Genomic DNA, 57,671 nt, shown 5'->3' on the forward strand with positions numbered 1-57,671 from the left:
AGGTTAAACACCGTATTTTCTGAACAACTTTTAATTGTTAGACATGAGCGACACAAATAAAGATATAAATTTTGCGGAGGCACCGGACGGACATGCCGGGGCAGGCTTTTTTGCCACATCACTGGAGAAAATTGTTGGTCTTGCCCGTAAGAACTCGCTTTGGCCACTTCCCTTCGCCACCTCCTGCTGCGGCATCGAGTTTATGGCCACTATGGGATCTACCTACGACCTTTCCCGCTTCGGCTCCGAGCGTATGAGCTTCTCGCCTCGCCAGGCCGATGTGCTGATGGTAATGGGTACGATTGCCAAAAAAATGGGCCCTGTCGTGAAGCAGGTATATGAGCAGATGGCAGAGCCCCGCTGGGTGATTGCCGTAGGGGCATGCGCCACTTCCGGCGGCATTTTCGACACCTACTCCGTACTGCAGGGCATCGACAGGATTATTCCGGTAGATGTATATGTGCCCGGTTGTCCGCCCCGCCCCGAGCAGATTCTGGATGGCGTGCTGCGTGTGCAGGACCTGGCCGAGAATGAATCGCTTCGCCGCCGCAACTCACCTGAATATCAGGCATTACTAGCCTCTTATAACATAAAATAAGCATGGAGCTTACGAACGAGAATGTACTTGGTCTGCTGATAGACAAATTTGGGGAAGACCGCATCCGGGACGCTTACGACCCGGATGGCATCATGACCTTTTTTACCGACCGCGACACCATCGTGCCGCTGATCCAGTACCTGTATGATGAGGATGCGCTGCAGATACGTTTCCTTACCACCATGTGCGGCATTCACTACCCCGACCAGAAGGACAAGGAACTGTGCGTGATGTACCAGCTGCATAACCTGCGCCATAACTACCGCATCCGCATTAAGGTAAGCCTAAGCGCGGCCGACCCGGTGGTACCTACGCTTACCGGGCTGTACGCCACTGCCAACTGGATGGAACGCGAGACATTCGACTTCTACGGCATTATATTTACAGGGCATCCTAACCTTACCCGCATCCTGAATGTGGAGGACATGGAATATCACCCGATGCTGAAGCAATATCCGCTCGAGGATCAAACCAGAGAAGATAAAATCGATACTTTTTTCGGGCGTTAGGCCCATGGCATTACCAGTTGCCCTGCCGGCGGCCGGTAACCAACCAGAATATCCATACATATGGCTACTGAAACTAAAGATAAAAAGCAGACCACCGCTCTCGAAGATTACAGAGGTTATCGTGAACTCGTACAGCAGTACGAGCACGACGATACCCTGACCACGCTGAACCTGGGACCAACGCACCCGGCCACGCACGGTATTTTCCAGAATATCCTGAAAATGGACGGGGAAGTCATTAAGTCGGCTGTGCCTACCATCGGCTACATACACCGTGCCTTTGAGAAAATTGCGGAACGCCGCCCCTTCTACCAGATCACGCCCTTGACCGACCGCATGAACTACTGCTCTGCGCCGATCAATAACATGGGCTACCACATGACGGTGGAGAAGCTGCTCGGCATTACCATTCCGAAGCGCGCGCAGTACATCCGGGTGATCATGATGGAACTGGCCCGCATCTCTGACCACCTGATCTGTAACTCCGTTATCGGCGTGGACTCCGGAGCGCTTACCGGCTTCCTGTACGTGATGCAGGAGCGGGAAAAAATATATGATATCTATGAAGAGGTCTGCGGGGCGAGGCTAACAACTAACATGGGCCGCATCGGGGGCATGGAGCGCGATCTGTCGCCAAAAGCCATCCACCTGATAGAAGAGTTCCTGGTACGGTTCCCGAAAGTATGGGGTGAGTTCGAGAACATGCTTACCCGCAACCGTATTTTCATAGACAGAACAGAAGGCGTGAGTCCTATTTCAGCGGAACGTGCCCTGAACTATGGCTTTACAGGCCCCAACCTGCGTGCCGCCGGCGTCGACTATGATGTGCGTGTTATGAACCCCTACTCTTCTTATGAGGATTTCGACTTTGAGATACCAGTGGGCACTAACGGCGACATTTACGATCGCTTTATGGTGCGCAACGAGGAGATCTGGCAAAGCCTCAAAATAATTAAGCAAGCAGTAACTAATCTGCCCGAAGGTTCTTACCACGCAGATGCGCCGCATTATTACCTGCCGCCAAAGCAGGCCGTTTATACCAGCATGGAAGCCCTGATCTATCACTTTAAGATCGTGATGGGCGAAGTAGAGGCCCCGAAAGGAGAAGTGTACCACTCTGTAGAAGGTGGCAACGGCGAACTTGGCTTCTACCTCATCAGCGATGGTGGCCGCACGCCTTACAGGCTGCACTTCCGGCGCCCCTGCTTTATTTATTACCAGGCCTACTCAGAGCTTATTGTTGGCAGCCAGTTATCAGATGCCATCCTGACGCTGAGCAGCCTGAACGTAATAGCCGGCGAGCTGGACTCTTAATTTATTTTAACATTCATCATGAACCACTGATTGTTCGGTAAATGATCAGTGACAACAGTAATAATGGCAGAGACTAAAAACGAAGTTAAGTTTTCTGATGCGGCCATGGCCGACATACAACGGTACATCAGCCACTATCCTGAGGACCGTCAGAAATCAGCTATCCTACCGATACTGCACATTGCGCAGGCCGAGTCTGGCGGATGGGTAAGCCCCGAAGTTATGGACAAGGTGGCCGAGATATTGAATATCCAGCCAATTGAGGTGTATGAGGTGGCCACCTTCTACACCATGTTTAACCTGAAACCAGTAGGAAAGCATGTGTTGGAAGTATGCCGCACCGGTCCCTGCTGCCTACGCGGAGCCGACCAGCTGATAGACACACTGAAGCAGAAGCTTGGCGTGGAAGAAGGCGGCACAAGCGCCGACGGCATGTTTACGCTGAAGCCGGTAGAATGCCTGGCATCCTGCGGCACCGGCCCCATGCTGCAGGTGCGCGAAAAATTCTACGAGAACATCGAAAACGAGGAGCAGGTAGACGCGTTCCTGGAAATGCTGCGCCAATCAGAGGTAGAAACGCCTTATCATGTTGCTGCTTACAATAAAAATAGCGGCAAATAGTAAATCAATAAGCCGAGACTAACAAAGAAAGATATCCTGCTTTATGGGACTTAAGATATTAACCGAACATATAAACGTACCAGGCATCGAAACGCTGGAGGTGTATCGCAAGCATGGCGGCTACAAATCTGTAGAGAAAGCCGTGAAAACGATGACTCCGGAAGAGGTGGTGGAAGAGGTGAAAACCTCCGGCCTGCGTGGCCGTGGTGGTGCCGGCTTCCCAACTGGGTTGAAGTGGAGCTTCCTGGCTAAACCAGAAGGAGTGCCTCGCTACCTGGTGTGCAACGCCGATGAATCGGAACCGGGCACTTTTAAGGACCGCTGGTTCATGGAGCATAACCCGCATGCCCTGATAGAAGGCATGATCACTTCCAGCTATGCGCTAGGCGCCAATACTTCCTATATTTATATCCGGGGGGAGCTGATGTTCATCCTGCGTATACTGGAGAAGGCAATTGCAGAGGCTTACGCAGCCGGCTTGCTGGGCAAAAACATTCTGGGTTCAGGATATGACCTGGACTTGCATGTGGCTCCGGGTGGTGGTGCCTATATCTGCGGGGAGGAAACAGCGCTGCTGGAATCGCTGGAAGGCAAACGTGGCAATCCTCGCAACAAGCCGCCGTTCCCGGCCGTGAAAGGCCTCTTTGCATGCCCGACGGTGGTTAACAACGTGGAGACAATTGCAAGTGTGCCCTGGATCGTGAACAATACCGGTGCGGAATATGCTAAAGTAGGCATTGGCCGCAGCACCGGCACCAAACTGATCTCGGCAAGCGGAAACATCAACAACCCCGGCGTATATGAAATAGAGCTGGGCGTACCGGTAGAGGAATTCATCTACTCCGACCAGTACTGTGGCGGCATCTGGAAAGGCAAAAGTCTGAAAGCAGTGGTGCCGGGAGGAAGCTCCGTGCCAATTCTCCCTGCCAACCTCATCCTGAAAACTGTAGCCGGAGAAGATCGCCTCATGACGTACGAGTCGCTGGCAGACGGTGGTTTCGTTTCCGGTTCGATGATGGGATCCGGAGCTTTTATTGTGTTCGACGAAGACCAGTGCATTGTGCGCAATACATGGAACTATGCCCGCTTTTACCACCACGAGTCCTGCGGGCAGTGCAGCCCCTGCCGCGAAGGTACCGGCTGGATGGAAAAAGTGCTGCACCGCATCGAGTACGGCCACGGCCATCAGCGAGACATCGACCTGCTGGTAAGCGTAGCCAAGCAGATAGAAGGCAACACCATCTGCCCACTCGGCGATGCCGCCGCATGGCCGGTAGCAGCAGCCATACGCCACTTCCGCGATGAGTTTGAGTGGCATATAAAACACCCGCAGGAAGCAACAACCCCGGGTGCCGTGTACAGAGGACAGCTGAATTCTGTAACAGCTTAAAAGGACGCAGGATTTCAGACATAAGAAGCAAAACTTTCTGAAATCCTGAAAGAGGAACTGGAACCTAAAGGTCCCCTCCATAGACAAGGGGTTAGGGGGTGCTTGGATAACAGCAGCCCCTGAAACATGAAAACTAAAAATATAAAGGTTAGCGGCACCAGAAATGCCTGTAACCACGAAAGGATAAACAATCACTAATGGCTAAGATAACATTCGATGGCATTGAAGTAGAAGTAGAAGATGGCACTACCATTCTGCAGGCGGCCCGAAAAATTGGGGGTAAGGTGGTGCCACCGGCTATGTGTTTTTATACACCGCTGAAAGGCAGTGGCGGCAAGTGCCGTGTTTGCCTGGTAAAAGTGTCGCAAGGCTCTGCTAAAGATCCACGGCCTATGCCCAAGCTGGTTGCCTCATGCATCACGCCTGTGCAGGATGGCATGGTAGTAGAAAACACTACAAACGAAGATGTGCTTAATGCCCGCAAAAGCATTGTAGAGATGCTGCTCATAAACCACCCGCTCGATTGCCCTATCTGCGACCAGGCTGGTGAGTGCAATCTGCAGGACCTCTCTTATGAGCATGGGGTGAGTGCGCAACGATTTGAGGAGGAAAGACGCACCTTCAATAAAGTGGACCTCGGCCCCTATATTCAGCTGCACATGACCCGCTGCATCCTTTGCTATCGCTGCGTATATACGGCTGACCAGATCACAGACAAGCGGGTGCATGGCGTACTGGGCCGCGGAGATGCCGCTGAGATCGGGACCTACATCGAGAACGTGATCGACAATGATTTCTCCGGCAACGTGATTGATGTGTGCCCGGTGGGAGCACTGACAGATAAGACTTGGCGCTTTAAAAACCGTGTCTGGTTCACAAAGCCCCTGGACGCGCACCGCGACTGCCCTACCTGCAGCGGCAAAGTAACCCTCTGGAACCGTGGCGACCAGGTACTGCGCGTAACTGCCCGCAAAGACGAGTACAGCGAAGTAGAAGAGTTTATCTGTAACACCTGCCGCTTCGACAAAAAGGAGATGAGCGACTGGACGATAGAAGGCCCACGTAAAATTGAAAGAGCATCTGTTATCTCGGCTAACCATTACGAGCTGCCGGTAGTAAACGTACCGATTATACCGAACCTTCCGAAATCAGCCAAAAAAGATTTACCTAACGCCCCTGAACAATGGAATCCGTAGATTTAATTTATAAGACCATTTATATACTGGTGATCTTTGGTATTACCCTCCTGATTGCCACTTATTCTACTTATGCCGAGCGCAAGGTAGCCGCCTTTATCCAGGATCGTATCGGGCCAAACCGGGCCGGGCCTTTCGGATTGCTGCAGCCGTTGGCCGATGCAGGCAAAATGTTCTTCAAGGAAGAGTTTATTCCGGCAAAATCTAACAAAGCGCTGTTTATTTTAGGTCCGGGTGTAGCCATGCTCATAGCTTGTATGTCGAGTGCGGTAATTCCGTTCGGCGATATGCTCATAATCGGTGGCCGCGAAGTGTACCTGCAGGCCATTGAGGTAAACATTGGCCTGTTATATGTATTCGGAGTAGTGTCGTTAGGTGTTTACGGCGTGATGATCGGTGGATGGGCCTCTAATAACAAGTTCTCGTTGCTGGGTGCCATCCGGGCTGCTTCTCAGAACATTAGCTACGAGCTGGCCATGGGCCTTTCCATTATTGCCATCCTGATGATGACGGGCTCACTCTCGCTGAGAGAGATAGCCGCACAGCAGGCCGGGTTTAATTGGAATATTTGGTACCAGCCCCTGGGTTTTATTATCTTCCTGGTATGCGCCTTTGCTGAAACTAACCGTACTCCCTTCGACTTACCAGAGTGTGAGGCCGAGCTGGTAGGGGGTTACCACACCGAATACAGCTCCATGAAACTGGGTCTGTTCCTGTTTGCCGAGTATATCAACATATTTGTAGCTTCGGCAGTAATGGCTACACTTTATTTCGGTGCTTATAACTTCCCGTTCATGCATGAGCTGGGTGCCCTGATCTCCGACGACCCGGTCATCGCCAACAATGTGATCACGATTCTGGGCGTAGTGGTAATGTTTGCGAAGATATTCTTCTTTATCTTCTTCTTCATGTGGGTTCGCTGGACGCTTCCGCGCTTTCGCTTCGACCAGCTGATGAAGCTGGGCTGGCAGATCCTGATCCCGCTGGCGATCCTGAACATTATACTGACAGGCGGTGGAATTCTGCTGAAGGACCACTTTTTTAATTGATTTACGATTTATTGAATGTTACAGGATGGTACCCTGTTCTTAAGACAAGTGCCAAACTAACAATCAACCTGAAAAGAAATGGAACCACTAACCAATAGAAGTAAGAAACTGGCAAAAAAGGAGATGACATTCGCTGAAAAAGCGTATCTGCCTGCTATTGCACAGGGTCTTGGCATTACGCTCAAACACTTCTTCAAGAAGAAGAGCACCATCCAGTACCCGGAGGAGACAAGGCAGCGCAGCGACGTGTGGCGCGGGCTGCATGTGCTGAAGCGTGATGAGGAGGGACGGGAGCGCTGCACCGCCTGTGGCCTGTGTGCCGTAGCATGCCCGGCAGAGGCCATTACCATGGTAGCCGGAGAACGCAAGGTTGGAGAAGAGCACCTGTACCGCGAAGAGAAATATGCTGTAACATATGAGGTAAACATGCTGCGCTGCATCTTCTGCGGCATGTGCGAAGAGGCCTGCCCCAAGGCTGCCATCTTTCTGCAGGACGATAAAATTGCACCGGCCCGTTACGAACGCGATGAATTCATTTACGGCAAAGACAGGCTGGTAGAACCTCTTAAAACCACTGAAACAAAATAAATTCTGATGACAGATAGCCTGTTTTTTTTCCTAGCATCGCTTACGCTGCTTTGTGCTCTGATGGTGGTAATTTCCAAAAACCCGGTACACAGCGTACTGTTCCTGATCTTGACTTTCTTTACTATATCAGGCCATTACATTCTGCTTAATGCGCAGTTTCTGGCAGCAGTAAATATTATTGTATACGCCGGGGCAATTATGGTGCTGTTCCTGTTTGTGATCATGTTCCTGAACCAGAGCCAGGAGCGCGTCAGAACCGCCACCATAAGCAAATTTGCCGGCGTAACTGCCGGGGGTCTGCTGTTTATAGTACTGGTAGCAGCCCTGCGGGATGCTTCGGTGCAGACATACGACCCGGAAACCTTTGACTCACAGATAGGAATGGTAGAGAACCTGGGCAAAGTATTGTTCGGAGATTACCTGCTACCCTTCGAGCTGGCATCCGTCTTGTTCCTGGTGGCCATGGTAGGCGCCGTGATGCTGGGTAAAAAAGAAGAAGGAGAAAAGCACTTCTAAAAAAGAATTTAGTTTGAGTGGTCGCGCAAATTCTGAAATTGCAAAAAATAAAAACCATTCAGCAATTCAACCATAAGAAAAGCCAGCGCCCAACCAGCGCTGGCTTTTCTTATGGTTGCAGGCGAAGGCTGATTTCCAGCAACTCCGAGTTTCCGCGATCATCGTCTGTTACGGCCAGAATCCGGAAGCGCCTGTTCCTGCTGCTGCTCTCCAGTATCACCAGCGACTCTACTTTCCCGGAATAAACGGCTCCATCCTGGCGCGTAATTACGCCGGCAGGTGCCACAGTAGTAGCCACTGTGTCGGCAGCAAGTTGTTGCAGGGGAATAAACCCGATATAGCTCCCGAGTATCGTGCCATCTGCCACGGCATCTGTGGTGCTCTCGATAGAGGCCGTAAAAAACAGCTTGTCGTCGTAGAAATATGCCCCTGAAAACCCGGCCTCCTGTACCCCCATAATAGGCAGCCGGAAAAAAGAGAGCGAATAGGCAGGCATACTGGCGCCAGCCCCTGCTCTGAGGTACTCTATAAACTCCTGCAACTCAAACGTAATGAGCACATTGCGGTTAGAGCCAATAGCGCGCTGCAGCAGGTACAGTTTACCGGCTCCTGCCGCAACACCCTCAATATTAAGCAGGCCATCGCCTATAACTTCTTCGTTCTGCCGCAAATCCAGGTAGAGGGCCTCCAGCGAATAATAGCTGGTGACAACAGGCGCGGCTCCGGCAGCAGGCATCTGCACGACAAAGGCTTGGTTGCGCGCCGGCGTAGCCCCGGAGCCCAGCATGAGCAGGCAAGGCTGCCCATCTACCTCAATTTTGGTGAGCCCCTCCAGGTCGGCCTTCACAGCTTTTGCCACTCTGCCCGTTTCAAAGCCGGCGGTATCGGTAAGCGCATGGCGGTCCAGCAGGTTATAATCCTTGTCGAGGGTATACAGAAAAGGCGAATCGTCTCCTATCACGTAAAAGAATCCATTATGTTGTTCCAGGCCCGAGCCGGAAGGCATGTTGTTAAAAAATGTTCGTTTCTGGATTACTGCTTTCATTCTGGATTTGGCTTCAATAGAAAAAGGAGCATCAGAGGTAAGTACCTGCGTATTGACGGGCACGTTGCGGCACGAAACACTGAACAGGAGAAGCAACCAGAAGCCCAGGCCTGTTAAAGTATCTTTCTGCATTATGGAACAAAACTATGGGTTAACAAAGCACTCGAAAATGCTTATACGCAGGTTTACGCCAAACGGCTTCCGGCTTATAAAGTGATGGGCGAAAAAGCTAAACGCCAGGCAGCAGCGGCAGCAGCAAAGCCTCCGGAGGCCCAGATCCATTAGAATAATTGACTCTCAGCAACAGGCGGCGCCATGCGGTATTTAACACAATCTGCATAACTCTACGGAAGAACCCAAAGCACTCGCCAGGCTTTATGCTTCTAGCAGGGCCTGACAGGAGGCACGACAACGAGCCCAGTCCAAAAGATTCTGACAAACTCATCCTGTTCATCCTAAAATCCTGACAGTCCCGCTTCAGACAATAAATTCTAACATCCAGCGTCTTTTACACTAACATCGGAAAAAGCCTCCGGAAGGCCTTTTTCATTTGAATAATTGCTCCCCGGGCCAAAGAGGAAATCATATCTTTATGTAAAGCCTGCCATCTTTCACAGCAGCCAATCAGCAAAAAAATAATGCTAATCAAAAAGCCCCTCCGGAGGCCCTGCCGTTGCTGAGGCAATTGTATTTTGTCGGTAAAGGCACTCCGAAATTTTCTGCTGGTGCAGGTGCAGCAGCAGAAAATTCCGGGAAAGGCTGCACCTTTGCCCAAAACGCTGAAGAAATCAGATGCTGGAGCGTAAACTAAAGCAGTACACGTTCATTAGAGCAGAAATATGTTATGGATTTTTAAAAATTGGGGTAACTTTGCTATCTGAATAAAGCTTTGTACCATAAACACTACCACGTTCAGGCCCACGGAAGATGAACTATATACCTGAGGTTATCAGAACCATCCCATTAGAGTATTATCTTTACTTTAGCGCTGCGCTCTTTTCCATTGGCGTAATCGGTGTTCTTACCAGGCGCAACGCCATCGTTATTTTTATGTGTGTGGAGCTGATGCTAAATGCGGTGAACCTGCTCCTGGCTGCCTTTGCAGCCTATCGCTCAGACCCGCACGGGCAGGTGTTTGTATTTTTCATTATGGCCGTGGCGGCCGCCGAAGTTTGTGTGGGCCTTGCCATTATCGTGATGATCTACCGCAACAACCGCTCTACCGATGTGCAACTGCTTAATCATCTGAAGTGGTAAACTCCTATTATTCATCTGACCAGCATAACTTAAATACTTTAGCTTCATGCAAGAAATAGTAATGCCCGCTAACAGACCGGAAATGGCACTGCTGTGTTTGCTTATTCCGCTGCTGCCTTTTATTGGCTTTGCCTTAAACGGGCTGGGCAACCGGAAATTACCTAAAGGGCTTGTAGGGCTTATAGGATGTGGCACCGTACTGGCCTCTTTTCTGATCTCTGTTTACCTTTTCCTGGACTTTACTTCTTCCGGCAGCCGCCCCTACACCGTCGATTTTTACGACTGGATCTCGGTGGGCAGCCTGCAAGTCGGGTTTTCGTTCCTCATAGACCAGCTCACGCTCCTGATGCTGCTGATGGTAACAGGCATCGGCTTCCTGATTCACCTGTACTCTGCCGGCTACATGAGCCACGACGAAGGCTTTGGCAAGTTCTTCTCTTTCCTGAACCTGTTCATGTTCTCGATGCTGCTGCTCGTGATGGGCTCTAACTACGTGATGATGTTTGTGGGCTGGGAAGGCGTAGGACTCTGCTCTTACCTGCTCATCGGGTTCTGGAACAAAAACACCAACTATAACAATGCCGCCAAGAAAGCCTTTATCATGAACCGCATCGGTGACTTGGGCTTCCTACTGGGCATCTTCCTGATCTTTATCACCTTCGGCAGCGTGAGCTACCCGCAGGTATTTGCTGAGGCTACCAAAGTAGCCGGAGTTGACACCCCGGTGCTGATTGCCATTACCATGTTGCTGTTTATCGGAGCCATGGGTAAAAGTGCCCAGATCCCTCTATTTACCTGGTTACCGGATGCGATGGCAGGCCCTACGCCGGTGTCGGCGCTGATACACGCGGCCACCATGGTAACGGCGGGCATCTACATGGTGGTTCGCTCCAACGTGCTCTTCATCCTGGCTCCTACCACACTCGATGTGATTGCCATTGTGGGACTGGTTACGGCCTTGGTGGCTGCCACCATTGGTCTGGCCCAAAACGACATTAAAAAGGTGCTGGCCTATTCTACCGTAAGCCAGCTGGGCTTTATGTTCCTGGCGCTGGGTGTGATGGCTTTTTCCTCTTCGCTGTTCCATGTGCTTACCCACGCCTTCTTTAAGGCACTTCTTTTCCTGGGAGCCGGTTCTGTGATACACGCCATGAGCAACGAGCAGGATATCCGCAACATGGGTGGCCTGAAAAAAGCGTTGCCCATCACCTTCCTTACCTTCCTGATCGGGACGCTGGCTATTTCGGGTATTCCGCCCTTTGCCGGTTTCTTTTCTAAGGATGAATTGCTGGCGCACACGTTCCAGCACAGCAAAATCATGTGGGCCTTCGGCGTGCTGGCCTCTTTCATGACGGCCTTCTACATGTTCCGCCTCCTGTTCCTGACCTTCTTCGGCAAGTTCAGAGGCACCGAGGCGCAACGCAGCCACCTGCACGAGTCTCCGGCCGTTATGACCATTCCGCTTATCGTGCTGGCAGTGCTTTCTGCCTTCGGTGGTTTCCTGGGCATTCCTTCAGTCTTCGGTTCAAACCACATTATTGGCAGCTACCTTTCGCCGCTTTACAATTACGCCAAAGGCATTAACGCCACGCCTTTCGAGCCGATGCACCTCTCGCACGAGACAGAGTATATGCTGATGGGCATTTCAGTGGCAGTAGCCATTGTAGCCATTATCATAGCGTATGTTATGTATGTGAAGAAAGAGACAGTGCCGGTTTCGGAAGACACCCGCCTCTCGCCTGTGCATAACCTGGTTTACAACAAATATTACATCGACGAACTGTACAATACTATAATTGTGCGTCCGGTTATGTGGCTCTCTACCACGTTCTATCGCTTTGTGGATGTAGTGCTGGTAGATGGCATTGTGAATGGTGTTGGCAGGTTTGTTACCTTCAGCGGCCGCACCCTGCGCCATGCCCAGAGCGGGGCCATCGGGTTTTATGTGATGGTGATGGTCTTCAGCGTGGTGCTGATTCTATTTTTAAACTTCTTTATCGGATAAGGTTCATAGAAGATGATGACAGCTTTATTACTTTTCTGGCCTGCATTGGCTGCCCTGCTGGTACTGCTGGTACAGGGGCAGGGAGCCAAACGGGTGGCCTTTATAGCGGCACTTGTTGAATTTGCCATTGCCCTGTTCGCAGCCGCCACCTTTACCATCGCCAAAACAGATCCTCAGTTTGAGCTATCTGTGCCGTGGATAGCGCGTGCCGGCATCAGTTTCAGCATCGGCATGGATGGCATTAGCCTGCTCCTGGTGCTGCTCACTACCTTCCTGGTACCCCTGATCATACTTTCTTCCTTTAAGCACGATTACAAAAAGCCAAACGCCTTCTATGCCCTCATCCTGTTTATGCAGACGGGCCTGATCGGGGTGTTTGTGGCCCAGGATGCCTTCCTGTTTTACTTCTTCTGGGAAGTAGCCCTTATTCCGGTTTACTTTATCGCTGCCATCTGGGGCGGTGCCAGGCGGGTGGCGGTTACATTCAAGTTCTTTGTCTACACCATCTTCGGCTCGTTCTTTATGCTGGCTGCTTTTATTTACCTGTATTTCCAGACAGCAGGCACAGGCATAGCAGCACACTCTTCCGATATAAACGCGTTCTATCAGCTGGCACTCGACTCCAGCACGCAAAGCTGGATCTTCTGGTTTCTGTTTCTGGCCTTCGCCATTAAAATGCCGGTGTTTCCGTTGCATACCTGGCAACCCGATACCTATACCGAAGCGCCTACACAAGCCACCATGCTCCTTTCCGGCATCATGCTGAAAATGGGTATCTATGGGGTGCTGCGCTGGCTGCTGCCCGTAGTGCCGAACGGTGCCAGCCAGTGGCTAGACGTGGTGCTGGTGCTGTCGATTATCGGTATTATTTACGCTTCTATCATCGCCATCCGCCAGCACGACCTGAAACGCCTGATCGCCTACTCCTCTATCGCACACGTTGGCCTTATCTCGGCGGGCATTTTCTCGCTTACGGAGCAGGGGCTGCAGGGGGGGGTTATCCAGATGCTGAGCCACGGCATAAACGTAGTCGGCCTTTTCTTCATTATCGACATCATTTTCAGCCGCACCAAAACCAGAGAGATCATGAGCCTGGGCGGCATCACGCAAACCACACCGGCACTCTCGATCTGCTTCATGATTCTGCTGCTCGGCTCCATAGCACTGCCGCTCACCAACGGCTTTATAGGTGAGTTCCTGCTTCTTTCGGGCGTGTTCCAGTATAGTTATTCCTTTGGGGCCATAGCCGGTGTAACCATTATTCTGGGCTCAGTATATATGCTGCGCATGTTCCAGGGGGTTATGTTCGGCACCAGGTCGCCAGAGACAGAAGCTTTCGCAGACCTGACCTTTAATGAAAAAGCAGTGTTGTTTCCGCTGGTTGTGATGGTGTTCTGGATTGGTTTGTTCCCGGGCACATTTCTGGATATTTCGGAGCCTGCCGTATTCAACCTGCTGAACATTATTCAGAGGAGATAATAAAAAGAAACGATTTAGAAGAAAAACTACGCTATGATTTCCATAATACTTCTAGCCGGATTCGGGATTATTAACCTCTTCACAGGATTCCTGAAATCTAACAGAATAATGCTGCCACTGGTATTGTTCTTCCTGGCGATCGTGTTCGGGGTGAACCTTTTCAGCTGGAACGATCCGCAGAGCTATTTTAACAACATGATGACCATCGATAATTATGCGGTGGCTTTTACAGGCATCATGGTGCTCTCTACCTTACTGATTCTACCCTTCTCGCAGCGTTATGTAGCCGATCAGGACGAGAACCTGGCCGAATACTACTCTTTGCTGCTGTTCGCCTTAATGGCCGGCATCATGATGGTGAGCTTCGAAAACATGATCATGCTCTTCCTCGGCATCGAGATCATGTCCATTAGTATGTACGTACTGGCAGGAAGCGACAAAAAGAGACCCCGCTCAAACGAGGCATCTCTCAAATATTTCCTGATGGGCTCTTTCTTTACCGGATTCCTGCTTTTCGGAATTGTTCTGATTTATGGCGCTACCGGCTCCTTCGATATTACGACAATTGCCGGCACTGCCGTTGGGGCCGACGGAATAGACAACACCATGTTTGTGGCTGGCCTGCTCCTTACTATTATCGGTATTTCGTTTAAGATATCTGCTGCTCCTTTCCACTTCTGGGCGCCAGATGTGTATGAAGGCACCCCGACCCTGTTCACTGCCTTTATGTCTACGGTAGTGAAAATTGCCGGTGTGGCAGCCTTTTACAAATTATTGAATGCCGGCTTTGCCTCTTCCTACAGCACCTGGTTCCCAACGCTGATCGCGATTACAGTACTCACTCTGGTTGTAGGCAACATAGGTGCCGCCGTACAAGGTAATATAAAACGCATGCTGGCCTACTCCAGTATCTCGCACGCAGGTTATCTGCTAATGTCCGTGATCGCCTTTAACGAGCGCTCCGAGCAGTCTATCTTCTTTTATTCGCTGGCTTACTCTGTGGCCACCATCGCAGCTTTCGGTATCCTAAAATTGGTCACGGTGCAGCGCGAAGACGAGTCATTTGCAAGCTTTAACGGCCTGGGCCAAACCAACCCGCTGCTAGCCTTGGTAATGACTGTATCGATGTGCTCGCTGGCAGGCATTCCGCTCACAGCAGGGTTCTTCGGCAAGTTTTTCATATTCACATCGGTTTTAGAAGACAACAGCCTAATTTGGCTGGTAGTGGTTGCTGTGCTTTTAGCAGCTGTCGGCATTTATTATTACTTTAAAGTGGTAATTGCCATGTACATGCAGCCTACCGGAAATTACGAGCGCGTACGTGTAACCAGCCTCGCCTCTTTTGTGCTGATCTTTATGACAGTTCTGACGATATTGCTTGGCCTGGCTCCGGCCCTGGTAAGTGATTTGATCTAAATTTGATTGACATATTTACAGAAAGGCTGCTTCGGAAGAGGCAGCCTTTTTGTTTTATCTGGCGGTCAGTGTCTTCCAGACCTGTGAGGGCTGACACCAAAAACAGCAGCGCCTGCCATTGATCATCAATGGCAGGCGCTGTTTATATAGTCTTTAGTCTAACGTCCTGTGTCTAGTGTCTCCAAAGAGCTACTTCAGCTTTATCTGCAGCTCATCCAATTGGGCATTGGCGATTGGAGCAGGCGCATCAATCATCACATCGCGGCCGGAGTTGTTTTTAGGGAAGGCGATGAAGTCGCGGATAGAGTCGGCACCACCAAAAAGGGAACATAACCTGTCAAAACCGAAGGCGATGCCACCGTGCGGCGGCGCGCCGTATTCGAAAGCGTTCATCAGGAAGCCGAACTGTGCTATAGCTTCTTCTTTCGTAAAGCCGAGCAAGCTGAACATCTGCTCCTGCACCCCACGGTCGTGGATACGAATAGAGCCTCCGCCTACCTCAACCCCATTAATCACCATATCGTAGGCATTAGCACGAATGGCACCCGGATCAGAGTCGATCAGGTGCAGGTCCTCTGGCTTAGGCGAGGTGAAGGGGTGGTGCATAGCGTGGTAGCGGTTGGTTTCCTCATCCCACTCCAGCAGCGGAAAGTCCAGCACCCACAGCGGCGAAAATACATTCTTGTCGCGCAGGCCCAGCTGCTCGCCTACCTCCAGGCGAAGCTCGTTCAGGGCTTTACGGGTTTTGTCTTTTGTACCGGCCAGAATCAGGAACAGGTCACCGGGTTCCGCTTCGAAAGCGGCAGCCCAGGCCTGCAGGTCTTCAGGAGAGTAAAATTTATCAACAGAAGATTTCACGCTGCTGTCTTCACCTACACGCGCATACACCAAACCGGTAGCGCCAATCTGCGGACGCTTCACAAAGTTGGTCAGCTCATCGAGTTGCTTGCGGGTGTAGCTGGCTGCGCCTTTGGCGTTGATGCCTACAACCAGTTCCGCATCGTCAAACACTTTAAAGCCTTTGTTCTTCACCAGCTCGTTCAGCTCCACAAACTGCATCCCGAAGCGGGTGTCTGGTTTGTCGGAACCGTAGAGGCGCATGGCATCGGCGTAGTACATACGTGGCAGCTCGGCTATCTCCACGCCTTTTACTGCTTTGAACAGGTGGCGGATAAAGCCTTCGAAGGTGCTCAGGATATCTTCCTGGGTGATAAAAGCCATTTCGCAGTCGATCTGTGTGAACTCCGGCTGGCGGTCGGCGCGCAGGTCTTCGTCGCGGAAGCATTTTACGATCTGGAAATAACGGTCGAAGCCCGACACCATCAGCAACTGTTTAAAGGTCTGCGGCGACTGTGGCAGGGCATAAAACTCGCCCGGGTTCATGCGCGAAGGCACCACAAAGTCGCGGGCACCCTCTGGCGTGGACTTGATCAGCACCGGCGTTTCTACTTCAATAAAATTGAGGCTGTCGAGGTAATTGCGGGTTTCGCGCATCATGCGGTGGCGCAGCTCCAGGTTACGGCGCACCGGCGTGCGGCGCAGGTCCAGGTAGCGGTACTTCATGCGCAGATCGTCGCCTCCGTCGGTTTCGTCTTCTATCAGGAAGGGCGGCAGCTTGGCAGGGTTCAGCACCTCGAGTTTCGTTACCTTCACCTCAATGGCACCGGTGGGAATTTTATCGTTTTTAGAGAAGCGCTCAATTACCTGGCCTGTGGCCTGTATCACAAACTCGCGGCCAAGGCTGCGAGCCTGCTCAAACAGCTCTGGAGATGTTACGCCCTCTTCGAAGCTGAGCTGTGTAATGCCATAGCGGTCGCGGAGATCGATCCAGAGCATGCCGCCTTTATCGCGAAGGCGTTGTACCCAACCGGTAAGGACTACTTCTTCGCCAGCAACTTCGAGCCTGAGTTCACCGCAGGTATGTGTTCGGAGCATATATCTTATAAATTATGTAATGCAAGTACTATAACTGGTGCAAAGGTAATAATTTGTAAGATGTTGGCTTGCTAAATTAATGGTTAAATTGCTGTATTGTTAAATTGCTGTTTTAAAGCTGCAGGCATTGCCGCTACAGGTGCAGGAGCAGCAGCATAAAAAGCTGCTCCGGAGGGCTGTTTTTATTAGAATAATTTGGTATGGCAGGTTCAGGTATCAATGGTGCCCTTTTAGAAACACAACCACTTGATAGTTAAAAGTTAAATTTAGCGTTCACTCATTCGAAACTCATTGCCAAGTTGTGAAATTCCCTAATCAACCATTTAACCATTTAGCAATCAACATACAGCAGCTAAATTATTTGAATGAAAGCACCCCTCCAGAGTGGCAGTAGCTGTAGCTCCTGGTGCTGCTGCTAAAAGGTAAAGAAGTAATTCAGGAAGAAATTCCAGACGAAAACGATAATGGTGGCCCCCAGTTTGGATTGGTAAAAATTGATTCTGGCCTTATCAGAAAACAAGTACAGCAGGAGCGTATGAAACACCAGCCCCAGCAGCGCCACCGACATAAATTTGCTGAATTGCCAGCCTACCTCCTGGTCGTGGTTATGGAATGTCCAGTAGCGGTTTAGGAAGAAATTATTTGTTACGGCTATCACAAAACCCATGGTGTTGGCCATATACTTGTTCCATAGCAGCTTCTCTTTGGCCAAGTGAGTAACGCCGAAGTCCAGTGCAGTACCCGAAAGCCCCACCAATCCAAATTTCATGAACTTTAGTAAAATTACATCTGTAGGCTCAACCATACCGGAAAAAGGATGAAAGTAGAATTTAAAGTTACCAGCCTTGCGACTATATGTGTTGGCAATAAACCCCGAAATATAGCACAAATCGGGCACAAGAGAAAAGCCGGAAGTTTATAATGCTAACACCTCCGAAAATACACGGCCCATTTACAGGAGGCGTTCCGTAAAAAAAGCAACGGCAGCTACAGAAGGTAACTGGCAAACACTGAAATACCGGTTGCCGCAAGCCACACAGCAGAAGCAGCTACCTGAAAGCCAGGCAACTGCTTCTGCTGTTGTACGCGCAAATTAGCTGTGCTTATTTAAACAAACCACCCAGTTTGTCGCTCAGGCCTTTGGTTACTTTATCTTTCATGCCAGCGCCAAACAGCCCCATTACGTCCAGCTTGCTCAAGCCATCGCCTGTAACCTGTCCGCCAAATTTCTGCATCAGGAACGAGATTACAAACGGCCCTACCTGCTTTGCCATCTGATCCGGAATACCCAGTTTAGAGGTCAGGTCACCGACATAGTTGTGGATGATGCTGTTAACGGCCGGATGGTCGCCTACTGCTTTTTTGCCCTGCAGCAAATCCATGATACCGCCAAAGTCACCGTCTACGGCTTCCTTTTTCAGCCCCTCCGTCAGGTTGTCCTTGGCCAGGTCTACGGAGCGGTTTGCTTTGTCGGGCTCCAGGCTAAATTTACTTTGCAGCTCCCCGGTGAGCTGGCCCTTTACTTGGTTTATTATTTTATCCAGCATAGTAGTATTATATATGAATAATGTGTTGCAGGCACTTTTTTGCACCTGTTTCTGTTTAGCTTATATAACGGGAACCAGAAAAAGAAGATTTTAAAGCACCAAAAACCAACCTTTAGCCTTATACAGACCATTTCAAACAGATTTTCTATATAGTAAAGACTGTTTATATGCAGGTCAAAGCATAATTGGCAAAGTAATTGCATCCGCAGCTTGAAGTTTTCCTGCTACCGGAATTTAGAACTTTGCCTACTAAACCTATGAACTTTCGTTACCTCACCTTCCTGGTTATTATTTTAATTGCTGGTGCAGCCTTTTCAAACACCAAGCTCAAAAAAGTGAACATCACCAAAGAAATAAGTGTGATGCTGCCACATGATTTTTTGCCCATGCCAGATGACGGCATTGCCCGAAAATACCCGTCTACCACCAAACCCCTTGCTGTGTACTCAAGCCCCAACGGGCAGGTGGACTTTAGCGTGACCCAGAAGGCCACCCCGTTCAGGGAGGGCGACCTGCAGATGATGCGCGAGTTTTACAAAGCGGCCATTATTGAGAAATTCACGAAAGTAGATTTTATAAGAGAGGAAATAAGCACTATCAAAGGCAAAGACCACATTGTGTTTGAGTTTGTGTCTACGCTTGAAGAAACGCGTCAGGGCAGTAACCTGGCACCGGTGCAGCGCTATAGCATCATTCAGTATGCCGTAGAGGGCAATCAGGTGTATATTTTTACATTCCATGTACCTTTTACGCTGAAAAAGAACTGGCAGCCCACCGCCCAGGAAGTGATGAATTCGATAAAAGTGAAGTAAGGTTTCTTTAACTACATAGTTTAGAAGTCGCTCCTGCAAAAGGAGCGGCTTTTTTTATACCTTCGGGAAAAACAGCAGCAAAACCCCATGGCAATTTTATCTATCCACAGCGATGAGTATTTTATGCAGGAAGCATACCGGCAGGCAAAAAATGCCCTGGCAGAAGGCGAAATACCGATAGGAGCCGTTATAGTATGCAACAACCGCATTATCGCCAAAGCTTATAACCAGACCGAGAAGCTCAACGATGTAACGGCCCATGCCGAGATGATCGCCTTTACCGCCGCCTCGGAGTACCTGGGCAACAAATACCTGCACGATTGCACCCTGTACGTGACCGTGGAGCCCTGCGTGATGTGTGCCGGGGCCAGCTACTGGGCACAGCTCAAGCGGGTGGTATATGGCGCAGCGGAGCCTAAACGGGGTTACAGAAGGCTGGGCGTAAACCTGCTGCACCCAAAAACCGAGATGGTGAGCGGCATTATGGCCCAGGAGTGCGCCGAACTCATGACGACCTTCTTTACAAGTAAAAGAAATTGACTATATTTGAGGCAGATATTTTTAATGCAAACGTACGCGCGATGAAGTGCGTATGTAATGTTACACATATAAAATTATAAAGAAACTATGGCTTTTGAACTTCCAAAACTTCCGTATGCTTACGATGCCCTGGAACCACATATCGATGCTCGTACCATGGAGATCCACCATACCAAGCACCACCAGGCATATACCACCAACCTCAACAATGCCATTCAGGGCACTGACCTGGAAGGTAAGTCTATCGAAGAAATTCTGACCAGCATTCCGGCTGATAACAAAGCGGTTCGCAACAACGGCGGCGGTTTCTACAACCACAACCTGTTCTGGACAGTGCTTTCGCCAAATGGCGGCGGGCAGCCTTCCGGCGAGTTGGCCGATGCCATCAACTCCGCTTTCGGTTCTTTCGATCAGTTTAAAGAGAAATTCAATGCGGCTGCTGCTACGCGCTTCGGTTCAGGCTGGGCCTGGCTTTGCGTGAAAGACGGCACGCTGGAAGTATGCTCAACCCCGAACCAGGACACGACCATCATGCCTTTCGCAGAAGGTTGCGGCGGACAGCCAATCCTGGGTCTTGACGTTTGGGAGCACGCCTACTACCTGAACTACCAGAACCGTCGCCCAGACTACATCAGCGCTTTCTGGAACGTGGTGAACTGGGACGAAGTAACCAGACGCTTTAACGAAGCAAAATAATATAGGTAGATGCAGATGCTAAACACGAAGTTTTAGTCATCATTTTCTAACCCGAAAAGCCCTGCCCGAAACGGTGGGGCTTTTTTTATGGGCACAGGATTTTCTTTAATCCTAAATCTTGATCAACAGCAGCAGACGACCTGGATAGGCTAAATAATTGCTGGTTGTTGGTTGTTGAATGGTTAAATGGCTGGTTTGGAGATTTGAAGCCGAAGTACTACGCTTAGACTTGAAGAACTCCTGCCAGGTGTAGTTTCTAACTACCTTTGCTTCACCGAAGCAAAGGGTACGCCTGGTATGATTTTCAGCTTTTGCCTTGCCCATTACTGCTTTTTTCGCTGCTTCAGGCAGTGAGGTTAGCCGGAGAGGAACCCATATAAAAAGAGCGTAGCCGGAAACTACGCCCTGTGAAGAAGAAAAAGTCCTGCGTCTTGTGTCCTTTTTCAGCAGCAGGAGCAGTGCCTCCGGAGGGCCATTTTCATTGGCATAATCTGGCTGCCGCACACAAAAACAGAATTCTGCGGCACCTGCCTTTGCCCCTTCCCCGGAAAATAGGCAACTTAGCGCCCGCTTAACCCGCTGCCGCCCCATGCTGTTCAACTCCTTCGAGTTCCTGGTCTTCTTCCCTTCCGTGGTGCTGCTCTACTACCTGCTGCCCCACCGCCTCCGCTGGGCCCTGCTGCTGGCGGCCAGCTACGCCTTCTACATGTGCTGGCGCGTGGACTACGCCCTGCTGCTGGCCTTCTCCACCCTCATCGACTACACCTGCGGCCGCATGATGGGCCGCCACCCCGACCAGCAGCGGCACAGGCGCAAGCCCTGGCTCTGGCTCAGCCTCGTCTCCAACCTGGGCATCCTCTTCGCCTTCAAGTACCTGGACTTCTTCAGCTCGGCCGCCAGTGACCTGGCCCGCCTGCTGGGCCTGGACTACGCCGCCCCCGCCTTCGGGCTGCTGCTGCCCATGGGCATCTCCTTCTACACCTTCCAGACCATGAGCTACTCCATCGACGTCTACTACGGCCGCATCAGGCCCGAGCGCCACCCGGGCATCTTCGCCCTCTTCGTCACCTTCTTCCCACAGCTGGTGGCCGGGCCCATCGAAAGGGCAGAAAACCTGCTCACACAGCTCCGCCAGAAACACGAGTTCAACTACCAGCGCCTCACCGACGGGCTCAAGCTCATGGCCTGGGGCCTGTTCAAGAAGGTCGTCATCGCCGATAGGCTGGCCCTGATGGTCAACCAGGTCTACGCCGACCCCGCCGACTACCAGGGCATCCCCCTGCTCATGGCCACCGGCTTCTTCGCCTTCCAGATCTACTGCGACTTCTCGGGCTACTCCGACATGGCCATCGGGGCGGCGCAGGTCATGGGCTTCCGCCTGATGGAGAACTTCCGAAGGCCCTACTTGGCCAAGAGCATCCGCGAGTTCTGGGGCCGCTGGCACATCTCCCTCTCCACCTGGTTCCGCGACTACCTCTACATCCCGCTGGGCGGCAACCGCGTGGTCCGCTGGCGCTGGTACTACAACCTCTTTCTCACCTTCGTGGTCAGCGGCCTCTGGCACGGGGCCAACTGGACCTTCCTGGCCTGGGGGGCGCTCCATGGGCTCTACCTGGTGCTGGAGGCAGCCACAGCCTCCGGGAACGGACCCAAACCAGATTATCCCAATAAAAAAGGCCCTCCGGCGCTTAAAAGGCTCCTGCAGGTGGGATCCACCTTCGCCCTCGTCTGCCTGGCCTGGATCTTCTTCCGCGCTGAGAACATCGCCGAGGCATGGTATATCCTGTACCACAGCTTTTCAGGGTTTTCCAGAAGCCTGGAAATTATGATGGACCCAACCCATGACCTGCAGGTGGCTTACCGCTTTCTGGGATATTCGCGCGCCACGTTTCTGCTTTCGCTACTGCTGCTTAGCGTGTTGCTGGGGGTGGAACTGATGCAGCGACAGCAATCGTTGAGACGGCGTTTAGCGGCTGCCCCAGCTTACTTGCGGTGGTCGGTCTACAACCTGGTTGTGGTGGCGCTGATCCTCCTCGGCGTTTTTTCTGACACAGAGTTTATCTACTTTCAGTTCTGACCTATGCGAAAACTGCTTCTGAGAATCCTGGTCTTTCTGTGTACCCTGCCGGTAACGTACCTGCTGGCAATAGCCTTCCTGATTTTCACTAACCTACACAACCTGTTCAATGTCAGGCTGAATCCGGTTGGTGCGGGTAGCACGATGGTCCGGCTTCAGGAAGCGGCACAAGCCGGGCCGGTTGATTTTTTGTTTGTCGGTTCCTCGCATGCCTACAGAGGTTTCGATCCGCGTGTTTTTGCGGAGGCTGGCTACAGCTCTTTTAACCTCGGCACCACAGCTCAGAGCCCCATTAACTCCTACTACCTGCTGCGGGAACACCTGGCGCACCTGCAGCCAACCTACCTTGTAATGGATGTGTACTGGGAAGTGCTGCAGGAACAAGGCGCGGAGGCTAACATAGATCTACTGTCGAATGCGCCGCTTAACCGAAACATGGCAGCGATGGCCCTTGCCACAAAAGATGTGAGCGTTTTTAATACGCTCGTAGCGGCAGCCATCAGAGGAATAACGGCACCGCTCCGCCAGGCAGAGCCGACACTGGAGCCAGAGGAAGGCTACATCTCGGGCGGCTATGTTGCGGCCAACTACACACATCAGCAGGCAAACCTGAACAAACTCAAAAGCGGCGAGGCAGCACTCAACCCGCTTCAGTTGCAGTACCTGAAAAAGATTATGGAGCTGGCTCGCCAGCATGGGACTACTCCTATTTTTGTAACCGCCCCGGTCACCAAAGAGCACAAGGCCTCTGTCCTGAACTACAGCACATTTAAAAAGCACCTGACTACGGTACTACAACAGCACAACCTTACCTTGCTCGACTTTAATGAAGGAAAATACGCCCTTCCCCTTTCCTCCGAAACCGATTTCTACGACCATCACCACCTGACCCAGGCCGGTGTGACCAAGTTCAACAGGTTTTTCCTGGAAGTGCTGCAGAGGGAGAAGCTGCTTTTATCGTTAGAAATAAGGCGATAGCTCCTGAGGAGCAGTGCCTCCGGAGGGCCATTTTCATTGGCATAATCTGGCTGCCGCACACAAAAACAGAATTCTGCGGCACCTGCCTTTGCCCCTTCCCCAGAAAATAGGCAACTTAGCGCCCGCTTAACCCGCTGCCGCCCCATGCTGTTCAACTCCTTCGAGTTCCTGGTCTTCTTCCCTTCCGTGGTGCTGCTCTACTACCTGCTGCCCCACCGCCTCCGCTGGGCCCTGCTGCTGGCGGCCAGCTACGCCTTCTACATGTGCTGGCGCGTGGACTACGCCCTGCTGCTGGCCTTCTCCACCCTCATCGACTACACCTGCGGCCGCATGATGGGCCGCCACCCCGACCAGCAGCGGCACAGGCGCAAGCCCTGGCTCTGGCTCAGCCTCGTCTCCAACCTGGGCATCCTCTTCGCCTTCAAGTACCTGGACTTCTTCAGCTCGGCCGCCAGTGACCTGGCCCGCCTGCTGGGCCTGGACTACGCCGCCCCCGCCTTCGGGCTGCTGCTGCCCATGGGCATCTCCTTCTACACCTTCCAGACCATGAGCTACTCCATCGACGTCTACTACGGCCGCATCAGGCCCGAGCGCCACCCGGGCATCTTCGCCCTCTTCGTCACCTTCTTCCCACAGCTGGTGGCCGGGCCCATCGAAAGGGCAGAAAACCTGCTCACACAGCTCCGCCAGAAACACGAGTTCAACTACCAGCGCCTCACCGACGGGCTCAAGCTCATGGCCTGGGGCCTGTTCAAGAAGGTCGTCATCGCCGATAGGCTGGCCCTGATGGTCAACCAGGTCTACGCCGACCCCGCCGACTACCAGGGCATCCCCCTGCTCATGGCCACCGGCTTCTTCGCCTTCCAGATCTACTGCGACTTCTCGGGCTACTCCGACATGGCCATCGGGGCGGCGCAGGTCATGGGCTTCCGCCTGATGGAGAACTTCCGAAGGCCCTACTTGGCCAAGAGCATCCGCGAGTTCTGGGGCCGCTGGCACATCTCCCTCTCCACCTGGTTCCGCGACTACCTCTACATCCCGCTGGGCGGCAACCGCGTGGTCCGCTGGCGCTGGTACTACAACCTCTTTCTCACCTTCGTGGTCAGCGGCCTCTGGCACGGGGCCAACTGGACCTTCCTGGCCTGGGGGGCGCTCCATGGGCTCTACCTGGTGCTGGAGGCAGCCACAGCCTCCGGGAACGGACCCAAACCAGATTATCCCAATAAAAAAGGCCCTCCGGCGCTTAAAAGGCTCCTGCAGGTGGGATCCACCTTCGCCCTCGTCTGCCTGGCCTGGATCTTCTTCCGCGCTGAGAACATCGCCGAGGCATGGTATATCCTGCAGAAAATTCTTCTGAACGTTCCTGAGGAATTGCTTAACCTTGTGCAGCAGCCCAGCCGCATAAGTCAGGTAATACTTTATGACAATTACACTAAATTTCTTTTCATGCTCCTGATGCTGGGTGTGCTTCTCTCGGTGGAGGTGTTACAATCCAGAATGCGCATCAGGGCTTATCTAAACAGGCAGCCAAGGGCGCTACGATGGTCGTTGGCTTACCTGCTTATTTTCACGATTCTGTTTTTTGGTGCCTTCAATAACAATGAATTTATCTACTTCCAGTTCTAAGCCGAAGCTCCAGGCAAAAGAGTACCGAAAGCTGCCGGGCATGCTGGTCTTTTTTGCTGTGCCTGCTGTTTTGCTCTTCCTTCTACAGCTAGCTACGCAGTATGGCATAGAACACACTACTCAGGGGGAGGTAGGCAAGATAAACGGCCTCATGAACCACACCATCGACACCGAGATCGCCATTTTCGGTTCTTCGGTGGCGCAGGTGCATTTCGACCCAGCCATTATAACGGCTGCTACGGGTAAGAAGAGTTTTAACTTCGGTATAGATGGCACTACACTAGCACAGTACCATGGCCTGCTCTCGGAGTTTCTGCAATACTCAGATGTTGAAATTATTGTGCTGGCCGGAGGTTATGGCGAACTGGCGGTGCGTGACCAGATTTATGAGCTTTACAAGTTCAGCCATCACCTCGACAAGCCTAACGTTTACAACAGCCTGTACCCGCTCGATCCGGAACTGGTCTGGCGAACGAAGCATGTGCCGCTTTACGGCTATATTATCTACAACAAAGATTATTATTTAAGCGCGTGGAGAGGCTGGCAGGAGTATTTTTCTGACCGGAAGGATTTTCAAGGTAAAAGAGGCTACGAGCCACAGGATAAAACCTGGGCAGCAGCCCCTGCAAAAGAAAACACGACAGGCGTAGAGGCAGAAATAGACCCTAAGAATGTAGCACTGTACCGGCAAATAATTCAGGAAATAAACATCAAAGGTAAAAAGGCGGTGCTGGTGCTGACGCCGATTTTTGCGCAGCAACAGCACAACATCCGGAACATGGAGAAGCTACGCAGCATTTACAAGGAACTGGCAGGCACAGAAAACTACTTCTTCGATTTTACCCAAAGCAACATCTGCCAACGCAAAGACTTCTTCTATAACAACACCCACCTGAACAGGCAGGGAGCAAGCATGTTTTCCCAAGAGTTTGCCAAGAGGCTCCAGAAGCTAACGAACTAGCTTTCTTCTGTAATCTTTCACTTTCCGAAATGGCTCTTCTTTTACTGGCTGTTTAGCATCATTTTAATTTCCTGACTAATTTTAGTAATATAGAAAGCTGATTTAGCCTTTGCTCCAATGGAAATACTCTTGCTTTTGCTTCTTGTCGTGCTCGTTTTCTGGTTTGGGAATAGACTCCTGACGAGGGTTGATCAACAATCGCTGGAGGTTCGGTACCTGAATGAAAAAATACAGAAACTGCATGAGCAAGTAGCGCAGCAGGGCACCAGAACAACAACACCTGCACCTCCACCCGCAACAGAACCCATCGCAACATCTATACGGCCCGTTACGCCGCCACCAGCAGCTACACTACCTCCTCCAATGCCTGCTCCTGTTGCAACTCCAAAAGAGCAGCCGCTGCGGGAGCCGGCAATTCCAAGGGTGCACGTACCGTCCCCTTCCATGGCGGCTTTTACCGCTGCTGCCCCCCCTTCCGAAACCGTAGAAGCACCAGTAGAAATGCCTTCAGAAAGCGTATTCTCAAACTTCAGGAAGAACCTCGATTGGGAAAAGTTTATCGGCGAAAATCTCATCAACAAACTGGGCATCGCTATTCTGGTGCTGGGCATCGGTTTCTTCGTAAAATATGCCATCGACCAGGACTGGATAAACGAGGTAGGGCGCGTGGCGATCGGTATTCTGGCGGGTGGCATTTTGCTGGGCGTGGCGCACCGGCTGCGGCAGGAGTACAAAGCCTTTAGCTCCGTGCTGGTGGGGGGCGGTATGGCCGTGCTGTACTTTACCATTGCCATTGCTTTTCATGAGTACCAGTTGTTCAGCCAGACGGTCGCTTTCCTGATCATGGTGGTCATCACGGGCTTCACCATTTTGCTGGCGGTGGCTTACGACCGCATGGAACTGGCCGTGCTGGCGCTGATTGGTGGCTTTGGCAGTCCGTTTATGATCAGCACCGGCGAAGGCAACTACATCGTGCTTTTCACCTTCGTACTCATCCTGAACCTGGGCATACTGGTGCTGGCCTACTTTAAAAACTGGAACCTGCTCAACATCATCGCTTACTTGTTCACGATCATCCTCTACGGCGGCTGGCTCACTACACGTGTGGTGGGCGAAACAGATCCGCCTTACATCGGGGCGCTGGTGTTCGCCACTATTTTTTACCTGGTGTTTTTCCTGATGAACATCATCAACAACCTCCGGGCACAGCGCCGCTTTACGGCTCCTGAAATTATGATGCTGCTCAGCAACACCTTTCTCTACTACTCGGCGGGCATGTATGTGCTGCAGCAGGTGGCAGGCGGTGCTTATCAAGGCTTGTTTACAGCGGCCATTGCCATGTTTAACTTCGGATTTGCCTACCTGCTCTACCAGAACCAGAAGGCCGACCGCAACCTGGTGTACCTGCTCATCGGGCTGGTGCTTACCTTCCTGAGTCTGGCGGCTCCGGTGCAGTTGGAGGGCAACTACATCACACTTTTCTGGGCACTGGAGGCGGTGCTGCTGCTATGGCTCTCGCAACGGTCGGGTATTGCGCTGATTCGGGTTGCCTCGGTGACGGTGGTGGCGCTCATGTTCGGCAGCCTGCTCATGGATTGGGCGCAATACAACCAGGATTACACAGTGCCGCTACGGGTGGTGCTGAACAAGCTGTTTGTAACCGGCATAGTGGCCGTAGCGGCACTGGCAGCTACGCTGTGGCTGCTGCGCCGCGAGCAGGAACTGGTGCTGATCCGGCTGCTTCCTGCTTCGGACTACCGGGCCATGGTGGGCGTGCTGCTGGTGATTTGCCTGTACCTGACACTGCTGCTGGAGCTCCGCTACCAGCTCATTCGCTTCGACCAGCCTTACAGCACCAGCACCTTTATCTTGGCATTTTACAATTACCTGTTCCTGGTCGGGCTGCTGCTCTTCTCAAAGCGCCTCTACCTGCAAAAGCTGACCAATGCTATTGCCGGGCTGGCCGTGTTAGCCATTGTAGTGTACCTGGTGCTGCTGCACCCCACCGCCATGCTTGCCCGTGATCTGTATTTAACTGAACCTGGCGAAAAGCTGAGCAGCTTTACCTGGCACTACCTGCCACTGCTGGTAGTGGTGCTGCTGCTGGCACTGCTGCTCCGCCTGGTGCACCTGCAGGTTGGCCTCAAAAGTAAAATCGGGAAAGGCGCTTTGTGGTTTGCAGGTTTTGTGGCGGTGTTTATACTGAGTGCAGAGTTGGAGCATCTGGCCCTGATCTCCGGCTACAGCCCCGGCACCAGCCTTGAGGCACAGCTCTCTCAAATTCGTAAGATCGGTTTCCCTATTCTCTGGGGCGTTTGCTCTTTTGCCTTTATGATGATCGGGATGTCGCGGAAGCTGAAAACGCTGCGCATTATCTCGCTATCGCTGTTCTTCCTCACGCTGCTCAAGCTCTTCCTTTTCGATATCAGGGGCATATCAGAGGGCGGTAAGATAGCAGCCTTTATCTGTTTGGGCGTTATTCTGCTCGTGGTGTCATTTATGTACCAGAAGCTGAAAGTGTTAATTTTAGAGGATGATGCCAACTCCGCTGTTTTACCAGACACACCTGCCGATGCACCTCAGTCGTAAGCTTCTGCTCCTGCTGGCACTCTGGTGCGGTGGCGTGGCACAAGCTGTCGCGCAGGAGTACAACTGGCAGGCCACTGTACCGGCACCCGCTCAAAGCGGTTACCACAGCATCCTGCTCTCCCCCGAAATTACGGGTCAGTTGCAGCAGGACCTGGCAGATATCCGCCTGTATGATGCGGCTGGGACAGAGGTGCCTTACCTGCTGCGCACCGAAGAGCCGGTGCAGTACCGGAAGCTGTTTCGCCCGTACAAAATCGTGTCGTATACCCACCGCGCCGGCTGCTGCTCCGAACTGATTATTACCAACCAGGAGCAACAGAAGATCAACAACATCAGCCTGCTGATCCGGAATGCCGATGTGCAGAAACAGGTAGCCCTCAGCGGCAGCGACAACCAGCAGGACTGGTACGTTCTAAAAGCAAAAGACCTGCTCTACGCCATCGAAAACACACAAGGCACCACCGAAGTCAAGCTGCTCAACTTTCCGCTGAACGACTACAAATACCTCCGGCTCGTGCTTAACGACTCCAGCAGCGCCCCCCTTAACATCATAAATGCCGGCTACTACGACACGCATCCTGAAAGCGGCAAGTACACTCTTATCCCGCAGCAAGGTTTCTCCCGCACCGACAGCGCCGCTACTAAAAAGACGTACCTGCGCCTGCAGTTTCCGCAGCCGGTGTACCCGGAGCGGCTGGAGTTTGAGATCAACTCGCCGGCGCTGTACTACCGCCCTGCCCGCCTCCTCACCAAAACAGAGAGCAGCACCGGCAGGCGGCGTGGCTTGTTCCGGAAGCAGAAGCGAAGGCTGCAGCAATCCGCTACTTCTCTCCCCTTTACCCTCAGCTCCAATACACCCGCCACCGTAGAGCTGCCACGCAGGCAGGTGGAGGAACTAGTCATAGAAATCGATAATGCCGATAACCCTCCACTGGATGTAGCGGCTGTAAAAGCTTACCAGCTTAACCGCTACCTGGTAGCCAACCTGGAAGCAGGCAAACCCTACACCCTGCAGTTCGGCGACGAAAAAGCAACGGCACCAACCTACGAGCTACAGCATTTCAGAGCAGATATTCCTACAGACGCACCGGTGTTGGAAGCAGGAGGCACAACCGCGCTACAGGCAGCAGCTAAATCCACCAAAAAGCCCGCTTCCAAAATATTGATCTGGGTAGCTCTGGCTATTATACTGGCTGGCTTAGGATGGATGACGGTGCGGCTGCTGAACGAGATGAAAAAACCGTAGTCGCAGCCCGCACGGCTGCTCATGACCTCATGCATATGCTGGAGCAGCAGAGGTCTCGGGAGGTCAGTTTTGATTAGAATAATTCAGAACTCTGCTCTAGGTATCGTTTGCTGGTGCGAGCTTGTAGCTGGTACTTTCAAAACATTTGATTATTCGAAATAGGCAAAACCAGGTTATTAAGAGCTGAATATTTACAATCCTTAGTACAAAAAGAAATATGGTACGAGCTACAAGTTCGCACCAGCGGGCTAGAAAAAACGATCAACTCTCGCTGTGCGTAGTTTCCGACTACGCACAACGGTTAAGAATCAAAATTCTGAACATTCTTACATTCTGTAAATTCTTAGGTAGGGCCCTATATAAAGCTTCAGACAAAAAAGAGCGTCTTGAGTCCTTTTCAAAGCAGCAGCAGAACCTCCGGAGGGGCAATTTGATTAGAATAATTCCCAAAACATTCTGCCAATCCTAAAACCTGTAAATCATTGGGACAGGGCCCCTATACAAAGATCCAGGCAAAAAGCATTACCGCTGGGCTAACTGGTTTGCTTTGTAGGTAGCAACGCCGGCATCCAAGAACTTGACGAAGTTCTCCACACTCAGGTCATAGGCGATGGGTTTTACCAGCACGTTCTCGTTTTCGTCCATCAGCACATAATACGGCTGCGCGTTTACGTTGAATTTCGTGATCTGGTAATCGGCGTATTTCCTGCCCAGGGTTTTCTTCTCTTTGTTGTCGTAGCTGCTGGTGTACCACTCCTCTTGCGGCAATTCGGTTCTATCGTCTACATACAAGGCGGCGATTATGTAGTTCTCCTTCAGGCGGCGCAGCACCTCCGGGTCAGACCACACGTTGGCTTCCATTTCGCGGCAGTTCACGCAGCCGTGGCCCGTAAAGTCGATAAAAATGGGCTTGCCCTGCTCAGCGGCACATTTCTTTGCCTGCTCCAGATCGAAATACCCCTGCAAGCCATGCGGCAGCGACAGGAAATCGCCATACTTGGGCGGCTCACATACCTGGTTGGCTGAAACGGCGGCCATGCTGCCTCCTCTCTGCCTGATCAGCGCATTCAGGTCGAAGTCGTGGGTAGATTGGGGGGGAAGGTAACCGGCGAGCGCTTTGAGCGGTGCGCCAAACAGGCCCGGAATCATGTACACCACAAAGCCGAACGTAGCTATGGCCAGGAACAGGCGCGGCACGCTCAGGTAAGGCAGTTCAGAATCGTGCGAGAACTTGAGCTTGCCCAGCAGATAAAAGCCCATCAGTGTAAAAATCACGATCCAGAGCGCCAGGTAAATGTCGCGGTCCAGGATGCCCCAGTGGTAGACCTGGTCGGCAATGCTCAGGAACTTAAGGGCAAGCGCCAGTTCCAGAAACCCCAGCACCACCTTCACGGAGTTCAGCCAGCCACCAGACTTCGGCAAGCTGCTCAACCACGACGGGAAAATGGCAAACAAGGTAAAGGGCAGGGCAAAGGCAAGCGAAAAGCCAAACATCCCCATCACTGGCCGTACCGTCTCGCCACCCGCCGAAGCCACCAGAATACTGCCTACAATAGGCCCGGTGCAGGAAAAAGAAACCAGCACCAACGTAAAGGCCATAAAAAAGACGCCAACCAAGCCACCTCTGTCAGCCTGAGCATCTACCTTGGTCAGAAAGGAACTAGGCAGCGTAATCTCGAACAGGCCGAAAAAGGACATGGCGAAAATCACGAATACGGCAAAAAACAGCAGGTTAGGCAGCCAGTGCGTGCTGATAAAATTAGCCCCATCTGCCCCAAACAGCTTTGCCACCACAGTGCCTATGAGCGTGTAGATGGCAATGATGGAAAGGCCATAAATGCCCGCCTTGAAAATTCCCTGGCTGCGGCTGCCTCCATTGCTGGTAAAGAAGCTGACGGTCATCGGGATCATCGGGAAAACGCAGGGAGTTAGCAGGGCGCCTAATCCGAAGATAAACGCCACCAGGAAAAACGCCCATAAACCGCCTTCTTCTGCTTCTTCTACAGGTTCGTCACCTTGTAAGGGAGCAGCCGGTACTGCAGGTTCTGTTGTGGCAAGGGCAGTCTGTCCTGTGTTGCCGGTAGCCGAGGCCATGGCAGCAGTGTCTTCGGCCACCTCAGCTTGCCCACCCGTGATGGCGGCAGAACCAGGCGCAGGAGCCTGTGTTTCAGTTCCCGGCGCAACGGCTGGCTGCCGTACTTCTGATGGTGTAGTGGAGGCAGGAGCAGTTCCTGGCGCCGGCGAGGCAGCGGCCGTTACCTGAATCTGGCTGGTGCTGAACGTGAAGTCATCGTCGAATGGTATGCATTTGCCCGTTACATCGGTGCACACCTGGTACTCGTACGTTCCTTTTACCAACAGGTCGGGCTGCAGCACTTTTACCTTTTGCCGGAACTGGGCCGTGCCTACAAAGTAGGTGTACTCCCCATCCCACAGGTCATCGTATTTCTTTTTAGGATTAACGGGTTTAATCTTCCCTACCAGTTCGTACGACGGGTGTTTGGCGAAGCTGAACTCCGTGACCATCGGCCCCAGGTCCGGGTCGAAGTCAGTGGAGTAGAGGTACCAGTCTTTATCGATGCGCACGTTGAAGATGAGTTCTACCTCCTCGCCTACCTTCACCTGCTTCTTAGAAACATCGTAGCTCCAGGAGGCTGGCTTAAGTACCTGCGCCTGCGCCGGCAGTACTATAGAAAGTAGCACCAGCAGGGCCAGCAACTGCCTTAAGACAAATATCTTATTCATGTGTATTAATCTGTAAAATAACGTAGCAGCCCCTGCCACTAGGCATGAGCCTCAATCCTGCACATTACCTTTCCCCGCTTTATCTCAGGCAATAGGCATGTGTGCTGATATAATTAAAATTATAGTGCAAAAGTACGGATTTTAAAACAAAGCTGCCTATTCCTGTATGTTAACAGCGAGTAATGGATTGTTGTTCCTGGCATGGTACTCTCTAAACGGCAAACATCCGGAAACCTGTATTTTCAGATCATTCTTCTTTTGGTAGCTACATACCAGGTGGCCCTCTTTCTATTTGGGAAAGATCATGCAGCCCCTGCAATTCTTTTTTGCTATTCACTCACGAAAGCATTAGCTTCACCCTGTTAATTTATCCCATTACTTACAAGCCCTGAATTTTGTATCAAATCAGGAATATTTAATCAATTATTTTTTATATATTTCTAAACAGTTAGCAAAGTAAGATAGTCTGGAAAAGAAATGTGTGGTTTAGGAATGTCATCCCTTTAGGAGTGGAAACCTGACTTTCTTTCCTGGTTAGCAATAGCACAGTTATTTAGATCATTTAAATAAATCATTCCTTCCAAGACACGCTTCAGTATAGGCTTGTAAGCTGTTTCCTAAAGGGATAATGTGTAGAAAACACCACTCATTTATCCTGGCAGGATGCCAACGAGTTGTTTAAAACCGTTTAAGCACCCACAGCGAAGTCAATTACTGATTTCCTGCCTAGTGTCTCATAGTAAAAAGGCGCCCAAGGGCGCCTTTTTAATTTTATATCCGGAAATATATTAAAATAAATATGCTCTTTTGCTGCACCAACGGGCAACCAGCCTGTTTTAGAGTTCAAATAGCATACACTTAATAGTAAAAGCACGTATTTTAGTTAAATTTACAGCTTTAGCAGCGCCTTACAAAGCTGCCTCCCATATGGCCTTAGATATCTTTATTACCATTTTACTTGTTTTCCTGAATGGCTTCTTTGTTGCAGCCGAGTTCGCCATTGTGAAGGTAAGGTCTTCTCAGATAGAGCTGCGTGCCCAGTCCGGGCACACGCTGGCCAAGATGGCGCAGAATATGCTGACCCACCTCGATGCTTACCTCTCGGCTACCCAGTTGGGCATTACCCTGGCCTCACTGGGTCTGGGCTGGATTGGCGAAAGCGTGGTTTCGCAGGTTATTATCAATATCATGGAGTCGTTTGGCTATGTGGGCAGCCCGGAGCTGGCGCACAAAATAGCGCTGCCAATCGCCTTCGCCCTTATCACGGTGCTGCACATTGTGTTCGGCGAGCTGGCCCCTAAGTCGCTGGCCATACAGCGGTCTGAGTCTACTGCCCTGGCCGTGGCGGTGCCCATGCAGTTTTTCTACTTTGTGTTTAAGCCGTTTATCTGGCTGCTCAACGGTTTCTCCAACTTTATTCTTCGTGCCATCGGCATCCGACCGCTGCATGGGGCCGAGGTGCACTCGGCAGAGGAGCTGAGGCTGCTGTTTGAGCAAAGCCGGGAAGGCGGCGTGATACACGACTCGCAGCACGAGCTCATAGAGAACGTGTTTCAGTTTAACGAGCGCATGGTAAAACAGATCCTGGTGCCCCGCACCAAGATGGTGGCCGTAGACATAAACATGCCGGTAGAGGAGCTTATGGAAGTAATCTTCAGCGAAGGCTACTCCAGGTTACCGGTCTACAACGGCAACATCGACAATATTGTAGGGGTGCTCTACGTAAAAGACATCCTGACCCAACTGCGCCTGAACGAGCCGATCGAGCTGTCGAAGCTGATCCGGCAGGCTTACTTTGTGCCCGAAACGAAAAAGATCAGCCGCCTGCTGAAGCAATTCCAGAAACGCCACATGCACATGGCCATTGCCACCGACGAGTTTGGCGGCGTGTCGGGCATCGTGACCATTGAGGACATTATAGAGGAGCTTGTGGGTGAGATACAGGACGAGTACGATGAGGAGGTGCCTATTGTAGAGCAGCTCAACGAATATGAGTACAAGGTAAATGCCTCCGCCTCTATCACAGACACCAACGACCACCTGCCGTACCCGCTCCCTGAGGGCGAAGACTACGAAACAGTAGGCGGACTGGTGAACATGATCTACGGCCAGATACCGGAAGACATAAACGACACGGCCATTTTTAACCAATACGAGGTTAGCGTGCTCGAAAAATCGGAACGCAAGGTGGAGTATGTGCTCCTAAAGGTGCGCGACGAGCTGCAGGAGAAAACAACCCAAAGCTCCACGTAAAAATCTATGATACGCCCATACGCCAACTCCGACCAGGAGAAGCTTGTGGAGCTTTTAAGGCTCAATACGCCTGCATCCTTTGCCGCTTCAGAAGAGCCTGATTTTCTGGAGTACCTGGCGCATCATTCTCAAAACTATTTTGTGGTGGAAGATGCCGCTGAAATAATAGGTTGCGGCGGCTTTAACTGGTTCGACAATGGCAAAATTGCCCGGCTATCCTGGGATATCATTCACCCGGCTTTTCAGGGAAAAGGAATAGGCAGGGAACTGACGAAGTTCAGGGTCGAACAAATTAAACAAAACCCGGCCGTAAGGCTACTCTATGTCAGAACAAGCCAACTGGTGTACCCCTTTTACCAGAAGCTCGGATTTACGCTGGAAAAGACCGAGAAGGATTTCTGGGCAGAAGGCTTTGACCTGTACCAGATGAAACTGGACATTATCTGAACACTCTGTGAAGCGTACCCACGCCCCGGGGCATGGCATGCACATTGGCATCAGCCTTTAAACAGGCTGGTTTACAGAACCTAAACTGCCCCTGTGAACCAGCTGCTGTACATCACGTATTTGTTTGCCAGACTTTCCAGGCCCGCTTCCTGCTCATCGCTCATCCGTTTTACCTTTTTGGCAGGAGTACCGGCATAGATAAAGCCAGATTCGCAAACCGTGTTCTCCAGCACAATGGCTCCTGCCGCAATAATGCAGTTGCGCTGCACCAGGACATTATCCATCACGATAGCCCCCATGCCGATGAGCACATTGTCTTCTATAGCGCAGCCATGTACGATGGCATTGTGCCCGATAGATACGTTGCTGCCAATCGTGGTGGCTGCCTTTTCGTAGGTGCAGTGAATGACGGCGCCATCCTGAATATTGGTTTTATCTCCGATCCGGATACTGTTCACATCTCCTCTGATAACAGCATTGAACCACACAGAGCATTCGTTGCCGAGCATCACATCTCCGACGATGGTGGCATTCTCGGCTATGTAGCAGTCATGGCCCATCTGGGGCTTCTTACCTTTTACAGGAAGTATTACAGGCATATCAAATAAATTTAAAGATCCGGTTAAAATCCACCTGCTGCAGGTGCATGCCAAACAGCCATAATAATGTGCTGGCAGGAACAGCAGCAGGTAGCCTAGCAGCGCTGGCAGCGCCTACAAATAAATTGCAGCAGTTCTTAGCTGCCAGAGGCCACCAGGAACTGCTGCAACAAAACTGTAACGAATTACTTTACAGAAAATTTGTAAACGGAGGTAGTATTATACGTTTGACCCGGATTTAGTTCAGTAGACGGGAATTTGGGCTGGTTCGGAGAATCGGGGAAGTGCTGCGTTTCGAGGCAGAAAGCTGTCCGGTGCTCGTCTTTCACGCCGGTTTTCAGGGTGTTTTTGCCTTCCATAAAATTGCCGCCATAAAACTGAATGCCGGGCTCCTCCGTGAAGACCTCCATTACGATGCCGCTCTGGTCGCCTACCACGGTGGCTGCCTTGGTCATGCCGTCGCCCTGGCTGGTGTTGAGCACAAAGTTGTGGTCGTAGCCTTTGCCAAAGTTGAGTTGCTCATGGTCCTGCTCAATTCTTTCGCCAATCTTGGTCGGCTTTCTGAAATCGAATGGCGTGCCCTCCACAGGAGCAAGTTCTCCTGTCGGGATCAGGGTTTCGTCTACAGGCGTGTAGCGGTCGGCATTGATCTGTAGCAGGTGGTTGTTAATGGTGCCGCTGCCTTCACCGTTGAGGTTAAAGAAGGCGTGGTTGGTCAGGTTCACCACTGTTTTCTTGTCGGTAGTAGCCTCGTAGCTGATTCTAAGCTCGTTGTCGTCGGTGAGGGCGTAGGTTACTTTCACGTTCAGGTTACCGGGGTAGCCTTCTTCCATGTCTTTAGAGAGATACGTCAGTTCCAGGGTTTTGTCGTCTACCTGGCGGGCATCCCATACCATGCGCGAGTAGCCTGTGTCGCCGCCGTGCAGGTGGTTCTGATCATTGTTGGTAGCCAGTTTGTACTCCTTGCCATCTAGGGTAAACCTGCCTTTGGCAATGCGGTTGCCGTAGCGCCCGATGGTGGCCCCGAAGAAGGTGTCAGCCCCTTCGGTAAACGAGTTCACATCGCCAAAGCCAACCACCACATCGCGCATGTTGCCGTCTTTGTCGGGCACGAGCAGACTGATGAGGCGGCCGCCGTAGTTGCTGATGGCAGCCTGCACGTTGTTTTTGTTTTTGAGGATGTACAGGTCGGTTTCCTTGCCATCTATCGTATCCTGAAAGTCTGACCGGGCAGGCAGGGTGGCTTGCTGGCTGCTGGTGGTGGTTTCGGTGGCAGCTGTTTCTTCGGTGGAGGAAGTCTGGTTACAGGCTCCCAGTGTCAGCAAGCCGCCACAGAGCAGGGTCAGGGGTAGTCGGGTGTGGATTTTCATTTTTTAGTCTTATTTGTAGAGATGAAGATACGTGAAGGAAGCCTCTTGCTTCGCTAAATTCAAAATTAAAATTTAAAATCATGCATGATCAACGAAGGACATCCTTAGATGTTTGAACACATGAGGTGATGGCAAAAATTAAGTCAGGTAAATTCCTGCAGCAGCAAAACTACTACTTGTTAGCCAAAATACCACCTCATGAAGCTAATTATTCTAATGAAAAAGGCCCTCCGGAGCGGTGCGCCCCTTCTGGTGCGGCTACGGCTGCTAAACAAATTACCAACGGCCGGGGCAGCCGACGTGGTATCAGGCTGCCCCGGAAATCATGTTACTCGCTGGTTTGCACCACCGGCCAGCCGTCTTTGGTCCAGCTCAGTTTTTCGATGCGCAGCTTAGGGGCTCCGTTGGCTTCGGCATCGTAGCCATGGAAGATGAGGTAATCGGTACCATCAAAATTGTACACCGAGTTATGCCCCACGCCATGCCATTTCTCATCGCCTTGCAGCAGCAGGGTGCCGCCCGCCCTGTTCAGGGGCACGCCCTCTTTGTCTACATAAGGGCCCAGCAGTTTTTTAGACCGGCCCACAATCATTTTATAAGAGCTGTTCACGCCTTTGCAGCAGTAATCGATAGAGGCGAAGAGGTAGTAATATTTGCCTTTCTGGAAGATAAAAGGAGCCTCGATGGCATTACCGCCTGCATCTACCGGATTATTGTCGATGGCCGGAGGATTGGGAGCCGACGGATCTTTTTTACGGCTGGCAATGGTCAGCAGGTTGTCCGGGTTTTCGGCTATGCTTTTTCGGTCTTTGCTGAGTTTCACTATTTTAAGGCCATCCCAGAAAGAGCCGAAACTCATATAGGCTGTTCCTTTCTTGTCGGTGATAATATGTGGGTCTATGGCGTTCCAGTTGGTTTTGCCGGGGTAAGACTGAATAACCTTGCCCTGATCCGTCCATTTGTAGTTCGGGTCGTTGGGGTCCAGCGTAGGGTTGGTAACCAGGCCAATGGCCGAGGTGTTTTTGCCGAACGCCGACACTGAGTAATAGAGGTAATACTGCCCGTTGTAGAAACTAATGTCTGGTGCCCAGATATGGTTCTTAAAATCGGGGATGGTATCTACGACCCATTGCGGCGCTGTTTCGAACACGGGCTTTTCCATCGTCCAGTTCTTCATATCGCCCGACGACCAGTTGGAGATGCCGTGCCCGGTGCTGAACAGGTAGTAACGGTCGCCCTGTTTGGCCATAACGGGGTCGTGGGTTATAATATCCTGCCGCGTTTCTCCTACTTGCTGCCTACCTCCCTGCGCCTGCGCCTGCAGCGCCATACTCGCCAGCAAACACAGCAGCAACAGGCTTTTTAATTTCAACTTCATGGGTATGTTCCTTTCTTATATTTTAATTTACCGCAATTATTCTAATGATTTTGGCCCTCCAGAGCCTCTGGTGCTAAAAAGGACACAAGACATAAAACCTTCTTTAAGAGTTAAAAACTATGAATTCACGGTAAATCGTTCTTTAAAGTCTGCTCAGGTAATTCATCTCCAAATCGGAGAATTTTCACATCTCCAAATTAAAGAATCAAACGTTCAACAATTTAGCCATTTAACAATCAACAACCAGCAATCAACTATTAAAATACCATTACAAAGCCGCCGTTTGGCTTCAGGGTTACTTCCTGGGTTCTGCTGGCAGAAAGGTCTACGGTGTTGTTCTGGAACGAGGCTTTTTCTTTTCCGTCGGTAATATACTGGCCTTTTGTTTGGCTGATGAACGAGAGGTCGAGTTGTACTTTCTTCTCGGTGTTTTCTCCGTTTATGCCGGCCACGTACCAGCGGTCGCCTGCTTTACGCGCTATTACAGCCAACTTGCCCGGGAAACCGTCTACAAAACGGCTGTCGTCCCAAACGACAGGCACCTGCCGCATAAAGTCTTTTACATAGGGCGGCACTGTTTGCATGCCCTGCGGGGTGTCGGCGTAATGCTGTATGCCCGATAAAAACAGCACCGACAGCGCCAGCTCATGCCCTACTGTGGTTCTTCTGTTGATGTTCGGCACACCGCTCAGGTTCACCGGCGTAAAGTCCATCGGGTCGAAGGCGTTGCGGGTAAAGGGCAGCATGGTGTTGTGGGTGGCGGCCTCGTCGGCGTTGCGCTGCTCAAAGGTTATGAACTCCATTCCTTTAATAGACTCCATCGTCATCAGGTTCGGGTAAGTGCGCTGCCAGCCACGCGGCAGGGTGCAGCCATGGAAATTGACCAGCAGTTTGTGAGCAGCCGCATCATTCAGGATATCAATATAATACTGCATCACCGATTGCCCGTCGCCGCCAAAGAAATCGACTTTTACGCCTTTGATGCCCATTTGCTGCAGCCGTGCAAACTCCTGTTGGCGTACTTCGCGAGTCAGCATTTTGTCGCGGGGGGTGTAGGGGGCGGTGTTCCAGGGGCCGGCCGAGTTGTACCAGAGCACCAGGCCAACGTTTTTGGTTTTGGCATAGTCAGCAAGCTCTTTTATCTTCTCGTACCCTATCTTCCGGTCCCAGTCGGCATCAATGAGGCAGTAGCTCCAGTTCATGTCGGCGGCATAGTCTATAAAGCGCTTCTGCACGTTGTAAACCGTAGAGTCGTCTTTTAAAATCACCCAACTCCACGATGCCTTGCCTGGTTTAATAAACGACTGATCCATGGTAACGGCAGGCTTTGCCAAGTCGGTGCCTAGCGTAGACTCGGCAATGGTCTTCAGGCTTCCGACTGCCACGATGCGCCAAGGCGTAAACCAGGGCAGTGCAGATTCTGGGTTCAGGACTTCGCCGGGGTATTTCTCCTCCTCCTGCGGAAAATCGATGCTGTACTCCCCACCAGGCGATTCGGCGTGGAGCCTCGAACCGCAATAGTCACCATAAGAAGCTGACTCGGTAACCAGTAACCAGGTGCTGCCACTGCGGAACAGGGCCGGGAACACCCAACCTGCCTTTATAGGAGAGGGAGTGCCTACGGCAATGTCTTTCTGATAATGCTCCTCATACGATGGGTTGGTCTTCTCCCAACCGGTTTTGGCATCGGACATAGGCTGCAGCCATGCCTTCGCCCCTTCCGGCAGTTTAAAGGAAGTTATCTCCTTGCTGATCTTCTTTTTGTCTGTTGACTCGCCAGGAAAATAGTACCGGAAAGCCACTCCATCGTCAGATACCTGAAAGATGATGTCTACTTTCTGACCGGCCTCATTGCGAAGGTGAAAAGTTTGTTTGTTGGCTGTATACGTATTGTATCTTCGCTTGGCATTAAGCATCTCATAGCTATCGCGCACCTGCTCCACACCCGACACCGATTCCAGCACCAACCCTTGCGTAAAGTCAGCGTCCTCCATCTCCACACCTAGTTTAGAATCCTGCAGCACCACCGAATCGTTGCGGCTAATGCTGTAGAATGCCCGCTTATCGTCTGACAAGCGGAACTGCACGCTTATGCTTTTGTCAGGGCTTGCCAGTGGCGTAGCTGCATCGCCTGCACGCTCTCCGCCCTGCTCTGATTTAGTGGAAGAACAGGAACTGATTGCCGCTAGCAGCAGAGCCCAGAAAAGGGCAATAAGCTTATTTCTCAGGCGCAAGCTGTTTCTTTTCATATGCTGTATTTTTTGTCTGATCCTTGATGTAAGGATTAGCCTGATTTACTTGATTGTTCTGAAAGATAAACCCGCCAGTGGTAAGATGTTACTCCTAAAACTGGCGGGTTTGCTCCTGAGACCTTACTTAGTGCTTCGCCAAATTAAAAATCAGAAATTATTAGAATGAAAAAGGCCCTCCGGAGCTACGATGTTTTTACCCGGAACACGTTCACCGAATGCGGCTTCAGCGACATGCTCACTTTATTGCCTTTCACGTTTACTTGCTTCTGGGTCGGGCTAATGGCCTTTGGTTCCTCAAAAGAGTTCACCTGGTCCAGCTTCTGGCTGGTGAGTTCTGTATGGGTACCTTTGCCCTGCAGCCTTTTCACACCCTCTATGGTAAAATCGGCATTCTGGGCTTTGTCGCTGGTGTTCACCACTTTCAGGATGAGCTCATTTGTCTTTTTATCTATAGTGGCAGAGGCGTAGTAGCCATCCTGACCGGTTACGGCCTGGTTGCCAAGCAGCACGGGTACTACGTTGGTGCCGGCGTTGGTAGAGAACAGCTTCTGCACATAGTAGTTCGGTGTACCGTAGGCGCGGAGGTTATCTACCCAGATCATGTCCGGAGTCCATTGCCAACCTTCGGCATGCGCAAAAAGCGGGGCGTAAGAGGTCATGGTCACCACATCGGCGTTTCGCTCCAGACCAGTCATAAAGGCAGCTTCTGACAGGGCCATTTCCCAGCTGTTCTTGTTGTCGGGGCTGGCGATGGCTACGCTTTGCGCGGCATACTCACCGGCAAAAATCTTCGGCCCTTTGCGGTCGTAGCTGTCGTAGCGGGTGGCATTCTCTCTGAACCATTTGGCAGGACGGTAATAGTGCTCATCAATCACATCTACCCGCGCGTCGTTCATGCTGCGCAGTGTTTTATCGAGGTATTCAAACTCGGGGCCATCCGGGAAAGGACCCGTGGTAGAGATCAGCTGGATTTCAGGGTATTTTGCAGTAAGCGCTTTCTCGAAAACTTTGTAGCGTTCTATATACTGCTCGCCCCACTGCTCGTTTCCTATACCCAGATACTTCAGGTTAAACGGAGCCGGATGGCCCATATCGGTACGTAGCTTACCCCATTTGGTGGTGGCAGGGCCGTTGGCAAACTCGATCAGGTCCAGGGCATCCTGAATGTAAGGGTCCAGCTGGTCGAGGGGAACAACTTCGCCGGTGTTAAACTGGCAGGCCATGCCGCAGTTCAGGATCGGAACAGGCTCTGCGCCAATATCTTCTGAAAGCTGGAAGTACTCAAAGAAGCCCAAGCCGAAACTCTGGTAATAGTCTGGTGTGGGGCGGTGATTGAACTCGGTGTTCCAACGGTTCACGATCAGTTCACGCTCCTCCGGCTTGCCCACCGTTTTTTTCCATTGAAAGCGTTCATCCAGCGTACGGCCTTCCACGATACAACCACCCGGGAAACGCAGGAAGCCGGGCTTCATATCGGCCAGCAGCTGCACCATATCGGCACGCAGGCCACCGGGGCGGTTTTTCCAGGTATCCTTCGGGAAGAGTGAGATCATATCCAGATCGATGGCTCCTTTTCCTTTTGCCCACACGATCATCTGTGCTTTAGGCTCGGTGGCTGTAGCGGTAAAGCTCACGTTGTATTTCTTCCACTCGTTGCCGGATGGTGCCAGTGTGGCTGTTCCGATTTTTTCACCTTTGGCATTTACGAGCTCTATGTTCAGAGCCACCTTGCTGCCTTCGTGCTGGCGTGCCATCACCGAGAAATCGTACTGGTTGCCCTGCTTGATGCCCATGCCCCGGAAGCCTTCGTTGATCAGGCCGTAATCGCCCTGATCTGACTTAACCTGCAGGCGCAGGAAGCGTGGATTGGCCGGGTTTACCTCGCTGCGGTTGTGCACCAGCAAGGTACCTTCACCACCACCTCTTTTCTGCTCTTTCCAACCCATCATGGGGTTATAGAACTCAAAAGAGCGGTTTTTTACCAGCTCCGCGTAGATACCGCCATCCGCTCCAAGGTTTATATCCTCAAAGAACAGGCCCCACATGGTAGGTGCCACAGTGGCCTTTGGCTGATTGGCTTTTACGACAAAAGACTGCGCTTTCTGAGCCGAGACATTAACCGACATCGTTAATCCCAGCGCTAAGGCAGCAAAAGATGCGAACTTACTTGCCATGGTTGTGTGTGAAATAGATGTGTAAAATTTTAGATATGCCTGCTGCTGTCACAAACTCCTGACTCCGCACAGGCTTAGGACAATTATTCTAATCAAAACAGCCCTCCCAGCGATTTTTCTGCTGTTGCTACTGCTACTAAATCCGTATTAATCCGGTTTCAGGAAGCAGAGAACAAGCCTGTTTACTGTTTCTTTTTTAACCAGATGGCGGTTCCGTCTCCGTTCAGGCCGGTCATGACAATGGTTGAGGCTACTTTATTCTCCCAATCCCGGCCACGCGACACGTGCAGTTTGTCTGTAAACTGGCCGCCGTTCCACTTCAGCTCCAGCCAGGGCGCATTGTATACCCAGGTATTATTGCCTCCTTCGTTTATAGTGCCATTGGCATTCAGCTTAGTGGCAAAGGCCTCTGAGAAGCCCGGGTTTGTCTGCTCGTTGCCGTAGCCTGGCACCACGGGCTGCGTGAGTACAATCTGCTCATACTCTCCGGCCAGGTCGGCAGGTGTAATGGCGGGCGTTTGCGGCACAGCGGCATAACGCTGCGGCGACACTACGGGCCAGCCGCTCTCTGTCCATACAATTTCGCGCACATGCATCACCATATAGAACCGCTCGTTACCCGGTCCGCCCGGCCTGCCCTGGTGGGCAATGTAGTACTTGCCATTGTCTTTAAAAACAGCAGGGTGAGACACTCCTTGCCAGCCTCCGTGCCCCATAAACTTGTATGGCGACAGGATCATGGGTCCGTTATCGGCCTGGTTATCCACATTCACGCCATTCCAATCCACAAACGGGCCATCGGGGTTTGGCGACCGGTATACCCGCACGTTATATTTGGTTTCGAGCCAGTCGTAAGACACAAACAGGTAATATAGCTGCTGCTGCTCGTTGTAGATAATCTCCGGGCCTTCGAGGTTGCCGTTGTACATGCCGCCCGTCATGCCTCTGCGCACAATGCGCTTGCCTCTGTCGCCGGGAGTTTTGGCCAGGCCGGTGGCAGGGTCGAGCTGCACCACAAAAAGGCCATCCCAGGCAGAGCCGTAATGCATCCAGTGCTCTCCGGAGGGCGTTACCACCACCGAAGGGTCTATGGCATTGGTGCCGGGGCCGTTTGTTTCTGATGTCACGGCCAGGCCTTTTTCTAGCCAGGGTCCTTCAGGGGAGTTGGAAGTCAGCAGGCCGATGGCGCTTACCCGAAAACCTGTGGAGGCAAGCGAGTAGTAGAGTCTGTACTCTGCCCCCACCTTTAGGATGTAAGGTGCCCAGATGGACTGGTTTGGCGAAGCTTTTTTGCCGGTGATATAGTTTACCGCCTGCTGCGGCAGCCCGCTAAGCGCCCAGCCTCTGAATTCCCACTCCACCAGATCCTTAGACCGCCTGACCTGGATGCCGGGTTTCACGGCGGTTCCAAAAGCGGCATCGGTACTATAGGAGTAATAGTACTCTCCTGTTTTTAATACCGACGGGTCGTGTGTATTGTAAGGCCCCCACCTGCCAGAGAAATCAATAGGGGCCAGGTTGGGATAGGTGTCGTTGATGTTATTGATATCAAACGGCTGCTGCGGCTGGGTGTACGTAGCATCGGCAATAGGATCTTTGTCTTTTGAACAGGACACGACAATCAGTAACAACATACATCCTGCTGCCTTTGCTGCTCCGGTCAGGAACTTCTTCATGCTTGTTTGGTTTAAATTGCCATCTGCTTCTAGGGAATACACTTCTACTCCTGCCCCCTCTGTCATGCTTAACCTGGTGCTACCCTGCCGACATCTATTTCAGGAGTCGCTCATATGTAAAGTCTCGCTTCATATATAAGTGTAAATTCAACATTTATAAAAAATGTTTTTAAAAGTATTTAATTACTAAATCAATAGCAAGTATCCCGGCCTAAAAAAACTAATGCTTATTCGTTTATTTTCAAGAGTATTTCGTCCGCTTTAGCCACCCGCATATTTTACTTGTAGTTTTGACAACTTTATAAGGTTTACGAATTCTGCATAAAAAACTCTGAACCTATTTCAGATAAATACCGGATTTCCGACAGAAGTCTGCGAGGCGGGTTCCTTGTCAAATTATACATCAGAAACTTGAAATTATTAGACTGGCCTGCTCTAAGTGCTAATGGTTTAGGCAGGCCAGTTTAGCTCAGGAGAAAAAGGCTGGAGGAGCGCGGCAAGGAAAGCTCTTCGGTCTTAAATTGGCATCCTTTTGCTAAGCCGTTCAGTTAAAGCCTACCAATCGCTTCCAGGTGCCTTTGTAGAAGTTGTATTTGAGGGTGCTGGGCAGCGCCTTCCAGAAATATTTGTTTACCTCCACGGCAAAGCTTGGCTGCATGTAGCAGTTAATCGTGCAGCCTTCGCAGGCAGGCAAGCGGCCTTCCTGCCGCTTTAGCTCGTTTACCGGTTCGGAGCGGTAGAGGTCATACAAGTTGCCATGTATCGGGAAACTTTTAGCGCCGAGGTGGTAACAGGGCAGCACGAGCTCGTTTTCCGGTGAGATCACCAGTGTGGTGGAGGCAGCCTTGCAAACAGGTTTATCGATGTGGTTGCCGCCATCACGCCGTAGCTCTACAAAGCCATCGTTCAGGTACACGCCTTTGCGCCTGCCGAAGGCCGAGAGATAATCCAGTTCTGCCTCTGTAAGTTGCTCTCCTGCCGCCACGCCATTGTACTCAAAAGCAGGGTTCAGGATCAGCATGAGCTTGTTGGGCTGCGTTACCTGCTGGTACACCTCCTCCAACTGGGCCAGGTTATGCTTAAACACCGTAAAAATAATATCGGGTCGTTCCCCCAGTTGCTTTGCCACCTGTATAGACTCCATTACGAAGTCGAAGCAGGCTACACCACGGCCATTGTCGTGTTCGGTTTTAGAAGACGAGTCGAGCGAAAAATGGAGCATATCTACCAGGCCTTTTAGCCGCTCCGCCAGTTTGGGGTAGAGCAGGCCGTTGGTGGTGAGGGTGGTGATAAAGCCCATCTCGTGCGCCATCCGCAAAAAAACGTCTATCTCGCGGTGCAGCAATGGCTCACCTCCGGTAAAGTCAATCACCTCCACACCCAGCCGCTTCAGGTCCTGCAGGTTTTTTCTTACATCCTCGGCCTTTATATAGGGCGAGGGCTTTTCCCAGATATCACAAAACGAGCACCTGGCGTTACAGCGGTAGGTAACGTAATAGTTGCAAAGCACAGGTTTTGAGGTAAGGCGCATAGGCTTCAAAAGTAGCTAAAATCTGCGAAGATTGTACTGTTCCCGCCTTTGCGCCCAGCAGCAAAGGCCACCCTGGCAGCCACTGGAACCTCGCCGGAGCCAGCACAAAAAAACAGCAGGTACGTACAAGATTCTATTTTCGGCACGTTATGCTCAGCATAAGGTTATTTTAAGACTAATAGAATTCACTATGAAAAAGATATTATTGACGGTATTATCCATGCTGGCATTGCATATTTCGGCAGATGCCCAGGCGCAGTCTTCGCCGCTTACGCTAGGCATTAAAGGCGGCGTAAGCTCCACTAAGGTCATGTTTAGCGATGTGGTGAGCAACTCGGAGTACAGAAACCCTGAAAATATAACAGGCTACCATGCCGGCGCATTTGCCAGATTGCAGATTATGGGCTTTTTTCTGCAGCCCGAGGCAGTGCTCGCTTCTTCAGGCGGCAAAATACAGGTACTCGACAACCAGTTGAGCACCCCTACCGGCAGCTCGCAGGAGTTTAAGTTTACCCGCCTGGATGTGCCCATTCTAGTGGGCTTCAACCTGTTGAACTTCCTCAGGGTGCAGGCTGGCCCGGTAGCCTCTATTATGATGAGCGCCAAACAGGAAGGCAAGACCCTCGACAACTACATGAGCGAATCTGACTGGGGCGTGCAGGGGGGTGTGGGTGTCGATATTGGCAGTCTCACCTTTGACGCCCGGTACGAAACCATCAAAAGGAAATACACTGAAACGGGCAATAACTTTAACATGCGAAACCAGCAATTTATTTTTAGTGTCGGGTACAAATTTTTGAGATAGCCGGAGAATTTAGGTACCTAAAGCAGCAGTGGCTGCCCCAGCAATTGGGGCAGCCACTGCTGCTTTAGGTGGTTTCAATTATTCTAACCCAAGTTGTGCGGTAGTAGCCCTAAATAATGTGGTGCGGCGGGTAACTACGAGTCAGATACAGTTGCCAGGTGCACCGAATGACGATTTTTTGTTGGGGGTAGGGGCCCTCTACAAAGAGCGTTCAGCGAGTGGGGGAAGGGGCCCCCGACAAGCAAAATCATCTTGATTTTTTTGGTTCTTTTTTTATCAAGACAAAAAGAACAAAGACACGGGCCATGAAACAAGCTGCTTTTGCCATCAAGTCTTAACAAGTGGCTATGCTAACTTAGCCCCAAGCCTGTGGCCATTGCCTTAGGCTTTCGCCCACAAGATCCTTTCAGGAGGACAAAGGGACAATGTCAGAGAGGCTCTCTACCGCACAACTTGGGTTATTCTAATGCTTTTGGCCCTCCGGAGGTTTTTTTAAGACACAGGACTTTTAAGCCTGAATCAGGATTATCAGGATTAGAGGATCAGTAGGATACCGTCATCAGGCCCCCAACCACACTGGGCGTTTTTCCGGCTACGTCCAGCAAAGGCACCTCCAACCAGCTAGAAATTTATTTTAACCATTCAACAACAAACAATCAGCAAGTAGCCACCGGCAATTATGCTAACGAAAAAGTCCCTCCAGAGGCATTTTTACCTACTGCTGCAGCTGGCAAATCAAAATGTCTTATATCTTTTACGGCATATACATCTCTGCGCCAGGCCCTACCGGCAGCCCGAGTAGTATCCAGACAATCAGCAGAAGGGTCCAGCCGATAAAGAACACCACCGAGTAGGGCAGCATGGTAGAGATAACCGTGCCGATACCTGCCTTTTTGTCGTAGCGCTGGATAAAGGCTACAATCAGGGCAAAGTACGACATCATGGGCGAGATGATGTTGGTTACGCTATCGCCGATGCGGTAGGCTACCTGCGTAAATTCAGGAGTGTAGCCCAGCAGCATAAACATCGGGATAAACACAGGAGCCATGATGGCCCACTTGGCAGAGGCGCTACCCATAACCAGGTTTATGGTGGCAGCCACCAGGATGAACATGATCATGAGCGGAATATCACTCAGTCCCATTGTTTTGAGCACATCGGCTCCGTTGATAGCCAGGATCAGGCCGAGGTTTGTCCAGTTGAAATAGGCCACGAACTGGGCGGCAAAGAACACCAGTACAATATAAGAGCCCAGTGTCTCCATCGATTTGGACATGCCACGCATCACGTCGCTGTCGTTGCGGATGGTTTTGGCGCCGATGCCGTAGGCGATACCCACAATGGCCGAAATCAGGAAAATAAACGCCACGATGCCCGACATAAACGGAGAATGCAGGATCTCGCCTGTTTCCGGGTCGCGCAGGTAGCCGTTTTCTGGCAGGAGCCCACCAAGAATAAAGGCCGTGAGCAAGGCAAAGGCAATAGTGGCGTACAGCAGCCCCCGTTTTTCCTGGGCATTAAGCCGCTCTATCCGCTCCGGCTTCTCCTCGCCGGTATATTCCCCGAGCCTTGGTATCACCACTTTTTCAGTAACCCAGGTTCCCAGCCCGGCAATAATAAAAGTGGAAACGAACATAAAGTAATAATTGGCCGCCGGGTTTACCACATACTCCGGATCTATGATTCTGGCAGCCTCCGTAGAGAGCCCGGCCAGCAGCGGATCTACGGTACCAAGCAGCAGGTTAGCGCTGTACCCGCCCGACACACCTGCAAAAGCAGCTGCCAGACCCGCTAACGGGTGCCGCCCTGCCGCCAGGAAAATAACAGCTGCCAGCGGCACCAGCAGTACATACCCTACCTCACTGGCTGTGTTAGACATTACGCCGGCAAACACGATCACAAACGTGAGCAGCCGCTTAGGCGACGACAGCACCACCAGCCGCAGCACCGCCCCGATAAAACCGGTTCCCTCGGCAATACCGATACCCAGCAACGATACCAGCACCGTACCCAGCGGGGCAAAGGCCGTGAAGTTCGTGACCATGCGCGTCAGGATCATGTGGAGCCCATCGCGGGAGAGCAGGTTTACAGGGGTTATGGTTTCGCCGGTGCCGGGGTGCACCACCGCCAGGTCGAACAGGCTTGCTACCCACGAGAGCAGCACGACCAGCAGGGCAAAGCCCGCAAACAGCGTGGCCGGGTGGGGCAGCGCATTCCCGATACGCTCTATCACCGATAAAAACTTATCGACCCACGACTTCTTTTTCTTTAATTCAGGCATATTTTCTTTCCGGACACAAGTGGCAAGACGCTGGCCCCAGCCTATGCTGTAAGCCCTGTTTCCCCCCTTAAAAGCTGGGATGGTGTCGAATTTGCTCAAAAAAATGCTGTTCAGCAAATTTTGTTCAAAAAGCCATACCTTCGCTATCCGTAAAAAAGCCATGCACATGATACCACCCCTTCGCCCGGGCGATAAAATTGCCATTGTGGCCACCGCCCGCAAAATAAGTCTGCCAGAGATAGATGCTGCTATTCAGACGTTTAGGAGCTGGGGCCTGGAGGTGGTGATCGGGCAAACCATCGGGGCCAGTTACCACCAGTTTGCCGGAGACGATGCCCTGCGGCTGCAGGACCTGCAGCAGATGCTCGACGACCCGGCTGTAAAAGCGATTATATGCGCCCGTGGAGGCTACGGCACGACCCGCATCATCGATCAGGTGGACTTTTCGCAGTTTCAGGAGCGGCCGAAGTGGCTGGTGGGTTTCAGCGATGTTACCACCTTACACAGCCACCTCCACACGCTGGGCATAGAATCGGTGCATGCGGTAATGCCTGTTCTTTTTTCGAAAGAAGGCTCAGAGGCAGCAATTGAGAGTCTGCGGCAGGTGCTGTTCGGTGAACCTATTGCCTACACAGCCGCACCACACGCCTTTAACCGCACCGGCACCGCGCAGGGGCAGCTGGTGGGTGGCAACCTCTCGATGCTGCACAACCTCACCGGCACCCGCTCCGACATCGACACCCGGGGCAAGATCCTCTTCCTCGAAGACCTGGATGAGTACCTCTACCACCTCGACCGCATGCTGGTGCACCTCGACCGCACTGGCAAGCTGAGTCGGCTGGCAGGTCTGGTGGTAGGCCACATGAGCGACATGCACGACAACGCCATACCGTTTGGCAAAGATGCCTACGAAATCATTCTGGAGCACACCGGCAAATACAATTACCCTATCTGCTTTGGTTTCCCGGTAGGGCACGAGCCTGATAACCTGGCCCTGGTGTGCGGACGAAAAGCCCAGCTGCAGGTGCAGCCGGATGGCGTGAGTTTGGCGTATGTTCATCACATCTGATAATAGCTAAATTGGTGCAGGGGCAGCAGGGGCAGCAGAAGCTCAGGAGGGGCATTTTCATTTGAATAATTTGGTTGCTGATTGTTTGTTGTTGATTGTTAAATAGTTGATATGGAGGCCTGAAAACGCATTACCATAATAGGCTTTAAGAATCATCAACTTATCCCTTTTGAAAAGTCCTGTGTTCTGTTTCCGGAGGTTCCAACAATTCAAATTAAGGAAATTCAAGCTGCTGTCTATAACAAACACGTGTTCAGACAAGGTTTTGCTGCGGCTTTTCCCTTACAACTATTCCTATCCTGTTTCGGTATAATGCCGGGAGGCTGCCAGCCGTTGTACCCGGAGGTGCAGCCTGAAACCAGCCGGACCCACTCAATTAATTATACAGTTATTTCCATTAAATGCCTTTTACTTTTTCGCACCCGGCCATTGTTTTACCCGTGCACGCTGTTTTCAGGCGGTGGACTTCTTTAACGGGATTGGTGGCTGGCAGCCTGGCACCAGACTTTGAGAAGTTTATGAAGATGGCAGCAGACGATCATTTCAGCCACACCTGGCGCAGCATTTTTTATTTCAACCTGCCCGTAGGGCTGCTGCTCGCCTTTGTGTTTCATGTGCTTGTGCGCGATGCCCTGATCGACAACCTGCCCGGCTTTCTGCGCAGGCGCCTGTACAGCTTTAAGCAGTTTGACTGGATCAGTTATTTTAAGCGGAACTACGGTATGGTGGTGATTTCTGTTCTGCTGGGCGCCGCCTCCCATATTTTCTGGGACAGCTTCACTCACAAAGAGGGGCGCGCCGTGGGCTGGTTTCCGGTTCTGCTGCATAGCTTTGTTCATTCCGGCTACCGTTACTCCTATTTCTTCATCCTGCAGCTCCTGAGCTCGCTAGTTGGTGCGGTTGTTATTTTTTATGCCATTCTTAAACTGCCGCCAGCTCCTGCTGCACCAGCCCAAGGGTGGCGTAGGCTCCTTTATTGGCTTACCGTTTTTGCTGTAACCACACTTGCCGTGCTGCTGAAGGTATGGCTCGGAGAGCATATTAACTGGGACCTGATTTTTATTTACATCTCTGCCTTTTTGGTAGGCCTGATAGGAGCGCCCCTTATTCTGAAAAATCTGCAGTCCTGAGGCATAGAGCAGCAGGAGCAGCAACTAAAACGCCAGGCTCCGGAGGGCTATTTTGATTCGAATAATTTACCCGTTAATTACTGAATGGCCTAATTGTTAAATGGTTGATTCCTCAATTCGGAGATGAGTAGATCTGGAAAGTAATCTCCACGGCTTTGACAGAACATTCAACTTCGCAATCGTCAATTTGCCTTCCAACACAATCAATAGTTAACCGAAAATGTGTTGCGATGACTTTTCACATGCCCTCCTGGTCTATTCCTTTTGCCCGCACATCCTGATAATAGTTGCAGATGGACTGCAGTACACACTGCTCACATTTGGGAGAGTACCAGGTGCAGATGCGCTGCCCGTGCCAGAACAGGTGCTTATGAAAGTTGAAGAGTTCTACGGCATCTTTCGGCAGCATGTCGAGCAGCAGCTTGTGGGCTTTGTCGGCTGTTACCTTGGCTCCTATCAGCCCTACCCGCTGGCTCACCCGGAACACATGCGTATCTACGGGTAACACCGGCTTTTTAAAGTTGAACAGCAACAGCAGCGTAGCGGTTTTCAGCCCCACCCCCGGCAGGCGCGTGAGCCAGGCCATGGCCTCCTCCACCGGCATATCCTGCAGAAAATCGATGTTTATCTCGCCCCGCTCCTCTTTTATCATGCGCAGGGTTTGCTGTATCTGGGGTGCCTTCTGCCCTGGGTAGCGGGTAGTGACCACTGCATCAGCCAGTTCCTCCACCGGGGCGTTCATCACTCCCTCCCAGTCGCCGAAACGTTCCAGTATGGTATTGTAGGCTTTCACCTCGTCGGCGTGGGTAGTGCGGTGCGAGAGCATGGTCGAGATAAGCTCCTGCATAGGCGAACGCCGGCTTCGGAGCTCCAGCACCTGGTAGGTTTGGTTCAGCAGCTCGTGTGTCTGCAGGGTTTTCTGCTGCACCGGCAACGTATGCGCATCCATAAGCCATGTATATTTTCTTCAGTTTACGCAGCAGTACAATTGCAGTTTACCGCTATTCACCTCCAGGTTATCGCTATCACCAAAAAAATATCGTACACCTGATAGAACATCACAAAAACTGCGGCTGATCCAAAATCATTAGTAACAAATATCGCTATACAGGGTATAAATACGGATTATACAACATCAGAGGCCTTATAATATAACCACATATGCAGATAAAATTTTTAGGCACCGGCGGTGCTTTTGATGTTGATTACCTCAACTCTGCCGCCCTTGTTGAGTTCAGGGACAAGACCATTCTGTTGGACTGCGGCTATACCGTTTACCCCACGCTGGTCAAAAAAAACCTGATAAACAAAGTAAACTACATCCTGCTCACGCATCTTCACAACGACCACTGCGGCAGCCTTGCCAGCCTGCTGCTGCACAAGAGCATTATTGAGAAAACGGAGCGCCCCATAATTCTTTATACCTCCGAGCAGTTCCGGATGCAGATTTACGACTTCCTGGAGATACAGCTAAAAGATCCGGGTAAATACGCAGAGTTTGTTCCGATGGAGCAGATCGAAGGCATTCGGTGTGTAGACACCATTAACCAGCACGCCGAAAATTTTCAGACCTACGCTTACATTTTTGAAGATGATTACCGGATCGTGTATTCCGGTGACCTGGGCAAACCCGAGAGCCTGTTCGAAAAACTGGAGAAAATGCCGCATATGCCTACCTGCATTTTTCATGACATTACCTTCGACGCAGAGAACACGGGGCATACCTACTACAAAAAGCTGCTGCCCTACCTTAACGGCTACGACATGTTCGGCTACCATTGCGACCCTACCAAAAGCCCGTCTGACTGCCCTATCCGACTCGTGTTCTACCAGAAGGAGCTCATGGCCTGAGCCAGGGTGTCAGCCATACGCACTTCGTGCTTCTCCAATTATATTTTCAGAAAGGTCTCGAACCTGTAAAGCTGCCAAAAGGCACATCTGTCATCATTTATAATTTTGAATCTTTAATCTGGCCAGGCACCATAGCCCTCCGGCTAAGAATGGGAAAGGCCCTCAGACGCTTATTTGATGCCTGTACAAATTGAGCAGCAACTGTGCTTGTTAAAGAAAAACACCCAACAAGGGCCAGCGGTGCAGCTTTATTGGAAAAACAGGTTGAAGACGTCTTGCTTAGCCTGGTGGCTATGGGCCAGGCTAAGCAAGACGGAGGCAAAATGCTTTACCGATGCCGCTGCCTATATTCCTTATTTATTATGCATCTATTTTCCTGAAACGAGGGTATGAAGGAGCCGGGGAACTTTACCTGCATTTCCCGCAACTGATTATGCTATCAGCTATACCCGACGAGATGACACCATTTGCCCGGAAGCCGCTCCATATTTGCTATGCCATGGTGTTCGGGTTGTTCTGGGTTTATACCGGCCTTACCACACCTGACCTTACCAACTGGCTGCTCGAGAACACGCTCACGCTCTCGCTTATCATCTGTTTGGTAGCCTTTTATAACATTCTCCGTTTTTCGGATATTGCCTATACCCTGGTTTTCCTGTTTCTGCTGCTGCACGTGTACGGCAGCCAGTACCAATACGCCGAGAACCCTTTTGGGGAATGGCTGAAAGAAACTCTACACCTGAAGCGCAACCACTACGACCGGCTTGTGCACTTTGGCTTTGGCCTGCTGCTGGCATACCCCATGCACGAGGTGTTTGCCTACGGCTTGCGGGTGAAACGCCCTTACAGTTACCTGCTGCCTGTCGAGATCACACTGTCGTTAAGCGCGCTGTATGAGCTGGTGGAGTGGCTGGTGGCAGAGATAGTATTCAAAGAAGATGAACAGGCCATGGCCTACCTGGGTACGCAGGGCGACATCTGGGATGCTCAGAAAGACATGGCCCTTGCCCTGGTGGGTGCCCTTATTGCCATGGCGCTGGCTTACCTGCTCCGGAAACGCAGCAGCAGAACCTCCTGAGGGGCATTTTCATTAGAATAATTTGGCGGATGGGCTCACGTGCTGGTGTGCTACTCATTCAATTTAAATATTATGAAATGTGAAGATAGAGCAGTCATCGACCTGCAAAGCCTTTCCACTGGTCTGCTTCTTGTTTCCCATTAAGGCTTCTCTTTTTCTGCTGTGATTTTGCCATTGTCATCTTCCAGACTGACCTTACCCTTGGGGGTTTCTACCTTCAGCTTGTCGCCGTCCATTTCGATTTTCACGAAATCATCCTCATAGCTCACCGCTTCAAACTGGCTGTAGTAGGTCTCGCGGCTTTTCATGTGCTTAGCAAAATCATCCAGGCTCATGGTGCGGGCAAGTTGAGCATCGGCCTGTAAGGCCTCCTGCACGGTGGCTGGCTGCCGCTCCTCCACCCTGGCTTCTACAGGCTCAGAGGCCGTCACTACCCCAGGCTCTTCCTGCTCATTGGCGGGAAGGGACTCACAGGCGCTAAGCAGGAAAATCGTTAGTAAACCAGAAAAAATGATGTGTAAATGGTGTTTCATATTCATTTTGTCAAATAAGTTATATCCCGCTTCCGTGCCGATGTGGTGATTGTTGGAAGAGGCTTAAAAAAACCAGCCAGGCTGACAGCCCGGCTGGTTTTTTTAACTTGCATTGATGTTGTAAGGCTTACAGGTCGCCTCTTTCTGCGGCTTTCTTCATTTTCTCGTTGGCAAAGATGGCAATCTCTACCCGCCGGTTTTGCTGGCGCCCGGCCTCTGTGTTGTTGTCGCCTACCGGCTGATCGAAGGCATAGCCCTTGGAGGTCATCCGGCTACGCGAAACACCCTGGTTAGAGAGGTAGCTCGCCACAGACTCAGCCCGCTGCTCCGACAGGCGCTGGTTCAGGTCGCGGCCGCCGGTATTGTCGGTGTGCCCTTCAATCAGGATGTCGGTGTCTTCGTACTTCTTCAGGGTCTGGGCCAGCTGCGTAATTTCTGACTGTGCATTTGGCTGCAACTGAGCGGAGTTGGTGTTAAAGAGAATACCTGAGTCAAAGGTAATCTTAATACCTTCGCCCACACGCTCCACTTCTGCATTTTCGAGGTCGCGCTGCAGTTCTTCTGCCTGCTTATCCATATGGCGGCCTATAAGAGCGCCTGTTGTACCACCTACAGCTGCACCAATTATGGCACCAGCAGCGGTGTTGCCTGCCCTGTTCCCGATTACGCCGCCAATTACACCGCCGGCACCGGCACCTATGGCACCACCTTTGGCTGTTCTGCTGGCGTTACAAGACGAAAACAACATGCCGATTACGGCAAAAAGGGTAACATAAATCTTAAAATTTCTCATGGTTTTATCTGTTCTGGTTTTAGGTAGAATAAAGAATCTGAGCTTAATACTCTGTTGGCTGTAAAATGTTGGGATCCTCCATTCTGGTTTAATTCGGTACTTTTCAAATGTTATGAACCAACGCAACTGGGCACCTTAATCCATAATATATTATATTTTGTAATCAGTATACTATTAACGACCACAGCCCTGAACAGGTTGTAAGAACCCCGGCCCGGTAGCTCTAAAACATAAGGGCCTGCCAGTAATTACTGGCAGGCCCTTATGTTTTAGAGCTAAAAAGCCTTGCGATTATTTAATCTCGCCTTTTTCAGCAGCGTTTTTCAACTCCTCGTTTGCCACAATAATAATTTCTACGCGGCGGTTCTGCTGACGTCCTTCGGCGGTAGAGTTATCCGCTATTGGCTGGTCGAAGGCATATCCTTTGGCCTGCAAACGCGAACCATCTACACCAGTGGTGCGGGCGTAGTTTAAAACAGCCTGCGCACGACGCTCCGAAAGGCCCTGGTTCAGCTCACGCGATCCGGTATTGTCAGTGTGGCCTTCAATGATAACGTTAGTGCCTGGGTAGCTCTGCAGTGTCTGCGCCAGCTTGTCGATGTCTTTTTTGGCACTGGCACTCAATTCGGCAGAGTTCACCGCGAAGAGGATACCAGAGTCGAAATTAACACGGATAGCTTCGCCTACACGCTCGATTTTGGCATTTTCCATGCTTTTTTCGAGTTCTTCAGCCTGCTTGTCCATTCTTCGGCCTATTACGGCACCGGTAGCACCACCCACCGCAGCACCAATAATAGCGCCGGCAGCCGTGTTGCCCATTCTGTTACCGATTACGCCGCCTATTACAGCGCCGCCACCGGCTCCTATTATGCCACCTTTGGTGGTTTTATTCATGCCTTGCTTCTCAGCGTCGGTTTCGTTGGGAGTTCCTGTGGTGGTGGAGGTAGAAGTACCTGCACCTGTGCTACCGCTGCTCACCGGCCGTGAAGACTGACAAGATGCGAACAGCATAGAAGCTGCCAGGAATGAGGCTAAAGATAGTTTTAGAGTTTTCATGTTTTAAAAAGTTTGTAAGAACTTCAATTTTAAATTAGTTGGTCAGTATAGTTTTAGGTGTATAGTAAACTCGTTAAATCTGCGTCTGCAATACTGATGCCAATCTGTATGCCAGCTGCCAGATGTACAGCCAGCTACGGCATAATACTATTTACCGGGGCAAAAAGTTGGCTTTCACTACAACTCCTCCTGCCGGAGGCATATTGCAACCACCCCAAAAAAGGCTGTCAGGGGTTGCCGCCAGACTATTGCCATTGCTCTGGGCAACGCAAATCCGGGCTGCCTGCCCAGAACCGAAAAGTACAGGTTTATGGTGCAGCAGACGTGTTTTTTCAGGCTTTGGCGGCCTTTCTTTGTTTAGCAACAGGGGCTACTCTGGCCGCTACAGGCTTAAGCATGGCCAGCAGATCGCTCAGCTTCTGCTTTAGCTGCTTCCTGTCTACAATAAAATCCAGAAAGCCGTGGTCCAGCACAAATTCGGCACTCTGAAAATCCTTGGGGAGGTCTTTGCCAATAGTCTCTTTAATAACGCGTGGTCCGGCAAAGCCTATCAGGGCGCCGGGCTCGGCAATGTTAAAATCTCCCAACATGGCAAAAGAAGCTGTTACGCCTCCTGTGGTCGGGTCGGTCAGCAGGGAGATATAAGGTAGTTTTTCTTCG

At 51.4% G+C, this 57,671-nt stretch carries 49 protein-coding genes (1 of these 49 cut by a window edge); 29 read left to right on the plus strand and 20 right to left on the minus strand.

The features are described from left to right. Positions 1 to 43: 43 nt before the first annotated feature. From FJM74_RS03110 to FJM74_RS03150, 9 genes are all read left to right on the plus strand, one after another. On the plus strand, positions 44 to 598 hold the full coding sequence (locus FJM74_RS03110; protein WP_187261092.1) for an NADH-quinone oxidoreductase subunit B: 555 nt from the start codon (positions 44 to 46) through the stop codon (positions 596 to 598). A 2-nt stretch (positions 599 to 600) separates the two neighbouring features. After that, positions 601 to 1,107 carry an NADH-quinone oxidoreductase subunit C gene (locus FJM74_RS03115; protein ID WP_187261093.1) on the plus strand — a complete coding sequence of 169 codons (507 nt, stop codon included), beginning with the start codon at positions 601 to 603 and terminating at the stop codon, positions 1,105 to 1,107. A gap of 60 nt (positions 1,108 to 1,167) precedes the next feature. Continuing rightward, the gene (gene nuoD, locus FJM74_RS03120) at positions 1,168 to 2,421 is read left to right on the plus strand and encodes an NADH dehydrogenase (quinone) subunit D (RefSeq protein WP_187261094.1); all 1,254 of its coding nucleotides are present in this window, start codon (positions 1,168 to 1,170) and stop codon (positions 2,419 to 2,421) included. Positions 2,422 to 2,484: 63 nt separating this feature from the next. Then, positions 2,485 to 3,042, plus strand: a complete 558-nt coding sequence (locus tag FJM74_RS03125; protein ID WP_187261095.1) for an NADH-quinone oxidoreductase subunit NuoE family protein — start codon at positions 2,485 to 2,487, stop codon at positions 3,040 to 3,042. Positions 3,043 to 3,085: 43 nt separating this feature from the next. Further along, positions 3,086 to 4,432 carry an NADH-quinone oxidoreductase subunit NuoF gene (gene nuoF / locus FJM74_RS03130; RefSeq protein WP_187261096.1) on the plus strand — a complete coding sequence of 449 codons (1,347 nt, stop codon included), beginning with the start codon at positions 3,086 to 3,088 and terminating at the stop codon, positions 4,430 to 4,432. A 197-nt stretch (positions 4,433 to 4,629) separates the two neighbouring features. Continuing rightward, positions 4,630 to 5,628 carry a 2Fe-2S iron-sulfur cluster-binding protein gene (locus FJM74_RS03135; RefSeq protein WP_187261097.1) on the plus strand — a complete coding sequence of 333 codons (999 nt, stop codon included), beginning with the start codon at positions 4,630 to 4,632 and terminating at the stop codon, positions 5,626 to 5,628. Further along, entirely contained in the window at positions 5,616 to 6,677 is a 1,062-nt protein-coding gene (gene nuoH / locus FJM74_RS03140) for an NADH-quinone oxidoreductase subunit NuoH (RefSeq protein WP_187261098.1), read from the plus strand. Before FJM74_RS03135 ends, nuoH begins: the two co-directional genes overlap by 13 nt. Before the next feature lie 78 nt (positions 6,678 to 6,755). Then, positions 6,756 to 7,265 (plus strand): NuoI/complex I 23 kDa subunit family protein, encoded by a 510-nt coding sequence (locus FJM74_RS03145; RefSeq protein WP_241738924.1) that lies wholly within the window; start codon positions 6,756 to 6,758, stop codon positions 7,263 to 7,265. Between the two features lie 6 nt (positions 7,266 to 7,271). After that, positions 7,272 to 7,781, plus strand: coding sequence for an NADH-quinone oxidoreductase subunit J family protein (locus tag FJM74_RS03150; protein ID WP_187261099.1), 510 nt, complete (start codon positions 7,272 to 7,274; stop codon positions 7,779 to 7,781). Between the two features lie 109 nt (positions 7,782 to 7,890). Here FJM74_RS03150 and FJM74_RS03155 read toward each other — a convergent pair whose 3' ends face one another. Further along, positions 7,891 to 8,958: a DUF6929 family protein gene (locus FJM74_RS03155; RefSeq protein ID WP_241738925.1), complete on the minus strand. Its 1,068-nt coding sequence runs from the start codon at positions 8,956 to 8,958 to the stop codon at positions 7,891 to 7,893. Positions 8,959 to 9,753: 795 nt separating this feature from the next. Between FJM74_RS03155 and nuoK the strand changes: the two genes are divergently transcribed. Genes nuoK through FJM74_RS03175 form a run of 4 tightly spaced genes read left to right on the plus strand, consistent with a single transcriptional unit; the run spans position 9,754 to position 14,983 of the window. After that, positions 9,754 to 10,083: an NADH-quinone oxidoreductase subunit NuoK gene (nuoK, locus tag FJM74_RS03160; RefSeq protein WP_187261100.1), complete on the plus strand. Its 330-nt coding sequence runs from the start codon at positions 9,754 to 9,756 to the stop codon at positions 10,081 to 10,083. 46 nt (positions 10,084 to 10,129) lie between these two features. Next, positions 10,130 to 12,088, plus strand: coding sequence for an NADH-quinone oxidoreductase subunit L (nuoL, locus tag FJM74_RS03165; protein ID WP_241738926.1), 1,959 nt, complete (start codon positions 10,130 to 10,132; stop codon positions 12,086 to 12,088). Positions 12,089 to 12,100: 12 nt separating this feature from the next. Beyond that, positions 12,101 to 13,567 (plus strand): complex I subunit 4 family protein, encoded by a 1,467-nt coding sequence (locus FJM74_RS03170; RefSeq protein ID WP_187261101.1) that lies wholly within the window; start codon positions 12,101 to 12,103, stop codon positions 13,565 to 13,567. 33 nt (positions 13,568 to 13,600) lie between these two features. Next, positions 13,601 to 14,983 carry an NADH-quinone oxidoreductase subunit N gene (locus FJM74_RS03175; protein ID WP_187261102.1) on the plus strand — a complete coding sequence of 461 codons (1,383 nt, stop codon included), beginning with the start codon at positions 13,601 to 13,603 and terminating at the stop codon, positions 14,981 to 14,983. A 189-nt stretch (positions 14,984 to 15,172) separates the two neighbouring features. Here FJM74_RS03175 and aspS read toward each other — a convergent pair whose 3' ends face one another. From aspS to FJM74_RS03190, 3 genes are all read right to left on the minus strand, one after another. After that, a complete protein-coding gene (gene aspS / locus FJM74_RS03180; RefSeq protein ID WP_187261103.1) occupies positions 15,173 to 16,918 on the minus strand; it encodes an aspartate--tRNA ligase in 1,746 nt (581 codons plus the stop codon). Positions 16,919 to 17,333: 415 nt separating this feature from the next. Continuing rightward, positions 17,334 to 17,687, minus strand: coding sequence for a GtrA family protein (locus tag FJM74_RS03185; protein ID WP_241738927.1), 354 nt, complete (start codon positions 17,685 to 17,687; stop codon positions 17,334 to 17,336). Between the two features lie 334 nt (positions 17,688 to 18,021). Next, positions 18,022 to 18,465 carry a hypothetical protein gene (locus tag FJM74_RS03190; protein WP_187261105.1) on the minus strand — a complete coding sequence of 148 codons (444 nt, stop codon included), beginning with the start codon at positions 18,463 to 18,465 and terminating at the stop codon, positions 18,022 to 18,024. Between the two features lie 257 nt (positions 18,466 to 18,722). On the opposite strand from FJM74_RS03190, the gene FJM74_RS03195 reads away from it, so the two are divergent. The 3 genes from FJM74_RS03195 (at position 18,723) to FJM74_RS03205 (ending at position 20,513) form a co-directional block, all read left to right on the plus strand. Further along, the gene (locus tag FJM74_RS03195) at positions 18,723 to 19,277 is read left to right on the plus strand and encodes a hypothetical protein (RefSeq protein ID WP_187261106.1); all 555 of its coding nucleotides are present in this window, start codon (positions 18,723 to 18,725) and stop codon (positions 19,275 to 19,277) included. A gap of 87 nt (positions 19,278 to 19,364) precedes the next feature. Then, positions 19,365 to 19,817: a nucleoside deaminase gene (locus tag FJM74_RS03200; RefSeq protein ID WP_187261107.1), complete on the plus strand. Its 453-nt coding sequence runs from the start codon at positions 19,365 to 19,367 to the stop codon at positions 19,815 to 19,817. An 87-nt stretch (positions 19,818 to 19,904) separates the two neighbouring features. Beyond that, positions 19,905 to 20,513, plus strand: a complete 609-nt coding sequence (locus FJM74_RS03205; protein WP_187261108.1) for a superoxide dismutase — start codon at positions 19,905 to 19,907, stop codon at positions 20,511 to 20,513. Positions 20,514 to 20,624: 111 nt separating this feature from the next. Here FJM74_RS03205 and FJM74_RS03210 read toward each other — a convergent pair whose 3' ends face one another. Next, on the minus strand, positions 20,625 to 21,104 hold the full coding sequence (locus FJM74_RS03210; RefSeq protein WP_187261109.1) for a hypothetical protein: 480 nt from the start codon (positions 21,102 to 21,104) through the stop codon (positions 20,625 to 20,627). Further along, a complete protein-coding gene (locus FJM74_RS22310; RefSeq protein ID WP_241738943.1) occupies positions 21,085 to 21,654 on the minus strand; it encodes a hypothetical protein in 570 nt (189 codons plus the stop codon). Before FJM74_RS22310 ends, FJM74_RS03210 begins: the two co-directional genes overlap by 20 nt. Between FJM74_RS22310 and FJM74_RS03215 the strand changes: the two genes are divergently transcribed. From FJM74_RS03215 to FJM74_RS03240, 6 genes are all read left to right on the plus strand, one after another. Further along, the gene (locus FJM74_RS03215) at positions 21,598 to 22,590 is read left to right on the plus strand and encodes an MBOAT family O-acyltransferase (RefSeq protein WP_317175531.1); all 993 of its coding nucleotides are present in this window, start codon (positions 21,598 to 21,600) and stop codon (positions 22,588 to 22,590) included. The genes FJM74_RS22310 and FJM74_RS03215 overlap by 57 nt on opposite strands. A gap of 3 nt (positions 22,591 to 22,593) precedes the next feature. After that, positions 22,594 to 23,568, plus strand: a complete 975-nt coding sequence (locus FJM74_RS03220; protein ID WP_187261111.1) for a hypothetical protein — start codon at positions 22,594 to 22,596, stop codon at positions 23,566 to 23,568. 144 nt (positions 23,569 to 23,712) lie between these two features. Continuing rightward, positions 23,713 to 25,194 (plus strand): MBOAT family O-acyltransferase, encoded by a 1,482-nt coding sequence (locus FJM74_RS03225; protein ID WP_187261112.1) that lies wholly within the window; start codon positions 23,713 to 23,715, stop codon positions 25,192 to 25,194. After that, complete coding sequence (locus tag FJM74_RS03230) at positions 25,169 to 26,155, plus strand: hypothetical protein (RefSeq protein WP_187261113.1); 987 nt, start codon at positions 25,169 to 25,171, stop codon at positions 26,153 to 26,155. The genes FJM74_RS03225 and FJM74_RS03230 overlap by 26 nt, the downstream gene beginning before the upstream one ends. 117 nt (positions 26,156 to 26,272) lie before the next feature. Beyond that, a complete protein-coding gene (locus FJM74_RS03235; RefSeq protein ID WP_187261114.1) occupies positions 26,273 to 28,744 on the plus strand; it encodes a DUF2339 domain-containing protein in 2,472 nt (823 codons plus the stop codon). Continuing rightward, the gene (locus tag FJM74_RS03240) at positions 28,689 to 29,990 is read left to right on the plus strand and encodes a DUF3999 family protein (RefSeq protein WP_187261115.1); all 1,302 of its coding nucleotides are present in this window, start codon (positions 28,689 to 28,691) and stop codon (positions 29,988 to 29,990) included. Before FJM74_RS03235 ends, FJM74_RS03240 begins: the two co-directional genes overlap by 56 nt. Before the next feature lie 522 nt (positions 29,991 to 30,512). On the opposite strand, the gene FJM74_RS03245 is transcribed toward FJM74_RS03240, so the two are convergent. Then, positions 30,513 to 32,735, minus strand: coding sequence for a protein-disulfide reductase DsbD family protein (locus FJM74_RS03245; RefSeq protein ID WP_187261116.1), 2,223 nt, complete (start codon positions 32,733 to 32,735; stop codon positions 30,513 to 30,515). A 927-nt stretch (positions 32,736 to 33,662) separates the two neighbouring features. Between FJM74_RS03245 and FJM74_RS03250 the strand changes: the two genes are divergently transcribed. Next, positions 33,663 to 34,988 carry a hemolysin family protein gene (locus FJM74_RS03250; RefSeq protein ID WP_187261117.1) on the plus strand — a complete coding sequence of 442 codons (1,326 nt, stop codon included), beginning with the start codon at positions 33,663 to 33,665 and terminating at the stop codon, positions 34,986 to 34,988. Between the two features lie 6 nt (positions 34,989 to 34,994). Next, positions 34,995 to 35,435 carry a GNAT family N-acetyltransferase gene (locus FJM74_RS03255; RefSeq protein WP_187261118.1) on the plus strand — a complete coding sequence of 147 codons (441 nt, stop codon included), beginning with the start codon at positions 34,995 to 34,997 and terminating at the stop codon, positions 35,433 to 35,435. Positions 35,436 to 35,515: 80 nt separating this feature from the next. Here the strand turns inward: FJM74_RS03255 and FJM74_RS03260 are convergent, their stop codons facing one another. The 7 genes from FJM74_RS03260 to FJM74_RS03290 all read right to left on the minus strand — a co-directional run bounded on the left by FJM74_RS03260 (position 35,516) and on the right by FJM74_RS03290 (position 46,415). After that, positions 35,516 to 36,034, minus strand: a complete 519-nt coding sequence (locus FJM74_RS03260) for a gamma carbonic anhydrase family protein (protein ID WP_187261119.1) — start codon at positions 36,032 to 36,034, stop codon at positions 35,516 to 35,518. 185 nt (positions 36,035 to 36,219) lie between these two features. After that, positions 36,220 to 37,404, minus strand: a complete 1,185-nt coding sequence (locus tag FJM74_RS03265; RefSeq protein ID WP_187261120.1) for an aldose epimerase family protein — start codon at positions 37,402 to 37,404, stop codon at positions 36,220 to 36,222. A 328-nt stretch (positions 37,405 to 37,732) separates the two neighbouring features. Next, a complete protein-coding gene (locus FJM74_RS03270) occupies positions 37,733 to 38,782 on the minus strand; it encodes an arabinan endo-1,5-alpha-L-arabinosidase (protein ID WP_187261121.1) in 1,050 nt (349 codons plus the stop codon). Positions 38,783 to 39,039: 257 nt separating this feature from the next. Beyond that, complete coding sequence (locus FJM74_RS03275) at positions 39,040 to 41,031, minus strand: glycoside hydrolase family 97 protein (protein WP_187261122.1); 1,992 nt, start codon at positions 41,029 to 41,031, stop codon at positions 39,040 to 39,042. 185 nt (positions 41,032 to 41,216) lie between these two features. Further along, entirely contained in the window at positions 41,217 to 43,208 is a 1,992-nt protein-coding gene (locus FJM74_RS03280; protein WP_187261123.1) for an alpha-L-arabinofuranosidase C-terminal domain-containing protein, read from the minus strand. A gap of 182 nt (positions 43,209 to 43,390) precedes the next feature. Then, the gene (locus FJM74_RS03285) at positions 43,391 to 44,884 is read right to left on the minus strand and encodes an arabinan endo-1,5-alpha-L-arabinosidase (protein WP_187261124.1); all 1,494 of its coding nucleotides are present in this window, start codon (positions 44,882 to 44,884) and stop codon (positions 43,391 to 43,393) included. 544 nt (positions 44,885 to 45,428) lie between these two features. After that, positions 45,429 to 46,415: a radical SAM protein gene (locus FJM74_RS03290; protein WP_187261125.1), complete on the minus strand. Its 987-nt coding sequence runs from the start codon at positions 46,413 to 46,415 to the stop codon at positions 45,429 to 45,431. Between the two features lie 190 nt (positions 46,416 to 46,605). Here FJM74_RS03290 and FJM74_RS03295 point away from each other — a divergent pair, with 190 nt between their 5' ends. After that, positions 46,606 to 47,220, plus strand: a complete 615-nt coding sequence (locus FJM74_RS03295; protein WP_187261126.1) for a porin family protein — start codon at positions 46,606 to 46,608, stop codon at positions 47,218 to 47,220. A gap of 754 nt (positions 47,221 to 47,974) precedes the next feature. Here the strand turns inward: FJM74_RS03295 and FJM74_RS03300 are convergent. After that, a complete protein-coding gene (locus FJM74_RS03300; RefSeq protein ID WP_187261127.1) occupies positions 47,975 to 49,501 on the minus strand; it encodes an AbgT family transporter in 1,527 nt (508 codons plus the stop codon). Between the two features lie 166 nt (positions 49,502 to 49,667). Here FJM74_RS03300 and FJM74_RS03305 point away from each other — a divergent pair, with 166 nt between their 5' ends. Then, positions 49,668 to 50,570: a S66 peptidase family protein gene (locus FJM74_RS03305; protein WP_187261128.1), complete on the plus strand. Its 903-nt coding sequence runs from the start codon at positions 49,668 to 49,670 to the stop codon at positions 50,568 to 50,570. 401 nt (positions 50,571 to 50,971) lie between these two features. Continuing rightward, entirely contained in the window at positions 50,972 to 51,700 is a 729-nt protein-coding gene (locus FJM74_RS03310; RefSeq protein ID WP_187261129.1) for a DUF4184 family protein, read from the plus strand. A 238-nt stretch (positions 51,701 to 51,938) separates the two neighbouring features. Here the strand turns inward: FJM74_RS03310 and FJM74_RS03315 are convergent, their stop codons facing one another. Further along, complete coding sequence (locus FJM74_RS03315; protein WP_187261130.1) at positions 51,939 to 52,649, minus strand: endonuclease III domain-containing protein; 711 nt, start codon at positions 52,647 to 52,649, stop codon at positions 51,939 to 51,941. Between the two features lie 212 nt (positions 52,650 to 52,861). Here FJM74_RS03315 and FJM74_RS03320 point away from each other — a divergent pair, with 212 nt between their 5' ends. Together FJM74_RS03320 and FJM74_RS03325 are read left to right on the plus strand one after the other, a co-directional pair. Further along, positions 52,862 to 53,551 carry an MBL fold metallo-hydrolase gene (locus tag FJM74_RS03320; protein WP_187261131.1) on the plus strand — a complete coding sequence of 230 codons (690 nt, stop codon included), beginning with the start codon at positions 52,862 to 52,864 and terminating at the stop codon, positions 53,549 to 53,551. Between the two features lie 334 nt (positions 53,552 to 53,885). Next, positions 53,886 to 54,629 (plus strand): DUF2238 domain-containing protein, encoded by a 744-nt coding sequence (locus tag FJM74_RS03325; protein WP_241738928.1) that lies wholly within the window; start codon positions 53,886 to 53,888, stop codon positions 54,627 to 54,629. A 140-nt stretch (positions 54,630 to 54,769) separates the two neighbouring features. On the opposite strand, the gene FJM74_RS03330 is transcribed toward FJM74_RS03325, so the two are convergent. The 4 genes from FJM74_RS03330 to accD form a co-directional block, all read right to left on the minus strand. After that, on the minus strand, positions 54,770 to 55,162 hold the full coding sequence (locus FJM74_RS03330) for a hypothetical protein (protein WP_187261132.1): 393 nt from the start codon (positions 55,160 to 55,162) through the stop codon (positions 54,770 to 54,772). Positions 55,163 to 55,289: 127 nt separating this feature from the next. Beyond that, positions 55,290 to 55,955: an OmpA family protein gene (locus FJM74_RS03335; protein WP_187261133.1), complete on the minus strand. Its 666-nt coding sequence runs from the start codon at positions 55,953 to 55,955 to the stop codon at positions 55,290 to 55,292. Between the two features lie 291 nt (positions 55,956 to 56,246). Then, the gene (locus FJM74_RS03340) at positions 56,247 to 57,011 is read right to left on the minus strand and encodes an OmpA family protein (protein ID WP_241738929.1); all 765 of its coding nucleotides are present in this window, start codon (positions 57,009 to 57,011) and stop codon (positions 56,247 to 56,249) included. Positions 57,012 to 57,343: 332 nt separating this feature from the next. Then, on the minus strand, positions 57,344 to 57,671 hold the end of the coding sequence (gene accD, locus FJM74_RS03345; protein WP_187261214.1) for an acetyl-CoA carboxylase, carboxyltransferase subunit beta. It continues 569 nt past the right edge of the window; the window shows 328 of its 897 coding nt (coding positions 570-897); its start codon lies beyond the right edge, outside the window — the gene reads right to left on this strand; it ends in the stop codon at positions 57,344 to 57,346.

This window comes from Pontibacter beigongshangensis, assembly GCF_014332515.1.
Classification (GTDB): Bacteria; Bacteroidota; Bacteroidia; order Cytophagales; family Hymenobacteraceae; genus Pontibacter; species Pontibacter beigongshangensis.

Coding starts and splice junctions, on each gene's coding strand:
- FJM74_RS03110 (WP_187261092.1), top strand. CDS start 44: ATGAGCGACACAAATAAAGATATAAATTTTGCGGAGGCACCGGACGGA.
- FJM74_RS03115 (WP_187261093.1), top strand. CDS start 601: ATGGAGCTTACGAACGAGAATGTACTTGGTCTGCTGATAGACAAATTT.
- nuoD (WP_187261094.1), top strand. CDS start 1,168: ATGGCTACTGAAACTAAAGATAAAAAGCAGACCACCGCTCTCGAAGAT.
- FJM74_RS03125 (WP_187261095.1), top strand. CDS start 2,485: ATGGCAGAGACTAAAAACGAAGTTAAGTTTTCTGATGCGGCCATGGCC.
- nuoF (WP_187261096.1), top strand. CDS start 3,086: ATGGGACTTAAGATATTAACCGAACATATAAACGTACCAGGCATCGAA.
- FJM74_RS03135 (WP_187261097.1), top strand. CDS start 4,630: ATGGCTAAGATAACATTCGATGGCATTGAAGTAGAAGTAGAAGATGGC.
- nuoH (WP_187261098.1), top strand. CDS start 5,616: ATGGAATCCGTAGATTTAATTTATAAGACCATTTATATACTGGTGATC.
- FJM74_RS03145 (WP_241738924.1), top strand. CDS start 6,756: ATGGAACCACTAACCAATAGAAGTAAGAAACTGGCAAAAAAGGAGATG.
- FJM74_RS03150 (WP_187261099.1), top strand. CDS start 7,272: ATGACAGATAGCCTGTTTTTTTTCCTAGCATCGCTTACGCTGCTTTGT.
- FJM74_RS03155 (WP_241738925.1), bottom strand. CDS start 8,958: ATGCAGAAAGATACTTTAACAGGCCTGGGCTTCTGGTTGCTTCTCCTG.
- nuoK (WP_187261100.1), top strand. CDS start 9,754: ATGAACTATATACCTGAGGTTATCAGAACCATCCCATTAGAGTATTAT.
- nuoL (WP_241738926.1), top strand. CDS start 10,130: ATGCAAGAAATAGTAATGCCCGCTAACAGACCGGAAATGGCACTGCTG.
- FJM74_RS03170 (WP_187261101.1), top strand. CDS start 12,101: ATGATGACAGCTTTATTACTTTTCTGGCCTGCATTGGCTGCCCTGCTG.
- FJM74_RS03175 (WP_187261102.1), top strand. CDS start 13,601: ATGATTTCCATAATACTTCTAGCCGGATTCGGGATTATTAACCTCTTC.
- aspS (WP_187261103.1), bottom strand. CDS start 16,918: ATGCTCCGAACACATACCTGCGGTGAACTCAGGCTCGAAGTTGCTGGC.
- FJM74_RS03185 (WP_241738927.1), bottom strand. CDS start 17,687: ATGAAATTTGGATTGGTGGGGCTTTCGGGTACTGCACTGGACTTCGGC.
- FJM74_RS03190 (WP_187261105.1), bottom strand. CDS start 18,465: ATGCTGGATAAAATAATAAACCAAGTAAAGGGCCAGCTCACCGGGGAG.
- FJM74_RS03195 (WP_187261106.1), top strand. CDS start 18,723: ATGAACTTTCGTTACCTCACCTTCCTGGTTATTATTTTAATTGCTGGT.
- FJM74_RS03200 (WP_187261107.1), top strand. CDS start 19,365: ATGGCAATTTTATCTATCCACAGCGATGAGTATTTTATGCAGGAAGCA.
- FJM74_RS03205 (WP_187261108.1), top strand. CDS start 19,905: ATGGCTTTTGAACTTCCAAAACTTCCGTATGCTTACGATGCCCTGGAA.
- FJM74_RS03210 (WP_187261109.1), bottom strand. CDS start 21,104: ATGGGGCGGCAGCGGGTTAAGCGGGCGCTAAGTTGCCTATTTTCCGGG.
- FJM74_RS03220 (WP_187261111.1), top strand. CDS start 22,594: ATGCGAAAACTGCTTCTGAGAATCCTGGTCTTTCTGTGTACCCTGCCG.
- FJM74_RS03225 (WP_187261112.1), top strand. CDS start 23,713: ATGCTGTTCAACTCCTTCGAGTTCCTGGTCTTCTTCCCTTCCGTGGTG.
- FJM74_RS03230 (WP_187261113.1), top strand. CDS start 25,169: ATGAATTTATCTACTTCCAGTTCTAAGCCGAAGCTCCAGGCAAAAGAG.
- FJM74_RS03235 (WP_187261114.1), top strand. CDS start 26,273: ATGGAAATACTCTTGCTTTTGCTTCTTGTCGTGCTCGTTTTCTGGTTT.
- FJM74_RS03240 (WP_187261115.1), top strand. CDS start 28,689: ATGATGCCAACTCCGCTGTTTTACCAGACACACCTGCCGATGCACCTC.
- FJM74_RS03245 (WP_187261116.1), bottom strand. CDS start 32,735: ATGAATAAGATATTTGTCTTAAGGCAGTTGCTGGCCCTGCTGGTGCTA.
- FJM74_RS03250 (WP_187261117.1), top strand. CDS start 33,663: ATGGCCTTAGATATCTTTATTACCATTTTACTTGTTTTCCTGAATGGC.
- FJM74_RS03255 (WP_187261118.1), top strand. CDS start 34,995: ATGATACGCCCATACGCCAACTCCGACCAGGAGAAGCTTGTGGAGCTT.
- FJM74_RS03260 (WP_187261119.1), bottom strand. CDS start 36,034: ATGCCTGTAATACTTCCTGTAAAAGGTAAGAAGCCCCAGATGGGCCAT.
- FJM74_RS03265 (WP_187261120.1), bottom strand. CDS start 37,404: ATGAAAATCCACACCCGACTACCCCTGACCCTGCTCTGTGGCGGCTTG.
- FJM74_RS03270 (WP_187261121.1), bottom strand. CDS start 38,782: ATGAAGTTGAAATTAAAAAGCCTGTTGCTGCTGTGTTTGCTGGCGAGT.
- FJM74_RS03275 (WP_187261122.1), bottom strand. CDS start 41,031: ATGAAAAGAAACAGCTTGCGCCTGAGAAATAAGCTTATTGCCCTTTTC.
- FJM74_RS03280 (WP_187261123.1), bottom strand. CDS start 43,208: ATGGCAAGTAAGTTCGCATCTTTTGCTGCCTTAGCGCTGGGATTAACG.
- FJM74_RS03285 (WP_187261124.1), bottom strand. CDS start 44,884: ATGAAGAAGTTCCTGACCGGAGCAGCAAAGGCAGCAGGATGTATGTTG.
- FJM74_RS03290 (WP_187261125.1), bottom strand. CDS start 46,415: ATGCGCCTTACCTCAAAACCTGTGCTTTGCAACTATTACGTTACCTAC.
- FJM74_RS03295 (WP_187261126.1), top strand. CDS start 46,606: ATGAAAAAGATATTATTGACGGTATTATCCATGCTGGCATTGCATATT.
- FJM74_RS03300 (WP_187261127.1), bottom strand. CDS start 49,501: ATGCCTGAATTAAAGAAAAAGAAGTCGTGGGTCGATAAGTTTTTATCG.
- FJM74_RS03305 (WP_187261128.1), top strand. CDS start 49,668: ATGATACCACCCCTTCGCCCGGGCGATAAAATTGCCATTGTGGCCACC.
- FJM74_RS03310 (WP_187261129.1), top strand. CDS start 50,972: ATGCCTTTTACTTTTTCGCACCCGGCCATTGTTTTACCCGTGCACGCT.
- FJM74_RS03315 (WP_187261130.1), bottom strand. CDS start 52,649: ATGGATGCGCATACGTTGCCGGTGCAGCAGAAAACCCTGCAGACACAC.
- FJM74_RS03320 (WP_187261131.1), top strand. CDS start 52,862: ATGCAGATAAAATTTTTAGGCACCGGCGGTGCTTTTGATGTTGATTAC.
- FJM74_RS03325 (WP_241738928.1), top strand. CDS start 53,886: ATGCCGCTGCCTATATTCCTTATTTATTATGCATCTATTTTCCTGAAA.
- FJM74_RS03330 (WP_187261132.1), bottom strand. CDS start 55,162: ATGAAACACCATTTACACATCATTTTTTCTGGTTTACTAACGATTTTC.
- FJM74_RS03335 (WP_187261133.1), bottom strand. CDS start 55,955: ATGAGAAATTTTAAGATTTATGTTACCCTTTTTGCCGTAATCGGCATG.
- FJM74_RS03340 (WP_241738929.1), bottom strand. CDS start 57,011: ATGAAAACTCTAAAACTATCTTTAGCCTCATTCCTGGCAGCTTCTATG.